We start from the raw sequence: 54,407 nt of genomic DNA on the forward strand, positions 1-54,407 counted from the left end.
GCGGGGGGTGCGCGGGGGGGTGGGCCCCCCCCCCCGCTCCACACCCCCCCCCGCGCCCCCATTCCGTTCAGCCCTGTGCCGTATCCCCGTACCTCAGAAGAGCCGCAGCTTGTCGTCCTCGATGCCGCGCATCGCGTCGTAGTCGAGCACCACGCACTCGATCCCGCGGTCGGTGGCCAGCACCCGGGCCTGCGGTTTGATCTCCTGCGCCGCGAAGACGCCCTTCACCGGGGCCAGATGGGGATCCCGGTTGAGCAGCTCCAGATAGCGGGTGAGCTGCTCCACGCCGTCGATGTCGCCGCGCCGCTTGAGCTCGACGGCCACCGTCCCGCCGTCCGCGTCCCGGCAGAGGATGTCCACGGGGCCGATCGCCGTCATGTATTCACGCCGAATCAGTGTGTGGCCCTCACCGAGGGTTTCGATGCGGTCGGCCAGCAGCTCCTGGAGGTGCGCCTCCACCCCGTCCTTGATGAGCCCCGGGTCGACCCCGAGCTCGTGCGAGGAGTCGTGGAGGACCTCCTCCATCGTGATGATGAGCTTCTCGCCCGCCTTGTTCACCACCGTCCACTGACCGGTGTCGTCCCCCGTCCCCTCCTTCAGAGTGCAGGGCGGCGACATCCAGTTGAGCGGTTTGTACGCCCTGTCGTCCGCATGAATCGAGACGCTCCCGTCGGCCTTGACCAGAATCAGGCGCGGGGCGGACGGCAGATGGGCGGTGAGGCGGCCCGCGTAGTCGACGGAGCAGCGGGCGATGACGAGACGCATGGTCGGCAACGCTACTCGACATCGCCGCTTGTACGCGATTCGCCCTGAACAACCCCGTTCGTTATTGGCCGGTTGTGTGCCCATTCTCCTGGTGCGGCGACCTGTACACGCATACCGTGGAAGCAGGAGGTCGTCGCGTGTGTACTCTGCGTCGCGATCCTCCCGTCCCTGCCCGTAAGGCCCCGGCCGTTCCGGGGTCGCGAGAGGAGAACCCATGTCGCTCGACGTCTCACCGGCCCTACTCGAACAGGCCGAGCGAGGCGAGGTCGATGAAGCCGACTTCATCGACTGCGTCCGGACCTCCCTGCCCTACGCATGGGAGATGATCAGCTCTCTGGCGGTCCAGCTGAAGGTCGACGGCGGCGAGTTCGCCGACAACCAGACGCCGCCCCCCAATGAGCAGGCGCGCGGCCAACTGCTGCGCGCACTCGCGAGTGACGCGATACGAGGAGCGCTGCAGCGGCATTTCGGGGTGCGCCTCGCATTCCAGAACTGCCACCGTGTGGCGGTCTTCCCGCTGGATCCCTCGGTCGATGAGCGGCTCGGCCGTTTCACCTCGATCAGGGGCCAGCTGCTGAACCAGTCTCCGGAACTCAGGGACTGCTGACGCGCCGGGCTGCCGCTCCGTACCGCTGGAGGTGTCTTGGCTGTCGGAGCGGCAGCGCCCGGTTCCACCCGGATCAGTGCAACCTCGGGAGGACTTCGGCTCCGATCAGCCGGAGGTTCTCCTCGGTGGCCGCGACATCGCCCGAACCCTCCACCAGCATCGCGAACCGTGTGATGCCGGTCCTCTCCGCCGTGGCCGCGAGCCGGTCGGCAGCCAGGCGGGGAGGGCCCACCGGGTGGATCCCGCAGAGCATCTCCGTGTACGCGACCGGGTCCCGCATCGCGCGGTGCCTGCCGTCGACGGTCACATGGGCGTCAAGTCCCTGTTTGAGCCAGCCCGGCATCGCCTTCACCAGAGTCTCCACCGCATCGGCGCGCCGGTCCGCGATCTGCGCCACCCCGGCCGCCACATGGCCTGGATCCGCCACGGTCCCGGGTGCAACTCCCGCCGCACGTGCGTACGTTCGCCACAGGGCGGCCATTGCGGCCTTCTCCGTGTCGTCCGAGTGCATCCCGAGCAGCATCGGCAGCCCGCGCTCGGCGGCGAGCCGCACACTGGCGGGCGAGGTGCACGCCACGACGACCTCCGGCCCCGGCACCTCACCGCACCGCAGCTCCTGCGGCCTCGGTACGACGGGGACTTCACGGAACCGGAACCGCTCCCCGGCGGCCGAGACCCGGGACTCGCGCAGCCACCGCAGCAGCAGGTCCAGCGACTCCGGGAAGCCGCTCTCGTACGCGCCGAGTCCCGCGCCGAAGACCTCCAGGTCCACCCACGGTCCACCGCGCCCCACACCGAGGCTGAACCGCCCGCCCGACGTGATGTGCAGCAGCGCCGCCTGCTCGCCCAGTGCGACCGGGTGCACGGTCGGCAGCACGCTCACCGCCGTACCGACCTGGATCCGCCGGGTGCGGCCCAGGATCATCGCGGCCAGTGTCACCGCCGACGGGCACACCCCGTACGGAACGAAGTGGTGCTCGGCCAGCCAGACCGCGTCGAGCCCGGCCTCCTCGGCGACCTCGGCGGACCGGACCGCTCGGTGCAGCGCCTCTTCCTGCCCCTGCCCCGGGAACTGGGCTGCCAGTACAAATGCCCCAACACGCATCGCCTTACGCCTCCTTGCGGCCGACGCGACTCTCCCCTTACCGGCAACAACGTCTGACACGTGCCAAGGGCACGGCCCTTCGCAAAGTTGTTGTGATTTTCCGGTAAGCCGGGGCCCGGGGCTTCACATTCTCACGGTGAGCGGTACCGGTGGGGCGTTCCGCTGCCCGTAGGCTGGAGAGAGCGAGAAACTGTCCGCTCTGCCCCGTGAGGTGTTACGTGTCCCCGCGCCGCAACCGCCCCCGTGGCGGCGAGAAGCCGAGTGAGCCCGCCGGCGGGGGTGGTGGTCCCGACCGTTTCGGCCTCCAGGGCGCCGAGACATGGCAGGGCGAGGAGTGGTCGGTCCGCATGGTCAGCGGGGCGAGTGCGCAGGGCAAGAGGTACCGCTGTCCCGGCTGCGACCAGGAGATCCCCTCGGGGGTGCCGCATGTGGTGGCCTGGCCCGAGTACGGCGGGGTCGACGACCGCAGGCACTGGCACCGGGCTTGCTGGAACGCGAGGGACCGCCGCACCTCCCGGGTGCAGCGGTCCCGTAACGCACCGCGGTACTGACCGGCGGCCGGCGGCTGTCCCGATTGCCGCCCGGCAGCTGTCCTGACGACCGCCTCGCAGTGTCCCGGTGGCCGTCCCGCAGCGTCCCGGTGGCCGGTCCCGGCGGCCGGTGGCCTCAGACGTCGCGGTTGTTGAGCGTGGCGACCGCTCCCGCGTACACCACCGCCGTCACCGCGAGAAGGATCCACAGCGGCTGCCAGCCGGACGGTCCCGTGCTGGAGACCGAGGTGTTGTAGAGAGCGCTGAGCTGGTTGGGAATTGAGTACTCGAAGAGCTTCTCGCGCAGCGAGGAGAGCGAGTCCGCGAACATGAAGAGGGCCAGTACCAGCGGAAGCAGCAGCACCCCGAGCATGATCGTGATCGCACCGGCCGAGTGGCGGATCAGCGAGCCGACGGCCAGCGACAGCAGACCGAGCAGGGCGACATAGAGGCTGACGCCCACCGTCGCACGGATCCACTCCCCGACGTCCGGCGTCCGGGCGCCCATCCCCTTGAGCATCGCGTACTGGAACATCGCGACCAGCGCGGTCGTCACCAGCAGGATCACGAAGGCCAGCAGGAAGAAGACCACCGCCTTCGCCGCGAGCACCCGGGCCCGGCTCGGGCAGGCGGTCAGGGTGGTGCGGATCATGCCGGTGCCGTACTCGGACGCCACGGTCAGCACGCCGAGCGTGACGACACACATGGAGCCCAGCAGCACACCGAAGAAGCCCATGCTCAGCACCGGGGTGCCGCGCATGCTGGTACCGGAACCGGTCGCTCTGACGGCGACCGTGGACAGCAGGCCGATGCCGAAGACGAGCACGATCAGCACGCCGAGGGTCCACATCGTGGAGCGGACCGACCTGATCTTCGTCCACTCCGATGCGATGGCGTGCCCGAGGTGCGCGTCGGTCACCGGGATCGGGGAGACGTAGTGCGGTGCCCGGTGCGGTGCCCGCGATGGCTGGGGCGGCTGCTGCTGCGGCGGCTGGAACGGCGCGGGAGCGGGGGACGTCATCGGGGGTCCTTCGGGGCGTGAGCGGGCGCGGGGGCGGCTGCCTGCGGTGCGGCGGTACCGGTGGCGGGCGGCGCGGTGGGGGCCGTCGCGGGTCCGGTGGAGGCCGCTGCGGGGCCGGTCGTGGGCGCGGCGGCAGGGGCAGCGGGGGACGGCGGCGCTGCGGCCGGGGGAGCGGCGTACGGGTTCCGGCCGGGCGGCGGCGGGGCGTACCAGTCCTGCTGCGGCGGCTCGGGCGGCGCCGCGGGCGGGTCGCCGGGCCGGGCGAAGCCGGAGAGCTCGTCCGCCGTTGAGCGGTAGTCGACCGCCCCCTGGGTCATCCGCATATAGGCCTCCTCCAGGGATGCCTGGTGCGGGGAGAGCTCCCACAGCCGTACGTCCGCGTCATGCGCCAGGTCGCTGATCCGCGCCAGTTGCAGCCCCGTCACCCGCAGCGCGCCGTCCTGCTCCGGCATGACCTGCCCGCCGGCCTCGGTGAGTGTGGCCGTCAGCTTCTCGCGCTGCGGCACGTCGGGGGTGCGGACCCGGGCGAAGTCGGCCGAGTTGTGCGAGATGAAGTCCTTGACGCTCAGGTCCGAGAGCAGCTGGCCCCGGCCGATCACGATCAGATGGTCGGCGGTGAGGGCCATCTCGCTCATCAGGTGCGACGAGACGAAGACGGTACGTCCCTCCGCGGCGAGGGACTTCATCAGATTGCGGACCCAGAGGATGCCCTCCGGGTCGAGTCCGTTGACCGGCTCGTCGAAGAGCAGGACCTGCGGGTCGCCCAGCAGCGCGGCGGCGATCCCCAGGCGCTGCCCCATGCCCAGCGAGAACCCCTTGGAGCGTTTGCGGGCCACCTCCTGGAGGCCGACCACACCGAGCACCTCGTCCACCCGGGAGGCCGGAATCCCGGAGAGCTGCGCCAGCGACAGCAGATGGCTGCGCGCGCTGCGGCCGCCGTGCACCGCCTTGGCGTCGAGCAGTGCGCCGACCTGCCGGGGGGCGTTGGGCAGCTTGCGGAAGGGGTGGCCGCCGATGGTGACATGGCCGGCGGTCGGCTGGTCCAGACCGAGGATCATGCGCATGGTGGTCGACTTCCCAGAGCCGTTGGGCCCCAGGAAGCCGGTCACCATGCCGGGCCGTACCTGGAAGGAAAGGTTGTACACGGCCGTCTTGGCGCCGTAGCGCTTCGTCAGGCCGACTGCCTCGATCATTCTCCAGCCCCATCGACGTTCTGCGGGTCGTCGGGGCCTGGCCGCATTCGGCCGAACACCCCCGTATGAGTGAGGAGGATATCCAGCCCTTGACGGTTCCAGCCAAGTCGTGCGAACCGGCGGCTACCGGCCACCGGACCGGGGAACAGCCGTCAGGCGTCGCGCTTCTTCAGCAGCAGATAGCCGGCGAGCAGCGCCGCCACCACCCACAGCGCCATGATGCCGAGACCGCCCCACGGCCCGTACGGTGCGTCACCACTGCTCGACACCACCTGGGTGATCTTGCTTCCGGCCTGGTCGGGGAGGTATTCGCCGACCTTCTTGGTGGCGGAGACGCTCCCCAGGATGTTGGAGATCAGGAAGAAGAACGGCATCAGGATGCCCAGCGACAGCATCGGACTGCGCAGCAGCGAGGCGACGCCCATCGAGAACATCGTGATCAGGGTCATGTACAGCGCGCCGCCGATCACCGCGCGCAGCACACCGGGGTCGCCGATGTGGGAGCGGTGGCTGCCCAGCAGCGCCTGGCCGAGGAAGTACGTCGCGAAGCTCGTCACCACACCGACGACGAGCGCCAGGACCGTGGCCACCGTGATCTTGCTGATGTAGTAGGTGGCCCGCTGCGGTACGGCGGCCAGCGACATCCGGATCATTCCGGTGCTGTACTCGTTGGAGACCACGAGCACCCCGAAGACGATCAGCGCCAGCTGACCGAGCACGATCCCCGCGAAACTCACCGACGTCGGGTCAAAGGTGAGCTGGTCCGTACGGCTCATCTTGCTGAACTGCGAGTTCGAGAGCGCGCTGAAGAGCGCCCCGAACGCCACCGTCACCACCAGCGCACACGCCAGGGTCCAGACGGTGGACTGCACCGAGCGGATCTTCGTCCACTCCGACTTCATCACCTGGGCGGCCGCCATGGTCAGGCCCCCCTCTGCGGGTTCTGGCCCCATCGGGGCGGTTGCTGCTGGGGATTCTGCGGGGGGTTCTGGCCCCACCCCTGCTGCTGCGGGTTCTGACCCCAGCCGGGCTGCTGTCCCGGCTGTCCTTGCTGCTGTCCCGGCTGCTGCGGTGCGCCCGGGGTGCCCTGGCCGCCGTTGTGTGCGTGGTACTCCACCGACTCCGCGGTGAGCTGCATGAACGCCTCTTCGAGTGAAGCCTGCTGGGGGCTCAGCTCGTGCAGGACGAGCTGGTGCCGGGCGGCGAGTTCGCCGATCTCGGCGGCGGCTGTGCCGTCCACTTCGAGCGTGCCGTCGCCCGCCGGGACCGGCTTGTATCCGGCCTCGTGCAGCACGTCGCGGAGCCGCTCCTGCTGCGGGGAGCGCAGCCGTACGTACGACCGTGAGTTCTCCGCGATGAACTCCGCCATGCTGGTGTCGGCCATCAGCCTGCCCTGGCCGATGACGACCAGATGGTCGGCGGTGAGGGCCATCTCGCTCATCAGGTGCGACGAGACGAAGATCGTGCGGCCCTGTCCTGCGAGGGACTTCATGAGGTTGCGGATCCAGTGGATGCCCTCGGGGTCCAGACCGTTCACCGGCTCGTCGAACATCAGGATCTCGGGGTCGCCGAGCAGTGCCCCCGCGATCCCGAGCCGCTGCCCCATGCCGAGCGAGAAGCCCTTGGCGCGCTTCTTCGCCACGGCCGAGAGACCGACGGTCTCCAGCACCTCACCGACCCGGGAGGCCGGGATGCCGTTGCTCTGCGCGAGGCAGAGCAGATGGTTGTAGGCCGTACGCCCGCCGTGCATGCTCTTGGCGTCGAGCAGCGCGCCGATGTGGCGCAGCGGGTCCTTGAGGTCTGTGTAGTGCTTGCCGTCGATCCGGACGTCTCCCCCCGTGGGGTTGTCCAGGCCGAGGACCATACGCATCGTGGTGGACTTGCCGGCGCCGTTGGGCCCCAGGAAGCCGGTGACGATGCCGGGCCTCACATTGAAGGTCAGCTGGTCGACCGCCGTCTTCTCGCCGTAGCGTTTGGTCAGCCCCGAGAGTTCGATCACTACGTTCCGCCTCGTCGTGTCCGTTGATTCGCCTGGCCTTTCCCCCTGCCCCCGACCCGGCCGCGGAATCCTGAGGGCAGCACGCAGGACACGGTAGGCGCACGACAGGCCCCCCGCCACCGGAGTGACGGGGGGCCTGCGCTGTGGTGCGTACGAGTCCGGACGTGGCGGAGACGCGGCCCCGGGGGAGAGGCGACGTATCAGCGGCCCGACCGGCCGGTCAGCGGGTCTGCCGGTGGGCGAGACCGCCGGTCGGCGGCTCGACCGGTCGGCGAAACTGCTGCTCAGCGGGTCTGCTGCGCCGGGACGCCGCGGGAGGCCGGCTCCTCGTCGGCCGGTGCACCGGCGGCGGCCACCGCGGCACCGGTCAGCGTGGCCAGCATCTCGCGGACGTTGGTCAGCTGGGCGTTGATCGAGTCGCGGCGGTTGGTGAGCGCCGCCAGCTCGCGCTCCGATTCGCTGCGGATCCGGTCGGCCTTGGCGTTCGCGTCGGCCACGATGTCCTCGGCCTGGCGCTGAGCCGTCTCCACCGTCTGACGGGCGCGGCGCTCGGCGTCCGTGCGCAGCTTCTCCGCCTCCAGACGGAGCTGCTCGGCGCGGTGCTCGATCTCGGCCAGACGCTTCTCGGCCTTGGCCTGACGCGAGGCCAGATCGCGCTCAGACTGCTCGCGCCGCTTGGCCAGGTTCGTCTCGAAGTCCGCGGCGGCCTGGGCGGCCTTGGCGCGGGTCTCCTCGAAGAGCGCGTCGGCCTCCTCACGCTTGGACTGCGCGTCCTTCTGGGCCTCGGAGCGCAGCGAGGACGCGTCGCTCTTGGCCTTCTCGACGATCCGGACGCCCTCGTCCTCGGCCTTCGCCTTGCGCTCGGCGGCGAAGGACTCGGCGTCGTTGCGGACCTGCTGGGCGGCCGACTCGGCGAGCTCGCGGTGCTGCTCGGACGCGCGGCGGGCCTCCTCACGGAGGTCCTTCGCCTCTTCCTCGGCGAGCCGGAGGATCTTCTCGACGCGCGCGCCGAGACCCGCGTACGACGGCTCCGCGTCGTTGACCTGGGCCTGCGCGTTCTGCGTCTCAAGGTGGAGTTCCTCGATGCGCTTTTCCAGAGAGGTGATCCGTGCCAGAGCGCTGTCACGGTCGGCGACGAGCTTCGTAATGCGGTCATCCACCTGACCGCGGTCGTAACCACGCCGCACGAGCTCGAAGCCGAATGGGGAGGAAGTGTCGCTCATGGGGTTCCTGTCGAATGAGACCGGTGAGGTGATAGAGGGAATCCTAGGGGCCGAGGCGGCGTGTCATCGAGCGTATGCCCGTTTGATCTGGAGAATGTCCAGCCTTTTGAGTGGCTAGCCATCAGAAGGCTTGCCACTCGTGCGAGTTCCCCCGGCTGCCGCACCCGCCTTGACACCGTCCGCCGCCTTGCCGCCCCCGGTCGGCGCCTCGAAGGATTCCAACGCCTCAAGTACGTCCTGGACACGGGAGATCTCTGCCTGGATGTCAGCCCGACGGCGCATCAGCACATCGTGCTCGCGGGTGGCTTCCTCGATGAGATGGTCCGACTCGGTCACCGCGTCCGCCTTGAGCCGCTCGGCCTCCTGTATCAGACCGGCCTTCTTCTGCTCGGCCTCCTTCAGCAGGGACTCGGCGCGCTTGACCGCGGCGATCCGGACGCTGGCCGCCTCCGACTCGGCGTCCGCCACCAGCTCCTTGGCCTTCGCCTCGGCCTCGGCCTGCTGGTCGGCGGCGGCCTTCAGCAGCTTGTCGACGCGTTCCCCCGCGGACTTCAGCTGCTCGGCGGTCTCGCGGCGGGCCCGCTCGTGCAGCTCCTCGATCTCGGCCGTCACCCGGTCCCGCAGCTCCTCGGACCGCTCCCTTATGGCGGTGGCGTCCCGGCGTGCCCCGACGAGCAGTTCGTCGGCGTCCGTACGGGACCGTTCCACCAGGCTGTTGCCCTCGACGGTCGCGTCCGCGGTGATCCGGTCGGCCTCCTGGCGGGCCGCCCCGACCATCGTGTCGGCCTGCGCCTCGGCCTCCGTCGCGGTGCGCAGCGCCTCCTCCTGGGCCTTCGACATCAGCTGGTCGGCCTGTTCCGCCGCGTCCGCCCGGCGCTTGGCCGCGACCTCGCGGGCCTCGTCCAGCATCCGGTCGGACTCCGCCTGGGCCTCGGCGCGCAGCTGTTCGGCGGCGGCGTCCGCGTCGGCCCTGACGCGCTCCGACTCCACCCGGATGCGCTCGGCGGCCTGCTGGGCGGAGCCGACGGTCTCGGCCGCCTCGGCCCGCATCCGCTCCGACTCGCCCGACGCCTCCGCGATCAGGGCGTCCGCCTGGGCCGCGGCGTCCGAGCGGATGCGGTTGGCGTCCTCGCGGGCGTCGGCCCGTGCGCGCGCGGCGTCCTGCTCCGCCGACGCCACCGCGTCGGACGCCTCGGTCCGCATCCGCTGGGCGTACTCGGCGGTGTCCGAGCGCAGCTTGTCCGACTCGGCGATCGCCTCCGAAACGGTGCGCTCCGCAAGGGACTTGGCCGCCTCGGACTCCTCCTGGGCGACGCTGCGGATCCGGCTCGCATCCTCGGAAGCGCGCTCCCGCTCGGCGTACGCGTCGGAGCGGACCCGGTCCGCCTCCTCCTGCGCCTCGGTCCTGGTCCGCTCGGCCGCGTGCTCGGCCGCCGAACGCAGCCCGGTGATCTCCTCCTCGGCCTGGTCCTGGAGACCCGCGACGGAGTCCCGTACCTGCTGGGCGGTCTGCTCGGCCGCCGACACCAGCTCGCCGGCCCTGCGGTCCGCCTCCTCGACCAGCCGCGCCGCCTCGGCCTGCGCCTCCTCCACCCGCTTGCGCGCGGATGCCAGCAGCTCCTCGCTCTGGCCGCGGGCCTGGACCCGCTCCTGCTCGGCCTCGGAACGGGCCGACGCCAGGGTCTCGTCGGCCTCCCTGCGGCGCCTGTTGGCCTCCTCCTGGGCGGCGTCGAGCGCCTCCTGCGCCTCCGTGCCGACCCGTTCGGCCGCCGCCGCGGCCTCGGCGCGCATCCGGTCGGCGCTCTCCTGCGCCTCGGACTTGAGCCGCTCGGCCTCCGCGGTGGCCTCGCTGCGCAGCCGTACGGCGATGTTCTCGCCCTCGGCACGTGCCTGCGAGGCGTCGGCCGCGGCCTCGTCGCGCAGCCGCTCGGCCTCCTGCTCGGCCTGGTCGCGGAGGGCCCGGACCCGCTCGGCCGCCTCGGTGCGCAGCCGCTCCGTCTCGTCCGCGGTCTCCTTGCGCAGCCGCTGCGCCTCGGTGCGGGCGTCGGCCAGCGCCGTCTCGGCGCCGCTCAGCCGCTCCTCGGCCTCGGTGTGCAGCCGGGCCAGCTCGTCGGCCGCCTCGGCCCTGCGGGCCTCTATGCCGCGCTCGTTCTCCTCGCGCAGCGCACCTGCGGCCTCCTCGGCCTGGGTACGGGTCTGCTCGGCCTGCTCCTCCGCCTCGGCGGCCAGCCGCTCGGCCTCGGTACGAGTGCGCTCCAGGGTCTCCTCGGCCTGGGTGCGCAGCGTCGTGGCGCGCTCGACGGCCTCGGTGCGTACCCGCTCGGACTCGGCGTCCGCCGCCGCGCGCACCTCGCCCGCGTCGGCCTTCGCCTTGGCCAGCAGCTCCTCGGCGGTCCGCGCCGCCTCCTCGATCTGCTGGACGGCCTCCCGGCGGGCCTCGCCGCGGATCCGCTCACCCTCGGCGACCGCGTCGGCCCGCAGCTGCTCGGCCTCGCCGCGGAGCCTGCGCGCCTCGTCCTGGAGCTCGACCGTCTTGGCCCGGTACTCCTTGGTGTCGTCCTTGGCCGCGCCCTTGAGCTGCTCGGCGGACTCGGCGGCCTCGTCGCTGAGCCGCGCGGCCTCCGCCTCCGCCTCGTGCCTGATCCGCTCGGCCTCGTCGGCAGCGGCCCTGGTGGTCGACCTGGCGTCGTCGGACGCCTTGGTCAGGATCTCCTCGGCGGTCCTTGCGGCCTTGGCCAGCTGGGCCGCGGTGTCCTCGGCCGCCGTCGTACGGGCCTTGTCGCCCGCCTCGGTGACCATCCGCTCCGCGGTGCCGCGCGCGTCCTCAAGAGCCTGCTGGGCCTCCGCCTTGAGGGCCTCCGCGTCCTTGGTCGCCTCGCCGACCAGGCGGGCGATCTCGGCCTTGGCGGTGCGGGTGCGCTGCTCGTTGACCGACTCGGCCGTGGTGAGCTGCTTGGCCGCCGTGTCCTTCGCCTCGGCGAGTACCTTCTCGGCCTCCGCCCGCGCCTCGCGCAGGGCGCGCTCGGCCTCCTGGACCCGCTGCTCGGCGCCGCGGCTCAGCTCGGCGGCCCGCTGGCGGGCCTCGTCGGACTCGGCTGCCGTGGACGTACGGAGCTGCTCGGCGTGGGTGGTGGCCTCCTGCGCCTGGGTGGAGGCGGCGGTGAGCAGCCGCTCCGCCTCGGCGCGGGCCCGGCGCAGGAGGGCGTCGGCCTCACCGCGGGCCGACTCGGCCTCGGAGCCGAGCCGCTGACGGGCCTCGGTGACCAGCCGCTCGGCCTCGGCGCGGGCGGCGCTCAGGGACTGTTCGGCCTCGGTGCGTGACTCGTCCATGAGCCTGCGCGCCTGGGCCTCGGTCCGGGCGCGCAGCTGCTCGGCCCAGGCCACGTTCTCGTTGACGTGCGACTCGACGGTCTGCCGGCGCTCGGCCAGCTCCTGGTCCAGGCGCTGGCGCCGGGTGACCGCCTCGCTGTGCAGCTCGGCCTGGAGCCTGGCCTGGTGCTCGGCGTGCTCCTGGAGGATGCGCTGCGTCTGGGCGCGTGCCTCGCGCAGTTCGCGCTCGGCGTCGGTGCGCAACTGGTCGGCCTGCACCTGCGCGTTGCGCAGCATCTGCTCGGCCTGGTAGCCGATGTCCGCCTGGTCGTAGGCAGGACGGGACGCCAGACTGCGGCGCGCCTCATGGAGCTTGGCACGCAAGACCTCGACCTGGTAACCGAGGTCCTCGGCGTGCTGTACGGCCTTCTCCCGCTCGGTCTTCAGCCGGTCCATCTCGGCCTCGAACCGCGAAAGATGGTCGTCTTCAGCCCGGTGGCTCTCCTGGCGTTCGTAGCCCCGCACTGCGCGGTCCCATCCGTCCCCTGGTCGCAACACACTCTTCCCGTTCGAGCGCCGCCGTCTCGGTGATGACGGGCCCCCGGGGGAATGGTGTCAGATCAACGACGAGGCATGGGTCACAGGCCCCGATCCGGCCCCGGACCGGAGCCGCCCACTCTACCGGCCCGGGTATCCGGAGGTCAGTGCTCCTTCGGGGCCGGGGGGTCCGCTTCCTCCGCCGTTCCGTGCCCGGCGGCGGCCGTGACCAGTTCCGTCAGCACCCCGTGGCAGTCCTTGGGGTGCAGGAACGTGATGCGGGAGCCCATCGATCCGGTGCGCGGCTCGTCGTACAGCACACGGACGCCCTTGTCCCGAATATCCTGGGAATCACCGTCCACGTCCGCGGTCCCGAACGCGATGTGGTGCACGCCCTCGCCGTTCTTCGCGAGCCACTTGCCCACCGCGGAGTCCTCGCGGACGGACTCCAGCAGCTGGAGATAGGAGGCGCCGCCGTCGGATGTCTCATTGATCCTGAGCATGGCCTCCCGCACGCCCTGCTCCTCGTTGACCTCGGTGTGGAAGACCTCGAAGCCGTACGTCGCCCGGTAGAACTCGACAGTCGTGTCGAGGTCGAAGCAGGCGATTCCGATGTGGTCGATTCGCGTCAGCATTCCCCCAGTGCAGCGTGGAGACACCCGGTTACGCAACGTGCGCGCGATCACATGGGCGGGGCGATGACGAGCGGCGGACCGCTCAGTACATTCGAGTGCACCTCCTTCCGGGGGGACACCCCCCGACCCCCACTCGTTCACTCTCTTCCAAGGGGCCGCGCCTCATGTCTGGAACGAACAGCAGCACCTCCTCCGTGATCGTCGCCGGAGCCAGGACCCCGATGGGCCGGCTTCTCGGTTCGCTCAAGTCCTTCTCCGGCGCCGATCTCGGCGGTTTCGCGATCAAGGCGGCGCTGGAGCGCGCCGGTATCGGCGGGGACCAGGTGCAGTACGTGATCATGGGGCAGGTGCTCCAGGCCGGGGCAGGGCAGATCCCGGCACGCCAGGCCGCCGTCAAGGCGGGCATCCCGATGAACGTCCCCGCGCTCACCGTCAACAAGGTCTGTCTCTCCGGGCTGGACGCCATCGCCCTGGCCGACCAGCTGATCCGCGCCGGTGAGTTCGACGTGGTGGTGGCCGGCGGCCAGGAGTCCATGACCCACGCGCCCCATCTGCTGCCCAAGTCCCGCGAGGGGTACAAGTACGGCGCGGTCGAGATGCTCGACTCGATGGCGTACGACGGCCTCACCGACTCCTTCGAGTCCATCCCGATGGGTGAGTCCACCGAGAAGCACAACACCCGCCTCGGTATCGAGCGCGCCCCGCAGGACGCCTTCGCCGCCTCCTCCCACCAGCGGGCCGCCGCCGCGCAGAAGAACGGCCTGTTCGAGGCCGAGATCACGCCGGTCGAGATCCCCCAGCGCAAGGGCGACCCGGTCCTCTTCTCGCAGGACGAGGGCATCAGGGCCGAGACCACGGCGGAGTCGCTCGGCAAGCTGCGCCCGGCCTTCACCAAGGACGGCACGATCACCGCGGGCACCTCGTCGCAGATCTCCGACGGCGCCGCCGCGGTCGTGGTGATGAGCAGGGCCAAGGCGGAGGAGCTGGGTCTCGACTGGATCGCCGAGATCGGCGCGCACGGCAATGTGGCGGGCCCCGACAACTCCCTCCAGTCCCAGCCGTCGAACGCCATCCGGCACGCGCTGGGCAAGGAGGGCATCGGTGTCGAGGACCTCGACCTCGTCGAGATCAACGAGGCGTTCGCGGCCGTCGCCGTCCAGTCAATGAAGGACCTCGGCGTCTCGCCGGAAAAGGTGAACGTGAACGGCGGTGCCATCGCGCTCGGCCACCCCATCGGGATGTCCGGCGCCCGGGTGGTCCTGCACCTCGCGCTGGAGCTGAAGCGGCGCGGCGGCGGGGTCGGCGCGGCGGCGCTGTGCGGCGGCGGCGGGCAGGGCGACGCCCTGATCGTGCGCGTACCCAGGTAGGAGCGGAGCGGGACCGGTCCGGGGCTGCGACGGGCACCCGGGTACGGGTCCGTGCGGGTACGGGACCGGCCGCGTACGGGCCGGGGCCGGGTGCCGTATCCGGCGGGAGACGGCATCGGCCGGATAGGGCACCGACCGGATACGGCATCGGCCCGGCGAAACTGATCAGAACTGAGCGGAACTGAGCGGAGCTGTGAACGTGGACATGGACGTCCCCACCCTGGTCGGACAGGCCCGTGAGGGCAGGCCGAGGGCCGTCGCCCGGCTGATCTCCCTGGTGGAGGGGGCGTCCCCGCAGCTGCGCGAGGTGATGGCACGGCTGGCTCCGCTGACCGGCGGCGCGTACGTCGTCGGGCTGACCGGTTCGCCGGGGGTCGGCAAGTCGACTTCGACATCGGCGCTGGTCTCGGCGTACCGGCGGGCCGGCAAGCGGGTCGGTGTGCTCGCGGTCGACCCCTCGTCGCCGTTCTCCGGGGGCGCGCTGCTCGGCGACCGGGTCCGGATGTCCGAGCACGCGTCCGACCCGGGCGTCTACATCCGCTCCATGGCGACCAGAGGCCATCTGGGCGGCCTCGCCTGGGCCGCCCCGCAGGCGATCCGGGTGCTGGACGCCGCGGGGTGCGATGTGGTGCTGGTGGAGACGGTCGGCGTCGGCCAGTCCGAGGTGGAGATCGCCTCGCAGGCCGACACGTCGGTGGTGCTGCTGGCCCCCGGGATGGGCGACGGGATCCAGGCCGCCAAGGCCGGGATCCTGGAGATCGGCGATGTGTACGTCGTCAACAAGGCGGACCGGGACGGCGCCGACGCGACCGCGCGCGAGCTCAACCACATGCTGGGCCTGGGCGAGGCGCGCACCCCGGGCGACTGGCGCCCGCCGATCGTGAAGACGGTGGCGGCGCGCGGCGAGGGTGTCGAAGAGGTCGTCGAGGCGCTGGAGAAGCACCGGGCCTGGATGGAGGAGCACGGCGTCCTGGCGGAACGCCGCAGGGCACGCGCGGCACACGAGGTCGAGACGATCGCGGTGACGGCCCTGCGCGAACGCATCGGCGACCTGCGCGGCCACGACCGCCTCGACGCCCTGGCCGACCGCATCGTCACCGGCACCCTGGACCCCTACGCGGCGGCGGACACCCTGGTGGAAGCGGTGACGGAGGGGGCGGCTGGGGCCGGCGGGGCGCCAGGTGCTGAGGGCTTGTCGGACTGAACCCCGGGGGCGGATTCGCCGGGCCGGGGCCGCTGGAGTCCGCCCAGCGCTTTGACCCCGCCCGCCGCTCCGCGGACCCCGTCCCTCCGCATGTGCTCCGGCTCAGTCGTCGTCCTGGTCGTCGTCGTGCTGGTGGCGGTTCTGGTGTTCGGAGATGACCTTGCCGGTGCTCAGGTTGATGTAGACCTCGTGCCGGGTGCCGTTGTGGGCGGTCACCTCGGCCTCCCAGCGGCCGTTGTCCAGCTCGACCGATGTGACCGTGCCGGGGACGGCGCCGCGGGCCACCGAGGCGGCGTGGACCGCGGTGACGGGGGCGCCCTTGCGGTCGTCCTGGTCGCCGCCGTCCTGGCGCGAGGAGGTGACCTTGCCGGTGGTGCGGTCCAGATGGATCTCGTGCCAGACCTTGTCCTTGCCGTAGAGGTCCACCTCCCAGCGGCCGTGGTCCAGTTCGGCGGAGGTGACCGTGCCCGGCTCGGATGCCTGGGCCGAGCGGATCACCTGGTCGACGGTGGCCGGGCCGCTGGAGCCCGCCGCCGCTCCCGACGCGTTGCCGGTGTCCGGTGCGGACCGCCCGGCCGTCGGGGCAGCCTTCGCGGAAGCCGCCGTCGCGGCCGAGTGCGGTGCGGAGCCCGAGCCGCCGTCCGCGAGGGCGACCCCGGTGGCCGTGCCGCCCGCGGCCAGGGCCGCGGCGGCGATGCAGGCGATGACGTAGTTGCGCTTCATGAGTGAGTACCTCCAGGAGGCGAGTGCGGTGGCTGGTCCGGCCGGTTCTGCCGTCCCGGCTGCTTCGGACAGCTCCCAATCTGCCGCGGGCCTGCTGAACGCAGCCTGAAGCCCCCTGAAGATCCCTTCAGCATGGATTTGGGAGGCTGTCCCCATGCGCCTGTTGATCGTGGAGGACGAGAAGCGGCTCGCGGTGTCCCTCGCCCGCGGACTCACCGCCGAGGGTTTCGCCGTGGATGTCGCGCACGACGGCCTCGAAGGGCTGCACCTGGCCAGCGAGGGCCCGTACGACCTGGTCGTGCTCGACATCATGCTGCCCGGGATGAACGGCTACCGGGTCTGCGCGGCGCTCAGGGCGGCGGGCAACGACGTGCCCATCCTGATGCTGACGGCCAAGGACGGCGAGTACGACGAGGCCGAGGGGCTCGACACCGGGGCCGACGACTACCTCACCAAGCCGTTCTCCTATGTGGTCCTCGTCGCCAGGATCAGGGCGCTGCTCCGCCGGCACGCGGCCGGGCGGCCGTCGCCCGTGCTCACCGCGGGCAGCCTCACCGTCGACACCGCCACCCGCCGGGTGCACCGCGCGGGCACCGAAGTCGCCCTCACGGCGAAGGAGTTCGCGGTCCTGGAGCAACTCGCCGTCCGCCAGGGCGAAGTGGTCGGCAAGCCGGAGATCCTGGAGCACGTCTGGGACTTCGCCTACGAGGGCGACCCGAACATCGTCGAGGTGTACGTGAGCGCCCTGCGCCGCAAGCTGGGCGCCGGACTCATCCAGACCGTGCGCGGCGCGGGGTACCGTCTGGTCGCCGAATGAGGCGCCTGCTCGGTTCCGTACGGGCCAGGGCGGCGCTGGGCGCGACGGCCGTCGTCGCTGTCGCGCTGGTCGCCGCGGGGCTCTCGCTCCTGAGCGTCCTGCGGTCCAACCTCACGGGCCAGACCGATCTGCGCGCCGAGGTCGTCGCCCAGAACATCGCATCGCAGGTCGCGCTCGACGTCCCGTACCGCAAACTCCATCTGCCCGACTCCGACGAGAACCCGGTGCAGGTGGTCACCGAGCACGGCGGACTGCGCGCCGCCAGTGACGATCTGGACGCCGTGACGGGGACGGCGACCACCGCGGTGCATCCGGCGCCGGCCGAGTCGAAGCACGACGACGACCATGGCGACGACAAGAGCCACGGCAAGAGCGACGACAAGAGCGACGACAAGAGCGACGACGACGATGACGACCACGGCAGCGGCGACGATCCGCCGCGCGGTGAGGTCTCGCACGACGACCCCCACTTCAGCTCCGGCACCGCGACCGTGGACGGTGACACCGCCGACTACCGGTTCGCCGCGGTCGAGGTGACCAACGGCAGCGACGACACCCTGATCGTCTACGCGGGCGCCCCGCTCACCACCGAGCAGAGCGCCGTCAGCACGCTCCGCGGCGCGATGCTCATCGGGCTGCCCGCCCTCCTGCTGGTCGTCGCGGGCGTCACCTGGCTGGTGACCCGGCGCGCCCTGCGCCCCGTCGAGGGGATCCGGCGGGAGATGGCGGCGATCACCGCGTCCGAGGACCTCGGCCGGCGGGTCCCGGAGCCCGGCTCGCACGACGAGGTGGCCCGGCTGGCCCGTACGACCAATGAGACGCTCACCGCCCTGGAGCGCTCCGTCGACCGGCAGCGGCGGTTCGTCGCGGACGCCTCCCACGAACTGCGCAGCCCCATCGCGAGTCTGCGCACCCAGCTGGAGGTCGGCGCCGCGCACCCGGAGCTGCTCGACGTCGAGGGCGCGGTCATGGACACTGTACGGCTCCAGCAACTGGCCGCCGATCTGCTGCTGCTCGCCCGCCTGGACGCGGGGGAGCGGCCCGGTGCGGCGCGGATCGACCTGGGGGAGCTGGTGCGCGAGGAGGTCTCGCGGCGGCACGGGGGCCGGGTGCCGGTGACGGTCGACGCCGCGAACGGGCTCGAAGTGGAGGGATCCCGCGGGCAGTTGGCGCGGGTGATCGGCAACCTCCTGGACAACGCCCAGCGGCACGCGCGCTCGGGCGTCGAGGTCTGCGTACGGGAGCGGAACGGCCGGCTCGTCGCGGAGGTCGCGGACGACGGCCCCGGGGTGCCGCCCGCGGAGCGTGAACGGATCTTCGAGCGGTTCGTACGGCTCGACGACGCCCGGACCCGTGACGACGGGGGCGCCGGTCTCGGCCTGGCCATCGCCCGCGATGTCGCGCACCGGCACGGCGGGACGCTCACCGTCGGCGACGGCGCCGCCTTCGCCCTGGACCTGCCCGCCCCGCGGACCGGGGACGCCCCGCGGACCCAGGACACCCCGCCCGCCCAGGACGCTCCGCGGGCCCGGGCAGCCAAGGGGAGCGGCCCTGGCGGCGTCTGACACACTGAGCGCGAACCCAGGCGGTGCGGTGAAGGAAACCGGTGCGATTCCGGTACGGTCCCGCCACTGTGACCGGGCCTCGCGGCCCGGAAGCCAGACACTTCCCGCGCCGCCTTCTCCGTACGACCTGGGGACGAGGACATCCCCCGGAGAGGCCCGGCCATGCCCCGTAACCCCCGGACGTCGCGCGCCGCACTGGCGCTCATACCCCTGATCCTGCTGCCGCTCGCCGGCTGCGGGGCGGGCTCCACGCAGGACACGGGCGCGGACAGGGGCGCGAAAGCTCCCGCCGGATTCCCGTACACGGTCGACAACTGCGGGACCAGGACGACCTTCGACGCGCCCCCGAAGCGGGCCGTCACGATGAACCAGCACGCGACGGAACTCATGCTGGCCCTCGGACTCCGGGACCGGATCGCGGGCACCGCCTACCTCGACGACAAGGTCCTTCCCCGGTACCGCGCCGACTACGCGAAGACCAAGGTCATCGCCAAGGAGTACCCGTCCCGGGAGACCCTCCTCGGCGCCAACCCGGACTTCGTCTACGGCGGTTACGCCAGCGCCTTCGACAAGGCCCAGGGCCGTGACCGGGCCGGGCTCCAGAAGTCGGGCATCAACACCCGGCTCAATATCGAGAACTGCACCGGCGGCCCGGTCGGCCTCGGTCAGCTCAGCACCGAGATCACCCAGGTCGCGCGGACCTTCGGCGTTCCCGGCCGCGGCCGGAAGCTGATCGCGGAGCAGAAGGAGAAGATCGCGGCCGTCGAGGCGAAGCTCAAGGGGGCGGACCGGCCCTCGGTCTTCGTGTACGACTCGGGGGACAGCTCGGCGTTCACGGCGGGCGGCAGCGGTATCGGCAACGAGATCGTGTCACTGGCGGGCGGCACCAACGTCTTCGCCGATCTGGGGAAGAGCTTCGGTGATGTCTCCTGGGAGCAGGTCATCAAGCGCAGGCCCCAGGTCGTCGTGGTCTACGACTACGGCGGGACCAGCGTCGCGGCGAAGAAGAAGCGGCTGCTCGGCGATCCCGCCCTCAAGGACGTCCCCGCCATCAGGAACAGGCGTTTCGCGGTGCTGCCGCTGTCGTCGGCCGTCCTCGGCGTACGCGTCGCTGACGCCGTCGGGGACCTGGCCGCGCAGCTGCACCCCGACGCCGGATGAGGGCCGGGACCAAGGCCCGGCCGCATCCTCCGGCCTCGGGTGTGCTGCGTTCGATGCCCGTCGTGACCGGTGTGCTCACCGTGGTGCTGCTCGCGACGGCGGTGGCGGGACTGGCGCTCGGCCCGGTGCGCATCCCGCCGGGCGAGGTGCTCCGGGTGGTGCTGGGCGGCGAGCGGAGCGGCGCGTATCCGACGATCGTGTGGGACGTGCGGCTGCCCCGGGTGGTGCTCGGGGCCGTCGTCGGGGCGGGGCTCGCGCTGTCCGGGGCGGTCCTCCAGGCGCTGGTGCGCAACGCGCTGGCCGATCCCTTTCTGCTGGGCGCCTCCTCGGGGGCGTCGGCCGGGGCGGTGCTCGTCATCGTCTTCGGCCTCGGCACGGGGGCCGCGGCGACCGTGGCGCTGCCGGCCGCCGCGTTCATCGGCTCGATGGCGGCGCTGGTCGCGGTGTACGCGATGGCCAGGCGCGGCGGGACGATGACGACGGGGCGGCTGATCCTGGCCGGAGTGGCGATCCAGTACGTGCTGTCCGCGCTCACCAGCCTCGTCCTGGTGCTCTCCGCGCAGGCCGAGCATGTGCGCGCCATCATGTTCTGGACGCTGGGCGGTCTCGGCGGGGCCCGCTGGGACGAACTGGCGCTGCCCGCCGGGGTGCTGGCCGTCGGCGCGGTGGTGCTGATCGCGCTGGCCAGACCGCTGGACCTGCTGCTCGCCGGTGAGGAGGGAGCACGCAGCCTGGGCCTGGATCCGGGCCGGTTCCGGGGCGCCGTCTTCATCGGGGTCTCGCTGATCATCGGGGTGCTGGTGGCGTTCAGCGGGGCGATCGGCTTCGTCGGGCTGATGGTCCCGCACGCCGCCCGGCTGGTGGTGGGGGCGGGCCATCGCAGGCTGCTGCCGGTCACCGCGCTGGGCGGGGCGGTCTTCCTGCTGCTGGCCGATCTGCTGGCCCGCACGGTGGCCGCACCCGAGGAGATTCCCGCGGGCGTGGTCACGGCGCTGGTCGGCGGGCCGTTCTTCCTGTGGCTGCTGCGCCGCTCGTCCCGTACGGAGGGGATCACCGGATGAGCACGGCACCGGCCGCCCTGACGGCGGAGGCGATCGGCTACGAGGCCGGGGGCCGGGCCCTCCTGGACGGGGTGTCCCTGGACGCCCGGCCCGGTGAGACGGTCGGCCTGGTCGGGCCCAACGGCAGCGGCAAGACGACGTTTCTGCGCTGTGTGTACGGGGCGCTGCGTCCCGCATCCGGACGGATCCTGCTGGACGGCGGGGACGCGGCCGGGCTCGGAGTGAAGGAGCGGGCCCGGCGGATCGCCGTCGTCCCGCAGGACAGCCCCGGCTCCTTCGGACTCACCGTCCGCGAGGTGGTGGCGATGGGCCGCAGCCCGCACAAACGGTTCTGGGAACAGGACGGCGCCGAGGACGCGGAGCGGATCGATGCCGCGCTTGACCGGGTCGGGGCGGGCCCGTATGCCGGGCGGCGGTTCGACGAGCTGTCCGGCGGGGAACGCCAGCGGGCGCTGATCGCCCGCGCCCTGGTGCAGGAGCCGGGGCTGCTCGCCCTGGACGAGCCGACCAACCACCTGGACATCCGCTACCAGTTGGAAATCCTCGCGCTCGCACGCTCGCTCGGCACCACCAACCTCCTCGTCCTGCACGATCTCAACCTGGCCGCCGCGTACTGCGACCGGCTGTTCGTGCTGAGCGGCGGGCGGCTGGTGGCGTCCGGCGCCCCGGACGACGTCCTGACCGAGGAGATGCTGGATGAGGTGTACGGCGTACGGTCGCGGATCGGTGCGCACCCGGTCACCGGAGCCCCGCACGTCTTCTACCACCCGACGTCATGAACGACGGGACACAGCCCTGGGACCCGCTTCCGTTCGGCCCGCGCTGGCAGGTCGCCGAGGGCGAGCCGCCCGCCGCCGATGCCGGACGGTGGCTGGCGGCCGACCGGCTCGCGGATCCGTCCAGTGACGAGCTGGGCCGGCTGCTGGAGGCCGAACGCACCGGCAGCGGCCATCGCACGGCCCACGCCACGGCGTTGACCGTCATGGCGGTGTACGCGGGCCGGGTCACCGCTGCCGCCGTGCTGCACTGGGCGCTCTACGACGAGGTGCCCGATCTCGGCTCCGGCAATGTGCTGCTGCGGCCGGGGGCCCACGGCATCGACGGGGTCCGGGTGCGCCGGGCCCGGCTGCTCGCCCCCGCGGACGGTGAGGAGCCCGTACGGCTGCTGCACCGCACCGTCCTCGACGGGCATCTGCTGCCGCTGGCCGACGCGCTGCACAGGCGGACCCGGGCGGGGGCACGGCAGTTGCGCGGCGGGGTCGCCCACGGGTGCGCCACCGCGCTCTGCGCGTACGGCGCGGAGACCGGCCTGCTCGCCGAGCGCTGGCGGCGGTTCACGCAGGGAGCGCCCGGTGGTCTCGGCGCCCTGGGCGAGGTGGCGCGGGTGACGGCCGCGACCGGGCGGGAACGGCTGGTGTACCTGCGCTCCACCTGCTGCCTCTTCTACACCAGTGCGGAGGCGGTGCGGTGTGCGAGTTGCTGTCTCACCTCGCGGGAGGAGCGTCTCGACGCGTACGCGGGGCGCGGCCGGGCACGGTGACGGTGACGTACGCGGGGCGCGGCCGGGCACGGTGATCCGCGGGACAGGTGTGACCCGCGACAGGTGTGATCCGTGGGGGGGAGGTGTGATCCGCCCGACGGATGTGAACCGCCGGACGGGTCCTACCCCTTGCGGAGCCCCCGCAGCTGATCGGTGACCGGCTTCAGCGACTCGCGCAGGTCGGCCAGCGCCTCGGGCGTCAGCATGTCGATGAAGTGTCTGCGGACCGACGCCACATGGTGCGGTGCGACCTTCTGCATGGTCTCGCCGCCCAGATCGGTGAGGACGGCGAAGAGCCCGCGCCGGTCCGACTCGCAGTTCTCCCTGCGGACCAGTCCGGCCTTCTCCATCCGGGTGATCTGGTGCGACAGGCGGCTCTTCGACTGGAGGGTGGCGGCGGCGAGATCGCTCATCCGCATCCGCCGCTCCTCGGCCTCGGAGAGATTGACCAGGATCTCGTAGTCGTTCATCGTCAGGCCGAACGGCTGAAGGTCCTTCTCCATCTGGTACGACAGCAGCCTGTGCATGTCCAGATAGGTGCGCCATGCGCACTGCTCGGCGTCGGTCAGCCAGCGGGTGGCCGTCTCGGTCTCCATGATGAGAATTCTACCTAAGAAGTTGAATATTGGACAATTGTGGGGGGTTGCCTCCCGGCGCACACCGCGCCGCACGGTCGCGGACCCGGCCGCGCCACTGATCCGGACCGGCGTATGCGCCGGGCGCGGGGAGGGGGTTCAGGTGTTCGACGTTACACTCCGCAGGCTATCGCTCACAGCCCGAAGCGGCGCTGAAGATCCCCGACCTGGCCGGGAAAGCGCGATCCTGGGCCGTTTTGGCCGGAACGCGGCCCCTGTCCACCCGGAATGCCCGCTTCGTTCGGTACGGAACCGGTCGGCTGCTCGGGCAGCAGCTCCTCGGTCGACTGGAGCAGCACCGTGCCGGCCCCCACGAACTCGAACTGGTGCTCCTCGCCCGAGACGCCCCCGAAACCCGTGAACGACCGGATCCCGCCCAGCACCCCCGTCATATAGGCGTGGTCGTAGTGATGACACGGCGAGGGGCAGTCCGCCCAGCCCACCAGCGCCTGCGGGTCGACCCGGATCGGCGGCTCCATGAAGACCACCGGGCCGTTCGACGCGGCCACGAACTTCCCCGTACCGAGCAGGGTCAGAAAGCCGGGCACGATCGACTGCTTCAGCGACAGCGAAGGCTCGAACGCCAGCAGATTCCCCGCGCGGATGGTGAGGTTGCCGTCCTCCAGGTCGAACGAGTTCACATCGAAGGCGCGGTCGGCGAGCAGCATCTTGCCCGAGCCCTCCGCCACCACCCAGTCCGCGGCGTGCAGCGGGGAGTGGAAGCTGCTGCGCAGCAGCTGGTCGAAGCGGCCGTTGCCGAAGCCGCTGTAGTCGATCCGCCCGTAGTAGGCGATCATCTTGCCCTTCTGCAGGAACCACCGGGTACCGGTGAGCTCCACACAGAAGGTGTACTTGTTGACGTTGTCGTTGGCCGGCAGCGTCATCGGGTCATGGACCACCGGTCCCGTCACAGCTTCTCCTCCGATGCCTGCACATAGACCGCGCCGCTGCCGGACAGCTCCAGCTGGAACGCCTCGCCCGAGCCGCGCCCCACCATCTCCCGCCAGCCGAGCGCCGCCGACAGCCTGTTCCGTACGTCCCCGTGGTGGGCGACGTACGCCTGCGGATCCACATGCACCGGCCCCTGCGGGGTGATCGGCAGCTCCACGACCCCGCCGTGCGCCATCACCGCCACCGAGCCATGGCCCCTGAGCGTCGTGGTGAACAGCCCCTGTCCGGTGACCTGGCCGCGCACCATCCCCATCACCCCGCCCTGCGAGCCCATGAACATCGTGCCCTGCTGGAGCGAACCGTCGAAGGCGAGCAGCCGGTCCGCCTCCACATACAGGGTGTCGCCGGCCAGCGAGATCACCTGGATGTGGTGGCCGCCGTGCCCGAACATCACCGTGCCGCTGCCCTCCACGGTCATCAGCGGCGTCGCCTCGTTGGCCACCCGCCGCCCGATCATGGACATCACACCGCCCTGGCCGCCCCCGATGTCCGGCGTGAAGGTCACATCGCCCCGGTAGGCGAGCATCGCCCCGCGCTGGCTGTAGAGCTTCTGGCCGGGTACCACCGTGGCCTCGACCATCTTCGAGTTGATCTCGGTGAACGGCATCAGACATCACCCCCGAACGTGCTGCGCTCGCTGGGCTGCACATAGACGAGCCCCTCGCCCTCGAACCGGATCTGGAAGGACTCCCCGGACCCCTCGCCCATGAAGGTCCGGAAGCTGACACCGGTCTGGAAGTGCTGCCGGAGGTCGCCGGTGTGGGCGATGTACGCGCCCGGGTCGACCAGGAGCGGGTACTGCGGGGAGACCCGCAGCACGACCGCCGGCCCGTCCGACATCACCGCGGCCTGCCCGGTCCCCTCGACGGTGGTGGTGAACAGGCCGTTGCCCTGGGACGCGCCCCGCAGCCCGGTGAAGGTCGTACCGGTGCGCAGCCCGGCGTCGGTGCACAGCAGGTTGCTCGCCTCCACATGGAGCTTCTCGCCGTGCAGGGTGACGAGGTTGATCTCGGTGGCGCGGTCGGCGAAGTAGCAGGTGCCCTTGCCGCGCACCTCCATCACGCTCATCTGTTCGCCGGTCAGACGCCGGGTCACCATCCCGCGGAGCCCCTCACCGCCGCCGGTCATCTTCTTGAAGGTCATCTGGCCGTCGTAGGCGACCATCGCGCCGTTCTTCGCTCTGACGCTGTCACCCGTCAGGTCGACGGCGAGCATCCTGCTGCCTTGGAGTCGGAACTGAGCCACGGTCCGAAGGTAACGGTCCACCGGGGGTGCGCACAGGGTTCCCGGGGTGTAGACGCACCCTGAAAGAGCCCTGATATGCGGGGCTGCCACAATGGTTCCGAGTTTGTGCGCACTTTCACAAGATCACGCGTGCGTGTGATCGACAGCGCGCACGGTCCTGTTTACGCCGCCCGCTGCCGAAGGTTTCCTCCGTGGACATCAAGACCGCATCCGCCATCCGCCGCCTCCGCCTGGTCTCCGCCCCCGAGGCGGTCTCCTTCCTGCTGCTGCTCGTCTGCTCGGTCCTGAAGCGGACCACGGACTTCAACGCGGTGCCGGTCATGGGCATGGTGCACGGCGTGCTCTTCGTGCTGTACGTGATCTTCTGGGCCGACGCCTGGAACCGCGCCAAGTGGTCCGCCGGGACCGGCATCCTCTACTTCGTCCTGTCGGTGCTGCCCACCGGCGGCTTCTTCGCGGAGCGCAAGCTGCGCCGCGAGGCGGAGAACGCGGTCATCGCCTCCCGCGCGCGCCGCGAGGGCGTGGTGGAGACGTCATGATCGTCGCCTTCTCGGTCTCCCCGCTGGGCGTGGGTGAGGACGTCGGCGAGTACGTCGCCGACGCGGTCCGCGTCGTACGCGAATCGGGTCTGCCGAACCGTACGGACGCCATGTTCACCTCCGTCGAGGGCGAGTGGGACGAGGTGATGGATGTCGTCAGGCGCGCCGTCCAGGCCGTCGAGGCGCGTGCGCCCCGGGTCTCGCTCGTACTCAAGGCGGACATCAGGCCGGGGGTCACCGACGGCCTGACGTCCAAGGTCGAAACGGTCGAGCGGCACCTGGCGCCCTGACCGGTGCGCTCCCTGCCGTACCGACGCCGTGCGGCAGGGGCCGCCCCGGGTGCACGGACCGAAGGGCGAGACGGGGCTGACCGTCATATGACCGGCCGGTAGGGTCGATGCCGTGCCGAAGCCGCTCAGCCTTGCCTTCGATCCCATCGCGCGCGCCGACGAACTCTGGCAGCAGCGCTGGGGACCCGTGCCCTCGATGGCCGCCATCACCTCGATCATGCGCGCCCACCAGATCCTGCTCGCGGAGGTCGACGCGGTCGTCAAGCCGTACGGGCTGACCTTCGCGCGCTACGAGGCGCTGGTGCTGCTCACCTTCTCCAAGGCGGGCGAACTGCCGATGTCCAAGATCGGTGAGCGGCTGATGGTGCACCCCACATCGGTGACGAACACGGTCGACCGGCTGGTCAGGTCGGGACTGGTCGACAAGCGCCCCAACCCCAACGACGGGCGCGGCACGCTGGCCTCCATCACCGACAAGGGCCGTGAGGTCGTCGAGGCGGCCAGCGCGGATCTGATGAAGATGGAGTTCGGGCTCTCCGCGTACGACGCGCAGGGCTGCGGCGAGATCTTCGAGATGCTCAGGCCGCTGCGGGTGGCGGCGGACGACTTCGAGGAGTAAGGGCGGCGCCACGGGTCCCAGGAGGCCGGGCGGCGCAAGGGCAACCCCGCCGAAGATCGCCCATAGCGCCCCGATACGCTCGACTCCATGAAACGAAGCGTGCTGACCCGCTACCGCGTGATGGCCTACGTCACCGGTGTGCTGCTGGTCCTGCTGACCCTCGGCGTCATCGCCAAGTACCTGCTGGACATCAACGGGGCGACCGGTTTCGTCAGCATCGTCGGCATCGCGCACGGCTGGCTGTACGTGGTCTACCTGATCTTCGCCTTCGATCTCGGATCCAAGGCGAAGTGGCCGGTGACCAAGCAGATCTGGGTGCTGCTGGCCGGCACGGTCCCCACCGCGGCCTTCTTCGTCGAGCGGAAGATCTCCCGCGAGCTGGAGCCCCGGATCACCCAGCCGGCCCCGGTGGCCGCCAAGGCGTAATCCCGCCGCCCGCACGATGTGCGGGCGGTCTGCCATCGACAGATACTTGGACGTCCTAGTAAATTCATGGGTATGGACGCTCACGCCATCGAAGAGGGCCGCCGCCGCTGGCAGGCCAGGTACGACAAGGCCCGCAAGCGGGACGCCGACTTCTCCACACTGTCCGGGGACCCGGTTGACCCGGTGTACGGGCCGCGGCCCGGTGACACGTACGAGGGGTTCGAGCGGATCGGCTGGCCCGGTGAGTATCCGTACACCCGTGGCCTGCACCCCACCGGCTACCGCGGCCGCACCTGGACGATCAGGCAGTTCGCCGGGTTCGGGAACGCCCGCCAGACCAACGAGCGCTACAAGACGATCCTCGCCAACGGCGGCGGCGGACTCTCGGTCGCCTTCGACATGCCGACGCTGATGGGCCGCGACTCGGACGAGCCGAAGGCGCTCGGCGAGGTCGGCCACTGCGGGGTCGCCATCGACTCGGCCGCCGACATGGAACTCCTCTTCCAGGACATCCCGCTCGGCGACGTCACCACGTCGATGACGATCAGCGGGCCCGCCGTCCCGGTCTTCTGCATGTACCTGGTCGCCGCCGAGCGCCAGGGCGTCGACCCGGCCGTGCTCAACGGCACGCTCCAGACCGACATCTTCAAGGAGTACATCGCACAGAAGGAGTGGCTCTTCCAGCCCGAGCCGCATCTGCGGCTGATCGGCGACCTGATGGAGCACTGCGCCGCCTCCATCCCCGCCTACAAGCCGCTCTCGGTCTCCGGGTACCACATCCGCGAGGCGGGCGCGACGGCCGCGCAGGAGCTGGCGTACACCCTCGCCGACGGCTTCGGCTATGTGGAGCTGGGCCTCTCCCGCGGGCTCGACGTGGACGTCTTCGCGCCCGGCCTGAGCTTCTTCTTCGACGCGCACGTCGACTTCTTCGAGGAGATCGCCAAATTCCGCGCGGCGCGCAGGATCTGGGCGCGCTGGATGAAGGACGTCTACGGGGCGCGGACCGACAAGGCGCAGTGGCTCCGCTTCCACACCCAGACGGCCGGGGTCTCGCTGACCGCGCAGCAGCCGTACAACAACGTCGTACGGACCGCCGTCGAGGCGCTCGCCGCGGTGCTCGGCGGCACCAACTCGCTGCACACCAACGCCCTGGACGAGACGCTGGCGCTGCCGAGCGAGCAGGCGGCCGAGATCGCCCTGCGGACCCAGCAGGTGCTGATGGAGGAGACGGGCGTCGCCAATGTGGCGGACCCGCTGGGCGGCTCCTGGTACATCGAGCAGCTCACTGACCGTATCGAGGCCGACGCGGAGAAGATCTTCGACCAGATCAAGGAGCGCGGCCTGCGGGCGCACCCCGACGGTCAGCACCCGGTCGGCCCGGTCACATCGGGCATCCTGCGCGGCATCGAGGACGGCTGGTTCACCGGCGAGATCGCCGAATCCGCCTTCCAGTACCAGCGCTCGGTCGAGAAGGGCGACAAGCGCGTCGTCGGCGTCAACTGCCTGCACGGCTCGGTCACCGGCGACCTGGAGATCCTCCGCGTCAGCCACGAGGTGGAGCGCGACCAGGTCCAGGAACTGACGGCCCGCAGGGCCGCCAGGGACGACGCCCGCGTCTCCACGGCCCTGGACGCGCTGCTCGCCGCCGCCCGGGACGGCTCGAACATGATCGAGCCGATGCTGGCCGCCGTCCGGGTGGAGGCCACACTCGGCGAGATCTGCGGCGCCCTGCGGGACGAGTGGGGCATCTACACGGAGCCGCCGGGGTTCTGAGCGCCGGTTCCGGGCGGGAGCGGGGGGTGTGCCCGGGGGCTTCGGCCTCCGGGCACACGCATATCCGTGGTCGGACGCCCACTGGCCGTTACCTCTGACACAGAGCTAAAATAAGAAGCGTGGCCACCGAAGAGTTTCCCGAGTCGCTTGCCGATGTGCTGGCCGGGGTGCACCGGCTGGTCCGGCGGCGGCTGCGGCGAGGGCTTGCCGCGCCACCGCTGCGAGGGGCGCAGGCGGAGTTGCTGCGGCTTGTCGGCGGGCGGCCCGGGATCAGGGTCTCGGACGCGGCCAGAGAGCTGTATATGGCGGGCAATTCGGTCTCGACGCTGGTCAACCAGCTGGCCAGGGCCGGATATCTGATCCGCGACAACGACCCGGACGACCGGCGTGCGGTGCGGCTGCGGCTCACCCCGGCGGCCCGTGAACGGCTGCGTGACTGGCAGACGCGGCGCGGCGAGCTGGTCCGGGCCCAGGTGGCCCGGCTCTCCGACGAGGACCGGGCGGCCCTGGCCGCCGCGCTCCCGGCGCTGCGGCGGCTCGCCGGGAACCTGCACGAGGAGGTGGAGGGCTCATGAGCGACCCGGGGCGCGACGGCAGCGGCGGCGCCGACGAGAACGGCCGGGGCAGTGGCAGCAGTGGCAGTGGCAGTGGTGGCCCCGCCGGGACCGGCGAGGGCGGCCCGGCCGTTTCCTGTAGCGGCCTGGAGTACGCCTTCGGTGCGACCAGGGCCGTCGACGGCGTGGACCTCTCGGTCGGCGCGGGTGAGGTCTTCGGTCTGCTCGGACCCAACGGTGCGGGCAAGACCACCGTGATCCGCTGTATCACCACCCTGCTGCCGGTTCCCTCCGGACGGGTGCGGGTGTTCGGGCACGACGCGGCGAAGGAGCGGATGGCGGTGCGGCGCCTGCTCGGCTACGTACCGCAGCAGCTCTCCGCCGACGCCGGGCTCACCGCACGCGAGAACGTGGCGCTGTTCGCCCGGGTCTTCGATGTCTCCCGGCGCGAACGGGCCGAGCGCGTCACCCAGGCGCTGGCGGCCGTCGGCCTCGCGGAGACCGCGGACCGGCTCGCCAAGACCTACTCGGGCGGCATGATCCGCCGGCTCGAACTCGCCCAGGCGCTGGTGAGCGCGCCCCGACTGCTCATCCTCGACGAGCCGACCATCGGCCTCGACCCGATCGCCAGGACCAGTGTGTGGGAACACATCGACGCCGTACGCCGGGCCACCGGGATGACCGTACTGGTGACCACGCACTACATGGACGAGGCCGAGCAGTACTGCGACCGGCTCGCGCTGATGCATCAGGGCCGGGTACGGGCGCTCGGCACCCCGGGAGAGCTGAGAGCGGGCCTGCGGGAGCGCCGCCGCGCACAGAGCGGCGCCACCGGCTCCCCGGCCGGATCCACTGCCGGGCGGGCCGCCGCCCCGGACACCCCGGACGTCCCGTCCGGCACGGCCCCCGCCGCCGCCCGGCGCGAGGACACCGAGCCCACCCTTGAGGACGTCTTCCGGGACGTCGCGGGCAGTGGTCTCGACGAGCAGGGAGGTGAGTTCCGCGATGTCCGTTCCACCCGCCGCACCGCCACCCGGGTCGGCTGAGGCCGACCGGGCCGGGCTCGGGCTGCTGCTGGTACCGCCGAAGCCACGCACCGGCCGGCGGATGGTGCCGGCCAGGGTGGCCGCCATGTGCGTGGTCGAGCTGCAGAAGCTGCGCCACGACCGTACCGAGCTGTACACCAGAGCCGTCCAGCCCGCGCTGTGGCTGCTGATCTTCGGGGAGACCTTCACCCGGATCAGGGCCATCCCGACCGGCGGCATCCCGTACATCGACTATCTGGCGCCCGGCATCATCGCCCAGTCCGCGATGTTCATCGCGATCTTCTACGGCATCCAGATCATCTGGGAGCGCGACGCCGGAATCCTCACCAAACTCCTTGTCACACCGACCCCCAGAGCCGCCCTGATCACCGGCAAGGCGTTCGCGGCCGGGGTGAAGGCACTGATCCAGGCGGTCGTGGTGGTCGTCATCGCCGCACTGCTCGGCGTCGCGCTGACCTGGAATCCGCTGCGGCTGCTCGGGGTGGCGGTGGTCGTGATCCTGGGCTCGGCGTTCTTCTCCTGTCTGTCCATGACCATCGCCGGGATCGTGCTGACCCGCGACCGGCTGATGGGGATCGGACAGGCCATCACCATGCCGCTGTTCTTCGGCTCCAACGCCCTGTACCCGGTCGCGATCATGCCCGGCTGGCTCCAGGCGATCAGCAAGGCCAATCCGCTGAGCTACCAGGTCGACGCCCTGCGCGGGCTGCTGCTGGGCACCCACGCCCATCTGGCCCTGGACTACGGGGTGCTGGTGGTGGCCGCCGCACTCGGCGTGCTCGCCGCTTCGTCGCTGCTCGGCCGGCTCGCCCGCTGACGCCCGCCGGACCTCACGGCAGGCTCAGCCGGAACAGCGCCCCGCCGCCCGGCGCCTGTTCCGCCGTCAGCTCCGCCCCGTGGGCGCGGGCGATCTGACGGGCCATCGCGAGGCCCAGACCGGAACCGGGCAGCGCACGCGCGGCGCGGGCCCGGTAGAAGCGGTCGAAGACATACGGCAGATCGGCCGGCGCGATCCCGGGCCCGTGGTCGCGTACGGTCAGCTCGGTCGCGGTGAGGACTACGTCGACCCCACCGCCCCCACCGACCCCACCGCCCTCACCGCCCGCACCGGAGAACTTCGCCGCGTTCGAGAGCAGATTGGCGAGCAGCCTGGAGAGCCGCGCCGGTACGCCGTCCAGGACCGGGTCCGCCGTCACCTCCAGGGTGAGGACCAGCCCCGGCCAGTGGCCGCGTGCGGCTGCCACCGCGTGCTCGACCAGCGGGGCCAGCCGGACACTCTCCACCAGCGGTACCGGCTCCTCGTCCCTGGCCAGTTCGATCAGGTCGTTCACCAGCGTCGTCACCTCCTGGATCTGCCGGGTGAGGGCCCCGGCCGCCCGGTCGTGCTGAGCGGGCGTCAACCGGTCGGCACGGGCGAGGAGTTCGGCATTGGTCCGGAGCGCCGTGAGCGGGGTGCGCAGTTCGTGGGAGGCGTCCGCCACCAGCCGGCGCTGCGCGGTGACCGACTGCTCCAGCTCACCCAGCATGGTGTTGAAGGTGGTGGCCAGCCGGGTGACCTCGTCCTCCCGGGTCACGGGCCCCGGCGGCAGCTCGATGCGGTGGCGCGGGTCCCGGGTCGCCGCGATCCGCTCGGCGGCCCGGGTGAGCCGGGCGACGGGCGCCAGACCGGTGCGCGACACCCAGTAGCCCAGCCCCGCCGCGATCAGCACCCCGGCGCCGCCGACCGCCGCGAGCAGCTGGGCCGTCCGCCGCACGCTCTTCTCCACCGGGTCGGCGCGCAGCGCGACCTGCACAGCCTTGTGGTGGCCGAAGGTGGTGGTGAGCATCCGGGTGGGGCGCCCCTGCAGCGTGATGTTGCTGAAGTACGGAGCGCGGGTGCCGGCCGCGACCTCACGGACCGGCCCCGACACCGGCAGCAGATACCGCCCCGCCGGGTCCGCCGAAGGGTCGGCCGGCACGATCTGGGAGCAGGCGGGCGAGGCGAGGAACTGGCACTGCCCCTCCACGACGCCCGGCTGCCCGCCCCCGCGCCCGCTTCCGGTGACGGAAGCCGACTGGACGAGATTGAGGTCCAGCTGGTGGTAGATCTCGTACCGCTGGACGAAGAAGGCCGCCGCGCAGACCCCGAGCGCCACCAGGGCCACGGCCGCCGAAGCGGTCAGGGCGAGCCGGGTGCGCAGCGGACGGCGGCGGCGCCAGCGCGCACCGAGCCGGTGGGACGGCGCCCGGCGCGCGCCGCTCCGGCCGCCGGGGGCGCTCATACGGCGTCCAGCCGGTAGCCGACGCCGTGCACGGTGTGGACCAGGCGCGGCTCGCCGCCCGCCTCCAGCTTGCGGCGCAGATAACCCACGTACACGGCAAGGGAGTTGGAGTCGGGCCCGAAGTCCTGTCCCCAGACCCGCTCCAGGATCAGCTCCCGGGTGAGGACCTGCCCGGGGTGGCGCAGCAGCAGATCGAGCAGGGCGAACTCGGTCCTGCTGAACTCGATCGCGCGTCCCGCCCGGCGCCCGGTGCGCGTCACCGGATCCACCGTCAGATCGCCGTACACCAGGACGCCCGGCTCCTCGTCGGCCGGTGCGGCCCGCCGCAGCAGTGCCCGCACCCGGGCGACCAGCTCGTCGAGTGCGAAGGGCTTCACGAGATAGTCGTCGGCGCCCGCCTCCAGGCCGTCCACCCGCTCGCTCACCGAGTCCAGGGCGGTCAGTACGAGGACGGGCGTCCGGTCGCCGACCGCCCGCAGCTGCCGGCAGACCGCGAGGCCGTCGAGGACCGGCATCATCACATCGAGCACGACCGCGTCCGGCTGCCAGGAGGAGACGGCCGACAGCGCGGCCAGGCCGTCGGCCGCGCCCAGCACCTCGTACCCCTCGACCGTGAGACCGTCCTCCACCGCCAGACGGACCTCCGGCTGGTCGTCCACGACCAGGATCTTCCTGGGCCGGGGGCTCGCGGGCGGGGTGTGCGGGTACGGGTTCATGGGGCAAAGCCTGCCAAAGCAGCGTCTTAGAACCTTCTTACCCCGCGACGCGAGTGTGCTGCCCATGCGCACACCACTCTCCGTCGTGATCGGTGCGGGCGGCACCGGCGGTCATATCTACCCGGGCCTCGCCCTCGCCGACGCACTGCGCCGGGCCGTACCCGGCGCGGTGATCTCCTTCGTCGGCACCGACCGCGGCCTGGAATCCACGCTGATACCCGGCGCCGGATACCCGCTGCACACCGTCGACATGATCCCCTTCGACCCGGCGCTCGGCGCCCGCCGCTATCTGCTGCCCGCCGCCCTGCTGAAGTCCGGTGTGCAGTGCCGGACCATCCTGCGCGAGCAGCGCGCCCAGGTCGCGGTCGGCATGGGCGGCTACCCCAGCGCGCCGGTGGTGCTCGGCGCCCGGATGGCCGGCGTGCCGAGCGTCATCCACGAGTCCAACGCGGTGCCGGGCCGCGCCAACCAGTTCGCGGCCCGGCTCACCCCGCATCTCACCGTCGCCTTCGACCGCAGCCGGGCCCACCTCGCGGGCGGCGAGCGGGCGGAGACGGTCGGGATGCCGATCGCCGCACCGATCGCGGCTCTCGACCGTCCCGCGCTGCGCGCCCCGGCCCGCCCCCCCCCGGGCCGCCCCACCGCGGGCCCCGCCGGGGGGCGGCCCCCACCCCCCCCCCCCCCACCGGCGTCCGCCCCGTCAGCAGATAGTCGTCCAGGTACCTGTTGACACAGGTGTTGGGGCCGCCGCCGATGCCATGCGTACCCGCGCCCCGTTCCGTGATCAGGACCGACCCGCGCAGCCGCCGCTGGAGCTCCAGCGCCCCCGGGTAGGGGGTGGCCGCGTCCCGCTCCGCCGCCAGGATCAGCGTCGGCGGCAGCGCGCCGTCCGAGCTGCGCACATCGAGCGGCTGCTGCCGGGGTGCGGGCCAGTAGGCGCACGGCAGATTCATCCAGACGTTGTCCCAGGTCTCGAAGGGCGCCCGGCGCGCCAGCGCGGTGTTGTCGGCGTCCCAGACCCGCCAGTCGGCAGGCCACTGCGCGTCGTTGCACTCGACGGCCGTGTAGACAGCCGTGCCGTTCTCGTCCGCCTTCGCCGTCGCCGGGTCCGGCGCGGCCAGCTTGATCAGCGGCTTCGGATCGCCCCGCAGATACCGCGCGAGCGCCCTGGCGGTGGCCGGCCAGACGTCGTCGTAGTAACCGGCCTGGAGAAAGGCGCTCTGCAGCTGTGCGGGGCCGACACCGCCGGCCGGGTGTTCCGCGAGCCGGGCGCGCGCCGTCTCGTAACCGGCCAGCACATCGGACGCGTCGGTTCCCAGGTGGTACGCCTTGTCGTGGAGCGCGACCCAGGTGCGGAAGTCCGTCCAGCGGCGCTCGAAGGCGAGTGACTGGTCGAGGTTGTCGCGGTACCAGATCTTGGCGGGGTCGGGGTCGACCGCGGAGTCGAAGACCATCCGGCGTACGTGCGAGGGGAAGAGCGTCGCGTAGACCGCACCGAAGTACGTGCCGTAGGAGGCGCCCATGAAGGTCAGCTTCCGCTCGCCCAGCGCGGCCCGCAGCACATCCAGGTCACGGGCGTTGTTCAGCGAGTTGTACTGCCGCAGCGCCGGACCCGCCCGGTCCGCGCAGCCCTCGGCGTACGCCTTGGCCTCGGCGATCTTCTTCTGCTTGAACGCCTCCGACGGATGGATCGGGGCCGTGGTCGGAGGCTTCGCGTACCGGGCCGGGTCCTCGCAGGAGAGCGGCGCCGAGCGCCCGACCCCGCGTGGGGCGTACCCCACCAGGTCGTACGCGGCGGCCAGCGGCTTCCACGCGGGGACCGCGGTGGCCATCGGGAAGAACATGCTGGACGCGCCGGGGCCGCCCGGGTTGTAGATCAGGGCGCCCTGGCGGTCGGCGGGTTTGCCGGTGGCGTGCGCCCTGCTGACGGTCAGTGAGATTTGTTCGCCGTCAGGCCGGGCGTAGTCGAGCGGGACCCGGATGCTGCCGCACCGCACGGACGCGGGCAGCCCCTCGCTCTTCGGGCAGGCGCCGAAGGCGATCCCCGCGGCGGCGGCCCTGGTGGCGGCGGCCAGGGTGCCCGCGGCTTCGGCTGTGCCGGCGGCGGGGGCTGTGGCGGTGCCCGCTGCGTTGACGCCCTCCATGTGCGGGCCTGCCGAGGTGTCCGCGCTGCCGGGCGGGGCCGCGGCCAGGGCGGTGAGGCCCGAGAGCACCAGAACACCGGCTGTTCCGTACAGCGCGACTGCCTTCATCGGGTCCCCTTCGTACGGCTGCTGAATAAAAGGGATAATTCGTCCGGTAGTCGGCGTTGTAAAGGACCGCTCGGCGGTGTCGGTGTCATTGCCCCCCAGCTGACGCCGGCCGACCCCCGCCGGGCCCGCCGACCGGTGGCGCCGGGGTCACCGGTATGCGCGGCTCAGCCGGGCGCGGGCCGCGCGGGCGAGCCTGGCGGCCCTGGTCGGCCGGCGCGGAGCCGACCGGTCCTGCCACCAGAGGGTGAGCCGGCGCCGGGCCTCGGCGTCGGCGGGTTGTCCGCTGCGGAGCAGCTGCTCCGCGAAGTCGAGGGCGTCGCGCCGGTAACCGCCGCTCATCGGGCGGGACTTGGCGTACGCCAGGAAGGCGGGCCGGTACCCGGCGCCGAGGAGGGCGGGCAGTTCGGGGGCGACCTGTTTCACGACGTCGGCGCGCTTGGCGGCCAGCGCCCGGCTCTGCACCCCCAGCCGGCGGGTGTCGAACCCCTCGGGTGCCGGGGTGCCCGCCACCAGGGCGGAGAGCAGCGCGGTCTCCGCGAGGGCGAGCCGCTGCCGGGCGGCGTCGGTGGAAGCGGGGGCGCCGACACGAGCGGGAGCAGGAGCGGGGGCGCTGTTGGCGGTGCTGGCTGGGGTGGAGGCTGCCGCCGGTACCGGCTCCGCTTCCGGTACCGGCTCCGCTTCCGGTACCGGCTCCGCTTCCGGCACCGGCTCCGCCTTCGGCGCCTGGGCCGACCGGGCCTCCGCGGGCGTCGTTCCGGACCCGGTGCGCGTGGTGCTCGTGGTGTCCGCAGTGCTCGCGATGCCGGTGGTGCTCGCGATCCGCGTGGTGTCCGTGCTGCTCGTGTTGCCCGCCGTGCTCCGGAGCGGCACGGTCTCCGGTACGGCGTCCGACGCGGTCTCTCGCGGGGCCCGTGCGTTGCCCCCGGCGGCGAGGGTCGCCCGTATCGCGGACAGTTCGGCGCCCAGTTCCGCCGCCGGAGGGAAGTCGTCGTCCCGCTCCAGCAGGACACCGGGCGGGTCCACCCGGTCCCGCAGCTGGGCCAGTACGCCGAGGACCGGTGCGGTCACCGGGTGGGCGTGGGTGTCGTGCCAGACGCCGTTCTTCTCCACCCCGCCCGCGACATGGACGTACGCGATGGCCTCCACCGGGAGCTCGTCCAGGGCGGCCGCGGGGTCCTCGCCGCGGTTCACGTGGTTGGTGTGGAGGTTGGCCACGTCGATCAGCAGCCGAACGCCGGTGCGCTCCACCAGTTCCGCCAGGAACTGCCCCTCCGTCAGCTCCTCGTCGGGCCAGGAGATCAACGCGGCGATGTTCTCCAGGGCGAGCGGGACCGGCAACGCGTCCTGGGCCATCCGGACGTTCTCGCAGAGCACATGCAGTGCGTCCCAGGTGCGCGGAACCGGCAGCAGATGGCCCGCTTCCAGACCGGGCGACGCGGTGAGCGGGCCGCCCGCCCTGACGAACGCGATGTGCTCCGTGACCAGCGGTGCCTCCAGCAGAAGCGCCCGCTCGGCCAGCGCCGCGAGCCGGTCGGCTGCCGGGCGCTCGGCCCCGCCGATCCCCAGCGACACCCCGTGCGGAACGACCGTCACACCGCGCTCGCGCAGCCGCAGCAGGGAGTCCGGGACATGGCTGGGGCAGAGGTTCTCCGCGACCACCTCGACCCAGTCGATGCCCGGCAGCTCCTCCACCGCCGCGGCGATCTCCGGCCGCCACCCGATACCGGTTCCCAGCTTCTCCATGGTGTCCCCCTCCGCTGCCGCTGCCGCGGCGCGTGCAGGGGTGATGACCCCGCGGGGCCACGGTGAATCCACCGGGTGGGACGTTCAGAGCTTCATTTGAGGTTCCAGGGGCGACAGACAGCACTTCGACGGGGGATCCAGGGAGCCCGGTCCGCCATCAGTACGGTGGCCAACTCGTCCAGGCTGTCCGCGTACCAGTCGAAGGCGTCGGTCTTCCGCGGAGAGTCCCCGCCGGGCCGCTGGACGTAGGCGGTCCGCATGCCCACCGCCTGGGCCCCGCGCAGATCCCAGGCGTGGGCCGCGACCATCAGGACGCGGTCCGGTGGTGCTCGAACTCCGTTCTCCGACAGGCGCGTTGAAGCCGGAAACCCGAACTCTGCCGCGCTCGGCGAACGCCGCTACTGAGCCGGGCGCAGTCCACGCTGGAGGGGGCAGAAGCGGCTGCCCCCTTCGACCGCGACGGTCTCCCCGGGCGCGATCTCGGTGAACCCCGCGTCATGCACGACAGGGAGTCCGCTCGCGGTCAGTCCGGCCCAGTGTCCGGGGGTCGCCGTCCGCACCGACAGCGGGAATCCGGCCGCCCGCCATGCTTCCCGCTCGGCGTCCGTGAGCTCCCACCAGGCGAGCTGGGCACCATGGCCGGTCTGCGCCATCGACTTGCCGGCCGACATGTCGACTTCCGGGTTGAGCCAGATGACAGGCGCGGCCGGGCCGGGCTCGGGGAGCGGCCCGGGATCGTCCAGGTCGGTCCCGCTGACCTGGAGCTTCGCCAGCTCCTTCGGCCAGCCGTCCAGCGGGACCGGCGGGAAGACCCGCACCTCGGCCGTGGACCCGGTGACCGTGATGCCGGGCAGCGCCGACGCCCTGCGCCACTCGGCGCCCCGCGCCCGCCGTACGACCTTGCGGATCCGGGCGTCCTGCCAGTCCGCCATCGCCCGCGCCCACTCGCCGTCGCCCACCGACCGCTCGTCCGACAGCATCACCAGCACCGCACGCGCCGACGTCTCCAGGGCGTCCGTCCGCGCCGGGGGGTCGGTCTTCTCGATGTGGACCACCAGCGGAAGGACGAACTGCGGGGCTTCGTCGCGTGCCGTCGGCTCCGCGCGGAAAGGGCTGTCGTTGCTGCTCACCCGCCCCAGTCTGCCAGCCACTCCGTGACGGACTCGCCGCGGATTCCCCGTCGGGCCGGCCCTCCCGCCATCCCCCCGGTGCTCCCCTCGGATTCCCCGGGGCCCCGGATTCCCGGTGGGATACGGCGGATTCTTGGCGGAAGGGAATCTTCCGGGTGAAGATGCCTCCATGAAGAGCGATCTGTTCCAGACCGAGAACATGGCCCAGCAGGCGACCGCCCCCGGCATGACCCTGCAGAACGCCAAGTCGATCAAGTACACCGTCAACGGTGACATGCTGGCGCGGCAGGGCGCGATGATCGCTTTCCGGGGGAATCTCCAGTTCGAGCGCAAGGGCCAGGGCATAGGCGGGATGCTCAAGCGGGCCGTCACGGGTGAGGGTCTGCCGCTGATGTCCGTCACCGGACAGGGCGAGGCATGGTTCGCGCACGAAGCGGCGAACTGCTTCATCGTCGACGTCGAGCAGGGCGACGCACTCACCATCAACGGCCGCAACGTACTGTGCTTCGACTCCACCCTCTCGTACGAGATCAAGACGGTGAAGGGCTCGGGCATCGCCGGGGGCGGCCTCTTCAACAGCCTCTTCACCGGGTACGGCAAACTTGGGCTGATCTGTGAGGGCAACCCCATCGTCATCCCGGTCAGCCCGCAGCAGCCGGTCTACGTCGACACCGACGCGGTCGTCGGCTGGTCCGCCCATCTGCAGACCTCGCTGCACCGCTCGCAGTCGATCGGCTCCATGATCCGCGGCGGCTCGGGCGAGGCCGTCCAGCTGATGCTGCAGGGCGAGGGATTCGTGATCGTACGGCCGAGCGAGGCCAGGCCCGAGAAGCCGCAGCAGCACTGAGACTCGAAGCGGTGGGCCGCAGCAGCACCGAACCGCAGCAGTACGGGGCCGGGCCGGGTGGCGCCGGGGCTGAGTAGGCTCGTACGCATGGACGAGTCCTACTGCGAGACGCCGGCCGCCGCCCCCGCTTCCGAAGCGGTACCGGGCGGTCCGCCGTACGCCGAGTGCGTGCTGTGCCGCAAGCCGACCGAGTACCCGGAGTCGACGCGCGGTGCCACGCTCTGCCCGGTCTGCGAGTGGCAGGAGGCGGGCCGGACGGCCTGCTCCGGCTGAGAGCGGACGCAGAGGCCGGCCGGGGTGGCCCGGCCGGCGCGGCGCGTCGGCTCAGCTCAGCGTGGCGGTGAGCGTGATCTTCGTACCCGTGAGGGCCTGGCTGACCGGGCAGTTGGCCTTCGCGTCCTCGGCCGCCGCGGTGAAGCCGTCCGCGTCGAGGCCGGGGACGTCGCCCTCCACGGTGAGGTGGATACCGGTGATGCCCTCGCCCGGCTGGAAGGTGACCTCGGCCTTTGTGGTCAGCCTGGCGGGCGGATTGCCCGCGCCGGTCAGGCCGTTGGAGAGGGCCATCGAGAAGCAGCTGGAGTGGGCGGCCGCGATGAGCTCCTCCGGGCTGGTCCTGCCGTTCGCCGTCTCGGCGCGGGAGGCCCAGGTGACCGGGTAGTCGCCGATGCCCGATGTGTCGAAGGTGACGGTGCCCGAGCCCTTGAAGAGCTCGCCCTCCCAGACCGTATGAGCGACACGCGTGGTGGCCATGGTGCATCCCTTCTGGTGGCGGAGCTCCAACCTACTTGGCCACCAGAGGCTTCGCGTCGCGCGCCAGCGCCGTCAGCCGGGAGATCGCCCGGAAGTACTTCTTCCGGTATCCGCCGTTCAGCATCTCGTCGCTGAAGAGCCGGTCGAAGGGGAGACCCGATGCGAGGACCGGCACCTCGCGGTCGTAGAGCCGGTCGGCGAGCACGACCAGACGCAGCGCCGTCGACTGGTCGTCCACCGGCCGCACCCCGGTGAGGCAGACCGCCGTGAGGCCCTCGGTCAGCGCGCCGTAGCGGCTCGGGTGGATCCGGGCGACATGGTCGAGAAGGGCGGGGAAGGGGTCGAGCGAGGCGCCGCGGGTCGCGTACGCCGCCTTGGTGACCTGCTCGTCGTCGTACGGCGCCGGGGCCTCGGGCAGACCCCGGTGGCGGTAGTCCTCACCGTCGATCCGCAGCGGCCTGAAGTGGGCCGAGAGCCCCTGGATCTCGCGCAGGAAGTCGGCCGCCGCGAACCGGCCCTCGCCGAGCTTGCCGGGCAGCGTGTTGGAGGTGGCGGCGAGCGCGACGCCCGCCTCGACCAGCCTGCTGAGCAGCGAGGAGACCAGGACGGTGTCGCCGGGGTCGTCCAGCTCGAACTCGTCGATGCAGAGCAGCCGATGGCCGCTCAGCGTCTGCACGGTCTGCTGAAAGCCCAGCGCGCCGACCAGATTGGTCAGTTCCACGAAGGTGCCGAACGCCTTGCGCTCGGCGGGGGCGGGCGTCGCGTGCCAGAGGGAGGCGAGCAGATGGGTCTTGCCGACGCCGTAACCACCGTCGAGATAGACCCCGCTCGGCCCCGTGGGCGCGGCGGCCCTGCGGCCGCCGAACCAGCGCTTGCGGCCGGGGCCGCCCGCCGTCGCCCCGCCCAGCCCGGCGGCGAAGTCGCTGAGCACGGTCACCGCCTCGCGCTGGCTCGGCTGGTTCGGGTCCGGTACGTACGTATCGAAGCGGACCGAGTCGAAACGCGGCGGCGGCACCATCTCCGCGACCAGGCGGTCGGCGGGGACGCGCGGCTCGCGGGCGCACAGGGACTGGGGGACCACTTCAGCTATGGGCGACGACACAACCCCAGGGTAAGCGCCGTGCCACACTGCCTGACATGCGACGCCTGCTCCCTGTGACCGACCAGACAGCTGCCGCTCCCGGAACGGAGCGCCCCGGCGGGACCGCTCAGGAGTGGAGTCTGGACGACCTCGCCGAGGCCTACGCGTACCCCGCGGACACCGGGCCCGGCCGGGCGTGGCTGCGCGCCAACATGGTCTCCTCGCTCGACGGCGCCGCCCAGCACGAAGGGCGCTCGCAGCCGATCTCGACCGAGACGGACATGCGGATCTTCGGCACGCTGCGCGCGCTCGCCGATGTGGTGGTGGTCGGTGCGGAGACCGTACGTCTGGAGGGGTACCGCCCGGCGAAGGCGCGGGCCGCGTTCGCCGGACGGCGTGCCGCGGCCGGCCAGGGCCCGGCGCCCGCCATCGCGGTGGTCAGCGCGAGCCTGGAGCTGGACTTCTCGCTGCCGCTGTTCACCGCTCCGCCCGTGCCGACCCTGGTCGTCACCGGCGCGGGCGCTCCGCCGGACCGGATGGAGGCGGCCCGGCGGGCGGGTGCGCGGGTCGTGATCGCGGGGGACGCCCAGGGGGTGGACCCGCGCCGGGCCGTAGGGGAGCTGGCCGCGCTCGGTTTCCGGCGGCTGCTGACCGAGGGCGGGCCGCGGATGCTCGGCCAGTTCGTGGCGGCCGGGGTGCTGGACGAGCTGTGCCTCACGCTCTCGCCGGTGCTCACATCGGGTGATGCCCAGCGCATCGTCGGCGGTCCGGGGCTCGCGGTGCCCGAGCGGTTCGCCCTGGCCGGGCTGCTGGAGGAGGCCGGGTTCCTTTTCGCCCGATACCTTCGGATCTGACAATCTGCGGAATCTCCCGTTCCGCTTTCCGTTCTGTGGGCAGACTTAACCTCGCAGACCCCGTGCGGGCACGGGGAAGGATGGTTTCAGCAGAAGGGTCCTCAGTTGTTCACGAGCGTATTGATGATCGAGAAGCCTCTGACGTCCGAGGACGTGGAGTTCGTGACGACGCTGCACGGCGATGAGTCCGTCTCCTTCATCGTTCTCATGCAGCCCCGCGGCGATCAGGCGGACTTCCTGCTCCGGGCGATCGACGACGTGGCCCTGGGCGAACTGGACGAGGTGGGCCGGGAGAACGAGGTGCCCGAGGGGCAGGAGGCGAGGATCCCCGCAGAGTCCGCGCTCCTGCGGTCGCTGGAGTCGCTGCGGGCCACCGGCTGCGAGGCGGCCGGCCGGGTGGTCGAGGAGCATCCGCTCGACGTGCTGCAGACCGTGGTCGGGGAGCAGTCGGCCGATGAGGTGATCGTGCTGACCGCACCGCACTACGTGGAGGAGTTCTTCCACCGGGACTGGGCGTCGCGGGCCCGTCACAAGGTCGGCGTACCGGTGCTCAAACTCTTCGCGCACAGCGAATAGGCTGGGACCTTCCAGCACGCAGACGCACAGCTTGGGGAGACACCCGTATGGCACCCGGCAGCCCGGCCGCCCTGGCCCGACCGCACTTCATCGGCATCGGCGGCGCCGGGATGTCGGGCATCGCGAAGATCCTCGCCCAGCGCGGCGCCCGGGTGGCGGGCAGCGACGCCCGCGACTCCCCGGCCGCCGAAGCGCTCCGCGCGCTGGGTGTGACGGTGCACGTCGGGCACGCGGCGGAGAATCTGGCGTCCGACGCGACCTGCGTCGTCGTCTCCAGCGCCATCCGCGAGGACAACCCGGAGCTGGTCCGTGCGGCGGAGCTGTCCATCCCGGTGGTGCACCGCTCCGACGCGCTCGCCTCGCTGATGCGGGGCCTGCGCTCCATCGCGGTGGCCGGCACGCACGGCAAGACCACGACCACCTCGATGCTCGCGGTGGCGCTGACCGAACTCGCCCTCGACCCGGCGTACGCGATCGGCGGGGACCTCGCAGGGCCGGGCACCAACGCCCGGCACGGCGCGGGCGACATCTTCGTCGCGGAGGCCGACGAGAGCGACCGCAGCTTCCAGAAGTACGACCCCGAGGTCGCCGTCGTCCTCAACGTCGAGCTGGACCACCACGCCAACTACGCCTCGATGGACGAGATCTACGACTCCTTCGAGACCTTCGTGGGCAAGGTCGTCCCGGGCGGCACCCTGGTGATCAACGCCGACCAGCCGGGTGCGGTCGAGCTGACCTCCCGGATCCGTGACCTCTCCACACTGAAGGTCGTCACCTACGGCGCGTCGGAGACGGCCGACGTCCGGGTCCACAAGGTCACCCCCCGCGGTCTGACCAGTGAGGTCACCGTCCTGCTCAACGGGAAGCTCCTGACCTTCACGGTCTCCGTACCGGGCAGCCACTACGCCCACAACGCGGTCGCCGCGCTGGCCGCCGGTGTCGCCCTCGGTATCCCGGCGCACAATCTGGCGTCCGCGCTCGGCAAGTACACCGGGGTCAAGCGCCGCCTCCAGCTGAAGGGCGAGGCGGCGGGCGTCCAGGTCGTCGACTCGTACGCCCACCACCCCACCGAGATGACCGCCGACCTCGAAGCCATGCGCGGCGCGGTCGGTGACTCACGGATTCTGGTGGTCTTCCAGCCCCACCTCTTCTCCCGCACCCAGGAGCTGGGCATCGAGATGGGACAGGCGCTGCGTCTCGCGGACGCCTCGCTGGTGCTGGACATCTACCCGGCCCGCGAGGACCCGATCCCCGGCATCACCAGCGAGCTGATCATCGACGCCGCCCGCGCGGCGGGCGCCGACGTCACGGCCGTCCACGACAAGGAGCAGGTCCCCGGGACCGTGGCGGGAATGGCGAAGCCCGGTGATCTCGTTCTCACCATGGGAGCGGGCGATGTCACCGACCTCGGCCCGCGGATTCTGGACCACCTGTCGAGCTGAGGGAGCGCCATGCCGTACGACATCGAGAAGCCGGACGAGCAGTGGCGGGCGGAGCTGTCCGAAGCGGAGTACGCCGTGCTGCGCAAGGCCGGCACTGAGCCCGCCTTCGTCGGTGAGTACACGGACACGAAGACGACCGGCGTCTACTCCTGCCGGGCCTGCGGGGCCGAACTCTTCCGCTCGGACACCAAATTCGAGTCGCACTGCGGCTGGCCGTCCTTCTACGACCCGAAAGACACGGACGCGGTCGAACTGATCGAGGACCGTTCGCACGGGATGCGCCGGATCGAGGTGCGCTGCGCGAAGTGCGGCTCGCATCTGGGCCATGTCTTCGAGGGTGAGGGCTATCCGACCCCGACCGATCAGCGGTACTGCATCAACTCCATCTCGCTGCGGCTGACGCCGGACGCGGGCTGAGTGTGCAGGGCAGGGCCCCCCGGCCCGGTGCCGCGGGGCCCCGCCCGTGTCTCTTCCGCGCGGGGCCCCGCCCGTGTCTCTTCCGCGCGGGGCCCCGCCCGTGCCCGTTCCGCTCGGTGCCGCGCGTGCCCGTTCCGCCCTTGCCGTGCGTGTTCCCTCCGCCGGCGGAAGACACCCGAGGTGGCCACATGGGCGCCCCGAGCCGCAGAATCACCGGTATGAGTCCGCATCTTCTTCCGGTACTTCCCCACCGAGGAGACCGCCAACTGTCCGTGCTCCCCGGCAGGTTGAGGATCTGACCATGCGTGCGACACAGCCGGGGGAGATCCCCGGGCCCGGTCTGCGGACCGGCAGCTTCGGGCCGATGGCCCCGGGGGCGGGGGAGCCGGAGAGCGGTCCTGTGGTGCTGGTCGAGTCCTACGGGGATCCGGCCGGTACGGCTCCGCTGTTCCCCGGTGAGGAGCAGGTGGTGGCGCGCGCCGTGCCCTCCCGCAGGGCCGAGTTCGCGACGGCGCGGGCCTGTGCCCGTGCGGCGCTGGCGCAGCTCGGGGTGGCACCCGCCGCCATCCTGCGCGGTGTACGGGGTGAGCCGCTGTGGCCCGCCGGGACCGTCGGCGCCCTGACGCACTGCGCCGGCTACCGGGCCGCCGCCGTGGCGCGCGCGTCCGACGTCGTGTCGCTGGGGCTGGACGCCGAACCCCACCTCCCGATGCCGGGCGGGGGCGAGCTGCGGCTGGTCACCGTGGACGAGGAGCGGCGGTATCTGCCCGAGCTGGCCGCCAGGCACCCGGAGATCTGCTGGGACCGGCTGCTCTTCAGCGCCAAGGAGAGCGTGTACAAGGCGTGGTACCCGCTCACCGGCCGCTGGCTCGGCTTCGACGAGGCCGTGATCACCCCGGACCCGGCTGCGGGCACCTTCACCGCACGGCTGCTGGTGCCGGGGCCCGAGGTCGCGGGGGAGCGGCTCACCGGGTTCGAGGGGACCTGGACGGTCCGGCACGGACTGATCCGTACGGCTGTCACTGTCGGCCACTGACTCCCGTACCCGGGTGTGCCGCCGGCCGGTACCGGGCGTCCTCCGTCCCGCTGCTGCCGTCCGGGCGCGGCCGAAGTGACCCCGCCGGGCAGGTCAGAGGTCACCTCGTGCTCGAATGGTGCGTGAAGCGTGCTCGTAACTGCGCTAAGCGAGGTTTTTCCAATCAGCTCTTGTCATTTATGGCGAGGGCGGTGCAGGATCAGGGCATCTTGGCAGGCCGGACCACCAGATTCCGCTGAGCTGACCAGCAGGCGACGGGCCGTACCACCACCGCATCCGCACAACTGAGTTCAAGGAGCACCATGCAAGACCTCCGTATCGGCGTGGTCGGCCTCGGGCTGCGGGCCAATCTGGCCGATGCCGCCCACCGTCCCGGCGCCGGGTCCGTCGTGGCCGCCGTCGCCGACACCGATGCCGCGGTGCGGGCCACCGTGGCGGACCGGTTCGCCGGGGCCACCGCGGTGGACGACTACCGCAAGCTGCTCGACGGCGACACCGTGGACGCCGTCGTCGTGGCCACCCCCGACGACACCCACGAAGCCGTCGCCTGCGACATCCTGCGCGCGGGCATCCCGGTCTACGTGGAGAAGCCGCTCGGCATCACCGTCGAGCAGTGCGACACCATCCTGCGCACCGCCTACGAGACCGGCACCCGGCTGTACGTCGGCCACAACATGCGGCACATGGGTGTGGTGCGGCTGATGCGCGACATCATCGCGCGCGGCGACATCGGCGAGCCGAAGACCGTGTGGGTACGGCACTTCGTCTCGTACGGCGGCGACTACTACTTCAAGGACTGGCACGCCGACCGCACCCGCACCACCGGGCTGCTGCTCCAGAAGGCCGCGCACGACATCGACGTGGTGCACTGGCTGGCGAACGGCTACACCTCGCGGGTCAACGCCATGGGCGACCTGATGATGTACGGGGACCTGCCGCGCCGCGAGCCGGGCACCCCCCGGCCCGACGGCTGGCTGCGGGAGTTCGACTGGCCGCCGGCCACCCGCAAGGACCTCCACCACGTGGTGGACGTCGAGGATGTGTCCGTCATGAACATGCGGCTGGACAACGGCGTGATCGCCGCGTACCAGCAGTGCCACTTCACCCCGGACTACTTCCGCAACTACACGGTCATCGGGACCGAGGGCCGGCTGGAGAACTTCGGCGACCGGCCGGGCGACGAGGTCAAGGTCTGGAACACCGGGCCGACCGGCTACCGGGCGGACGCCGACGCGGTCTACCGGGTGCCGGAGTCGAAGGGCTCCCATGGCGGTTCGGACGAGCGGATCATCGGCGAGTTCTGCCGCTTCGTCAGGGACGGCGGGGTGACCGACACTTCACCGGTCGCCGCCCGGATGAGTGTGGCCGCCGGAGTGATGGCCACGCAGTCGGTGCGCTCCGGCGGCACACCGTACGACGTGCCGCCGCTGGACCCGGAGCTGATCGCCTACTTCGAGTCGGGCCAGCAGCGGGACGGGGTCACGGGGATCACACCGCGATGACCTCGACACCGGCATCGGTGAAGAGACCTGTCATCTCCTCGCCGATGCCGGTGTCCGTGACCAGGGTGTCGACCTGGTCGGTGGTGCAGATCCTGGCGAAGGCGCGGGTGCCGAGCTTGCTGGAGTCGGCCGCGACGACCACCCGCTCGGCGCGCTCGCACAGCAGCCGGTTGATGCCCGCCTCGTCCTCGTGGTGGGCGGCGGCGCCGTGAACGGCGTCGAAGCCGTTCACCCCCAGCACGGCGGTGTCCATGGTGATCTGGCCGAGTACCCCGTCGGCGAGCGGGCCCGTCAGCTCGTACGACTGGGGGCGGGCCACTCCGCCGGTCACCACGATCTTGAACTGGGGCCTGATCGCAAGCTCGTTGGCGATGTTCAGCGCGTTGGTCACGACCGTGAGCGCCGGGGTGCCGGACGCCAGGTCGGGCCGGACGGCGAGCGCGCGGGCCACCTCGGTCGTGGTGGTGCCGCCGGTCAGGCCGACCGCCTCGCCCGCGGTGATCAGCTCGGCGACGGCCTGCGCGATGCGCTGCTTCTCGGAGGCGCGCCGGGCCGTCTTGTAGCGGAGCGGGAGTTCGTAGCTGACACCGTGGACGACGGCGCCGCCGCGGGTGCGCACCAGCATCTGCTGCTGGGCGAGCTGGTCGAAATCACGCCTGATGGTGGCGGCCGAGACGTCGAGCGCGAGGGCCGCCGCTTCGACATCGAGGCGGCCCTGCTCGACGAGCAGTTCCAGGAGTGCCTTCCAACGCGCGTCGCGGGACTGGGACATCTCTCGCACTCTCCTCTTCGGTGGAACGCTGTGACCTTAACCCAGAAACCGTTACTTGCTTGATTGTGATTGAAACAACGAAGTATCTTGCAGAAACAATCATTACCTTGAGGGGTGGATCAGCATGAGCCATGTCCAGAACGAGCTGGCCAGTCAGCCCGAGTGCTGGGAGCGCGCCGCGGAGCTGGCCGGGAGCCAGAAGGCGGCGCTGCCGGCCGCCGGGGAGCGCGTCGCGATCGTCGGCTGCGGCACCTCGTGGTTCATGGCGCAGGCCGTGGCCGCGCTGCGGGAGGGAGCCGGGCAGGGCGAGACCGACGCGTTCGCGGCCTCCGAGTTCCCCTTCAGCCGCAGCTACGACCGGGTGATCGCACTCAGCCGCTCGGGCACCACGACCGAGGTGCTCGAACTCCTCGCCAGGGTACGCGGAAAGGCCCGCACCACCGCCATCACGGGTGACCCGAAGACCCCGGTCATGGAGGCCGCGGACGACATCGTCGTCCTCGACTTCGCCGACGAGCAGTCCGTCGTCCAGACCCGGTTCGCCACCACCGCGCTCACCCTGCTCCGCGCCCACCTCGGTCTGCACACGGACTCCGTGGTGGCCGACGCGCGGACCGCGCTCGCCGAGCCGCTGCCCGAAGGTCTGGTCGACTGCTCGCAGTTCACCTTCCTCGGCCGGGGCTGGAGCAACGGCCTGGCCCAGGAGGCGGCGCTGAAGATGCGGGAGGCCTCGCTCTCCTGGACCGAGGCTTACCCGGCCATGGAGTACCGCCACGGCCCCATCAGCATCACCACAGAGGGCACCGCCACCTGGATGTTCGGCGAGACCCCGGAGGGCCTGGAGGAGCAGGTCCGGGCCACCGGCGGGATGTGGGTGGCCGGCGGCCTCGACCCGCTCGCCGAGCTGGTACGGGCGCAGCGCCTGGCCGTCGCCATCGCGGCCGCGCGCGGCCTCGACCCGGACTCGCCGCGCCACCTCACCCGCTCCGTCATCCTTGCCGAGGGCTGAGCGATGCCCCTTGCCGAGAGTGGCGCGCTGGTCGCCGACGCCGCCGCGCGGCGCGGCGCGGTGGCCGCGTTCAACATCATCACGCTGGAGCACGCGGAGGCCGTGATCTCGGGGGCCGAGGCCGCCGGGGCCCCGGTCATCCTCCAGATCAGCGAGAACGCGGTGAAGTACCGGCAGGGCCAGGTGCTTCCGCTCGCCCGCGCCGCCGCCGCACTGGCCGGGGCCGCGTCCGTACCGGTCGCGCTCCACCTCGACCATGTGAAGAGCGACGCCCTGCTGCGGCAGGCCGCCGACGCCGGGTTCAGCTCGGTGATGTACGACGCCGCGCATCAGCCGTACGCGGAGAACCTCGCCGCGACCCGGGACGCGGCCGACTGGGCACATGCCCGCGGGCTGTGGATCGAGGCCGAGCTGGGCGAGGTCGGCGGCAAGGACGGGGCGGCGCCGCTGGACGCGCACGCTCCGGGGGCGCGGACCCGCCCGGACGAGGCCGCCGCCTTCGTGGCCGATTCCGGCGTGGACGCGCTCGCTGTCGCGATCGGCAGCTCGCACGCGATGACCTCGCGCACCGCGGTCCTCGACCACGAACTGCTCGGGCGGCTGCGGGACGCCGTCGGAGTGCCGCTGGTCCTGCACGGCTCATCGGGGGTGCCGGACGCCGAACTGGCGGCGGCCGTCGCAGGCGGTATCGCCAAGGTCAATATCGGTACGGCGCTGAACATCGCCATGACCACAGCGATCCGCGAGGTGCTGACCGCCCAGCCCGAGGCGGTCGACTCGCGGAAGTACCTCAAGGCCGGGCGGCAGGCGATGGCGGACGCCGTCACCGGCCTGGTCAAGCTGGTCGGTTCCGCCGCCTGACGGGCCCGCCCCCGCGGCCCGGGGGCGCCATGGTTACGTTCTGGCGCAGCCGGCGGGGGCGGACAGCGGGCGGCGGGGCGGGTGGCAGGTGACAGGGCGCGGGGTGTGCCCACCGCCTGCGGCCTGGCGCCCGCCACCCGGTCGGACAGCAGGACTTCTCGGCCTACCTGAGCCGGGCCACGGCCCACTTCGTCTCCTGGGCGAGCATGCCGAGGCTGCGCTGGGCGGATCTGCCCATTCCGGTGTGCAGTTCCCCGGCGACGGCCAGCGACTCCCGGGCGATGGACGCGAGTCCGGCTCCGGCGGCCGCGAGAGCGAGTTCGAAGTGCTCGGCGGCGACCATCCGGCCCAGGCCCAGCTGCCGCCACCGCTGCCCCGCGCCGTCCGCGTCGAGGAGCTCCGGGACCGGCCGCAGGGTCCGCCAGGCCGCGGGCAGGTCCCCGGTGCGCCGCTGGAGCCCGGCGAGCCTGCGGCTCGCCAACGCCCGGTCACGCACCCCGGTCACCCGGGCCGCGTACCCGGTCTGGGCGCGCGCCGCCTGGCTCAGGTCGCCGAGCGTCTCCAGTTCGACGCTCAGCACCCGCAGCAGATCCGCCCGTTCCCCGGTGCCGGCTTCTTCGGCCGCGTCCAGGATGCGCAGCAGCGCCACCCGGGCGTGCTCGGTGCGGCCCTGCTTTCCGGCCAGCCGTATCCACGTCAGCTCCGGCTCCCGTGCGGGATCGTCGCCCGGCCCCGGACCGCCGAGCCCGCGCGCCCACTCCGCCAGCTCCCCGGAACGCTCGGGTATCTCCGGCAGCCCCCGGCGCCCGGTCCGCTGCGCGGCGCGGGCCGCCCGCAGCAGGGGCAGGTCATCGGCGCTGCCGTGCAGGGCCACCAGCACCGCGGCGAGACGCAGTTCCTCGCCCGTCTCCGTATCACCCGCGTCGGCGGTCTCGGCCGCCAACAGACGCCGCAGCAGGGGAAGATCGCGGTCCTGCCGGTCGAACTGCGCCGCACGCAGCACCGTGGCGCGCCGCGCCCCGTCGCCCGCCACCTCGGCCCACCGGACCGTCTCCTCCCGCAGTCGCGCCAGATCCTCCAGACCGGGGCGCAGCACCGTCTCGCGCAGCGGCGGGCGCGGATGCGGACCGAGCCGCGCACGGGCCCGGCCGCCCGCCGCTTCGAGCAGCACATGGTCCGGTTCGGTACGGAGCAGGGCCGTGTGCAGCCGGGCGAACAGTTCGGCGGGGGAGCGGTCGGGGAGCCCCAGGGCCTCGCGCAGCGCGGACCGCCGGGCGTCGAGACCGGGCAGCGGCCCCCGTACCGCACCGCCGGGCGAGGCCGCCGCGGCGGAGAGCCGCGCACCGGCTTCCGCGGGGGACAGCTCCAGCAGGCCGTGCCATCCGGGCAGACCGATCGCCAGCTCCAGCGCCTCGTCCGCGCTCCCGGCGACGAGCCCGGCCGGGCCACCGGCCGATGCGTACAGCACGGGGCCCGCGCCGCACACGAAGAACGTGCCACCCCTGCCATCCCCGGCCACCGCCGCCAGCGGCGCTCCCGACGCCAGCCGGACCGACCCGCCGTACGCGGCCCCCGCCACGTCGAAACCGAAGGGGCGGGCCGCCACTTCAGCCAGCTCCGGCCGGTCCCCGAGGAGGGCGATGGCACGTCCGTAAACCGTCATACGGGAAACGTAACAGCCATGTCCGACATGACTCTCACGCCGGTTGCAGGAGGTCCCAGCGGTTCCCGTAGAGGTCCTCGAAGACGGCGACCGCACCGTACGGCTCCTGGCGCGGCTCCTCCAGGAAGCGGACGCCCGCCGCCCGCATCCGGGCGTGATCGCGTACGAAGTCCTCGGTGTGCAGGAAGAAACCGACCCGGCCGCCCGTCTGGGCGCCGACGCTCGCGCGCTGTGCCTCGTCCTTGGCGCGGGCCAGCAGCAGACCGGTGCCGGGCTGTCCGCCGGGCGGTGTGACCACCACCCAGCGGCTGCCGTCGCCGCGGTCGGTGTCCTCGGAGAGGACGAAGCCGAGCGCGCCGGTGTAGAAGCCGATGGCCTCGTCGTAGTCGTGGACGACCAGGGTGATCAGTGCGATGTGTGCCATGGCGGAGAGGCTAACCGGAGGCTGGTTATACGTACCACTCGCGCCCGGTGGACCGCCTGGGCACAATGACCGCCATGACGGAGCAGCACCTCATCGACCGTGCCCGGCTGCTCGCCGGGACCGGGCACCGGCGGGTTCTCGGCATCGCGGGCCCGCCGGGCGCGGGGAAGTCCACCCTCGCCGCGCACCTCGCGGAGGCGCTCGGCCCGCTCGCCGTGGTGGTCCCGATGGACGGCTTCCACCTGGCCGGGGCCGAACTGCGCCGCCTCGGCCTGGCCGACCGCAAGGGCGCCCCGGACACCTTCGACGAGGCCGGGTACGTGGCCCTGCTCGCCCGGCTCCGTGCGCCCGGCGGCGACACCGTGTACGCGCCCGCCTTCGACCGCGCGCTGGAGGAACCCGTCGCGGGGGCCGTGGCGGTCGTACCCGGGGTCCCGCTCGTGATCACCGAGGGGAACTATCTGCTGCACTGGCCGCGCGCGAGGGCGCTGCTCGACGAGGCGTGGTACGTCGGCCCGGAGCTGCCCGACGGACCCGGGGGCCCCGACGGCCCGGACCGCCCGCACTCCGCGGAGCGCCCGGGAAACCCCGCGGACGCGGCACGCGTCCGCAGGCTCATCGAGCGTCATGTCCGGTACGGCAGGAGCCGCGCGGAGGCCGAGCGCTGGGTGCACCGGTCCGACGAGGCCAACGCCCGGCTGATCGAGCGGACCAGGACCAGGGCCGACCTGATCGTGCCGTACCCGTGAGCACCATTTCCCGGGCAGGCCCGACCGCCCCGTACCGCTGAGCGGCGCGTCCCGGGCCGGCCTGACGCTCCCGTACCTCTGAGCACCCGGTCCTGGGCAGGCCCGACCGCGCCGTACCCCTGAACGCCGCGCCCGGACCGTCACTTCCGCCGGCGTCGCGTTGAGGACCGCCACCTCCCCGGGCGTCGCGTCCCGGGCCGTCGCCCGGCAGGATGGGGGCCATGTCCACCGAACCCGTACCGTTCACCGCCGACGACTACCGCGCCCGTATGGCCCGTACCGCCCGGAGCGCGGCGGACGCGGGGCTCGCCGGAGTACTCGTCGCGCCCGGCCCCGACCTCGTCCACCTCACCGGATACCGGCCCACCGCCGCCACCGAGCGGATGACCCTCCTGGTCATCACGGAGGACCGGGACCCGGTCCTCGTCGTACCGGCACTGGAGGCCGGTGATGCCGAGCGCGCCGTCGGTGCCCCCGCGCTCACCCTGCTGGACTGGACGGACGGGAAGGATCCGTACGGCCTCACCGCCGGACTCCTCAGGCCGGACGGCCGGTTCGCGGTCAGTGACAACGGCTGGGCGATGCATCTGCTCGGGCTGCAGCGCGCCCTGCCCGACAGCTCGTACCGGTCGCTGACGGAGGCCCTGCCGATGCTGCGCGCCGTGAAGGACGCGGCCGAACTGGCCCGCATCGAAGCCGCGGGCGCCGCCGCCGACGCGGCCTACAAGGAGATCCTCAAGGTCCGCTTCTCCGGCCGCAGCGAGACCGAGGTCGCCGCCGATCTGGCCGCGCTGCTGCGGCGGTTCGGGCACGAGCAGGTGGACTTCACGGTCGTCGGCTCCGGCCCCAACGGCGCCAACCCGCACCACGAGGCGGGCGAACGCGTCATCGGGACCGGCGACATGGTCGTCCTGGACTTCGGCGGGCTCAAGGACGGATACGGCTCCGACACCTCCCGCACCGTCCATGTCGGCGCCCCGGGCGCCGAGGAGCAGCGGGTGCACGACATCGTCCGCGAGGCGCAGGACGCGGGCTGCCGTGCGGTGCGCCCCGGCGTTGCCTGCCAGGAGATCGACCGGGCGGCGCGCGCGGTCATCACCCAGGCCGGGTACGGCGAGCGGTTCATCCACCGCACCGGCCACGGCATCGGTGTGACCACCCACGAGCCCCCGTACATGATCGAGGGCGAGGAGCAGCCGCTGGTGCCCGGGATGTGCTTCTCGGTCGAGCCGGGCATCTACCTCCCCGGCCGCTTCGGCGTCCGGATCGAGGACATCGTCACGGTCACCGAGGACGGCGGCCGGCGGCTCAACACCACCCGGCGTGAGCTGGCGGTCGTCGAGTAGCCACCCCCCCCGGCGGGCGCCACCCGGCGCACTCCACCACCCCCGGCGGGCCCCACCGCCCCGCCCCGGCACCGAGCCCGCCGGGGGCCGTCACACGTCCGTCGCACCCTCACACATCCGCCAGGTGTCAGGCCCTCACACATCCGTCAGTACGACACACGACTCCGGCGGCAGCAGCAACAGCCCGTCCCCGCCCGGCGTACGGACCGGCTCCCAGCAGGCCAGGATCCGGCTGCCGCGCCCGTTCAGCGGGATCCGTGCCGTCCCGGCGCCGAGGTTGACCGCGATTCGCAGGTCGCCCCGGCGGAGCGCCAGCCAGCGCGCGTCCTCGTCGTACGCCACCTTCACCGCGGCCAGGTCCGGGTCCAGCAGATCGGGGCAGGTGCGGCGGAGCGCGATCAGCTCGCGGTACCAGGCGAGCAGCCGCGAGTGGTGGCCGCCGTCCAGCTCGCCCCAGTCGAGACAGGACCGCTCCCGGGTGGTGGGTGATTGCGGGTCGGGGATGTCCCCCTCGGCCCAGCCGTGCTCGGCGAACT

The 54,407-nt window shown here is 72.0% G+C and carries 55 protein-coding genes, 2 pseudogenes and 1 riboswitch (1 of these 58 running past the window's edge); of the genes and pseudogenes, 31 read left to right on the top strand and 26 right to left on the bottom strand.

From position 1 onward, the window contains the following. Positions 1-93 precede the first annotated feature (93 nt). Entirely contained in the window at positions 94-765 is a 672-nt protein-coding gene (gene nucS, locus ACFXBC_RS00470; RefSeq protein WP_164267471.1) for an endonuclease NucS, read from the bottom strand. A 214-nt stretch (positions 766-979) separates the two neighbouring features. Between nucS and ACFXBC_RS00475 the strand changes: the two genes are divergently transcribed. Continuing rightward, positions 980-1,372: an SCO5389 family protein gene (locus ACFXBC_RS00475; RefSeq protein WP_164267472.1), complete on the top strand. Its 393-nt coding sequence runs from the start codon at positions 980-982 to the stop codon at positions 1,370-1,372. A 73-nt stretch (positions 1,373-1,445) separates the two neighbouring features. Here ACFXBC_RS00475 and ACFXBC_RS00480 read toward each other — a convergent pair whose 3' ends face one another. Then, positions 1,446-2,477, bottom strand: a complete 1,032-nt coding sequence (locus tag ACFXBC_RS00480; protein WP_385016698.1) for an LLM class flavin-dependent oxidoreductase — start codon at positions 2,475-2,477, stop codon at positions 1,446-1,448. 218 nt (positions 2,478-2,695) lie between these two features. On the opposite strand from ACFXBC_RS00480, the gene ACFXBC_RS00485 reads away from it, so the two are divergent. Then, positions 2,696-3,028, top strand: a complete 333-nt coding sequence (locus ACFXBC_RS00485) for an ATP/GTP-binding protein (protein WP_385017076.1) — start codon at positions 2,696-2,698, stop codon at positions 3,026-3,028. Between the two features lie 115 nt (positions 3,029-3,143). On the opposite strand, the gene ACFXBC_RS00490 is transcribed toward ACFXBC_RS00485, so the two are convergent. From ACFXBC_RS00490 to mce, 7 genes are all read right to left on the bottom strand, one after another. Beyond that, a complete protein-coding gene (locus ACFXBC_RS00490) occupies positions 3,144-4,028 on the bottom strand; it encodes an ABC transporter permease (protein WP_385016700.1) in 885 nt (294 codons plus the stop codon). Next, positions 4,025-5,221, bottom strand: coding sequence for an ABC transporter ATP-binding protein (locus tag ACFXBC_RS00495; protein WP_385016702.1), 1,197 nt, complete (start codon positions 5,219-5,221; stop codon positions 4,025-4,027). Before ACFXBC_RS00495 ends, ACFXBC_RS00490 begins: the two co-directional genes overlap by 4 nt. Before the next feature lie 152 nt (positions 5,222-5,373). Continuing rightward, complete coding sequence (locus ACFXBC_RS00500) at positions 5,374-6,141, bottom strand: ABC transporter permease subunit (protein ID WP_385016706.1); 768 nt, start codon at positions 6,139-6,141, stop codon at positions 5,374-5,376. A gap of 2 nt (positions 6,142-6,143) precedes the next feature. Continuing rightward, positions 6,144-7,220 (bottom strand): ABC transporter ATP-binding protein, encoded by a 1,077-nt coding sequence (locus ACFXBC_RS00505; RefSeq protein WP_385016707.1) that lies wholly within the window; start codon positions 7,218-7,220, stop codon positions 6,144-6,146. A gap of 284 nt (positions 7,221-7,504) precedes the next feature. Continuing rightward, positions 7,505-8,443 carry a cellulose-binding protein gene (locus ACFXBC_RS00510; protein WP_385016710.1) on the bottom strand — a complete coding sequence of 313 codons (939 nt, stop codon included), beginning with the start codon at positions 8,441-8,443 and terminating at the stop codon, positions 7,505-7,507. A 114-nt stretch (positions 8,444-8,557) separates the two neighbouring features. Beyond that, positions 8,558-12,277 (bottom strand): polarized growth protein Scy, encoded by a 3,720-nt coding sequence (gene scy, locus ACFXBC_RS00515; RefSeq protein WP_385016713.1) that lies wholly within the window; start codon positions 12,275-12,277, stop codon positions 8,558-8,560. Between the two features lie 176 nt (positions 12,278-12,453). Then, complete coding sequence (mce, locus tag ACFXBC_RS00520) at positions 12,454-12,924, bottom strand: methylmalonyl-CoA epimerase (protein WP_385016716.1); 471 nt, start codon at positions 12,922-12,924, stop codon at positions 12,454-12,456. 164 nt (positions 12,925-13,088) lie between these two features. Here mce and ACFXBC_RS00525 point away from each other — a divergent pair, with 164 nt between their 5' ends. Next, positions 13,089-14,291 carry an acetyl-CoA C-acetyltransferase gene (locus tag ACFXBC_RS00525; RefSeq protein WP_385016719.1) on the top strand — a complete coding sequence of 401 codons (1,203 nt, stop codon included), beginning with the start codon at positions 13,089-13,091 and terminating at the stop codon, positions 14,289-14,291. A 205-nt stretch (positions 14,292-14,496) separates the two neighbouring features. Beyond that, positions 14,497-15,495: a methylmalonyl Co-A mutase-associated GTPase MeaB gene (gene meaB, locus ACFXBC_RS00530; RefSeq protein WP_385017078.1), complete on the top strand. Its 999-nt coding sequence runs from the start codon at positions 14,497-14,499 to the stop codon at positions 15,493-15,495. Positions 15,496-15,597: 102 nt separating this feature from the next. Here the strand turns inward: meaB and ACFXBC_RS00535 are convergent, their stop codons facing one another. After that, a complete protein-coding gene (locus ACFXBC_RS00535; RefSeq protein WP_385016721.1) occupies positions 15,598-16,218 on the bottom strand; it encodes a PepSY domain-containing protein in 621 nt (206 codons plus the stop codon). Between the two features lie 154 nt (positions 16,219-16,372). Here ACFXBC_RS00535 and ACFXBC_RS00540 point away from each other — a divergent pair, with 154 nt between their 5' ends. From ACFXBC_RS00540 to ACFXBC_RS00565, 6 genes are all read left to right on the top strand, one after another. Next, positions 16,373-17,035, top strand: coding sequence for a response regulator transcription factor (locus ACFXBC_RS00540; protein ID WP_385016723.1), 663 nt, complete (start codon positions 16,373-16,375; stop codon positions 17,033-17,035). Continuing rightward, complete coding sequence (locus ACFXBC_RS00545; RefSeq protein WP_385016725.1) at positions 17,032-18,600, top strand: sensor histidine kinase; 1,569 nt, start codon at positions 17,032-17,034, stop codon at positions 18,598-18,600. The genes ACFXBC_RS00540 and ACFXBC_RS00545 overlap by 4 nt, the downstream gene beginning before the upstream one ends. Further along, a riboswitch (cobalamin riboswitch) is annotated at positions 18,595-18,724 on the top strand. (Overlaps the previous gene by 6 nt.) A 38-nt stretch (positions 18,725-18,762) precedes the next feature. Then, a complete protein-coding gene (locus ACFXBC_RS00550) occupies positions 18,763-19,761 on the top strand; it encodes an ABC transporter substrate-binding protein (RefSeq protein ID WP_385016728.1) in 999 nt (332 codons plus the stop codon). A gap of 53 nt (positions 19,762-19,814) precedes the next feature. Beyond that, positions 19,815-20,822, top strand: coding sequence for a FecCD family ABC transporter permease (locus ACFXBC_RS00555; protein WP_385016731.1), 1,008 nt, complete (start codon positions 19,815-19,817; stop codon positions 20,820-20,822). Further along, the gene (locus ACFXBC_RS00560; protein WP_385016733.1) at positions 20,819-21,601 is read left to right on the top strand and encodes an ABC transporter ATP-binding protein; all 783 of its coding nucleotides are present in this window, start codon (positions 20,819-20,821) and stop codon (positions 21,599-21,601) included. The genes ACFXBC_RS00555 and ACFXBC_RS00560 overlap by 4 nt, the downstream gene beginning before the upstream one ends. After that, positions 21,598-22,362, top strand: coding sequence for a (2Fe-2S)-binding protein (locus ACFXBC_RS00565; protein WP_385016736.1), 765 nt, complete (start codon positions 21,598-21,600; stop codon positions 22,360-22,362). The genes ACFXBC_RS00560 and ACFXBC_RS00565 overlap by 4 nt, the downstream gene beginning before the upstream one ends. Before the next feature lie 122 nt (positions 22,363-22,484). On the opposite strand, the gene ACFXBC_RS00570 is transcribed toward ACFXBC_RS00565, so the two are convergent. From ACFXBC_RS00570 to ACFXBC_RS00585, 4 genes are all read right to left on the bottom strand, one after another. Further along, positions 22,485-22,958 (bottom strand): MarR family winged helix-turn-helix transcriptional regulator, encoded by a 474-nt coding sequence (locus ACFXBC_RS00570; protein ID WP_385016739.1) that lies wholly within the window; start codon positions 22,956-22,958, stop codon positions 22,485-22,487. A 173-nt stretch (positions 22,959-23,131) separates the two neighbouring features. Then, positions 23,132-23,908 carry an AIM24 family protein gene (locus tag ACFXBC_RS00575; RefSeq protein ID WP_385016741.1) on the bottom strand — a complete coding sequence of 259 codons (777 nt, stop codon included), beginning with the start codon at positions 23,906-23,908 and terminating at the stop codon, positions 23,132-23,134. Beyond that, positions 23,905-24,555 carry an AIM24 family protein gene (locus ACFXBC_RS00580; protein ID WP_385016744.1) on the bottom strand — a complete coding sequence of 217 codons (651 nt, stop codon included), beginning with the start codon at positions 24,553-24,555 and terminating at the stop codon, positions 23,905-23,907. The genes ACFXBC_RS00575 and ACFXBC_RS00580 overlap by 4 nt, the downstream gene beginning before the upstream one ends. Then, positions 24,555-25,193 (bottom strand): AIM24 family protein, encoded by a 639-nt coding sequence (locus ACFXBC_RS00585; protein WP_385016746.1) that lies wholly within the window; start codon positions 25,191-25,193, stop codon positions 24,555-24,557. The genes ACFXBC_RS00580 and ACFXBC_RS00585 overlap by 1 nt, the downstream gene beginning before the upstream one ends. Positions 25,194-25,384: 191 nt before the next feature. On the opposite strand from ACFXBC_RS00585, the gene ACFXBC_RS00590 reads away from it, so the two are divergent. The 8 genes from ACFXBC_RS00590 (at position 25,385) to ACFXBC_RS00625 (ending at position 31,257) form a co-directional block, all read left to right on the top strand. Beyond that, positions 25,385-25,732 (top strand): DUF3817 domain-containing protein, encoded by a 348-nt coding sequence (locus ACFXBC_RS00590; protein ID WP_385016748.1) that lies wholly within the window; start codon positions 25,385-25,387, stop codon positions 25,730-25,732. Continuing rightward, the gene (locus ACFXBC_RS00595; RefSeq protein WP_385016751.1) at positions 25,729-26,022 is read left to right on the top strand and encodes an MTH1187 family thiamine-binding protein; all 294 of its coding nucleotides are present in this window, start codon (positions 25,729-25,731) and stop codon (positions 26,020-26,022) included. The genes ACFXBC_RS00590 and ACFXBC_RS00595 overlap by 4 nt, the downstream gene beginning before the upstream one ends. 112 nt (positions 26,023-26,134) lie before the next feature. Further along, the gene (locus tag ACFXBC_RS00600; RefSeq protein ID WP_385016753.1) at positions 26,135-26,641 is read left to right on the top strand and encodes a MarR family winged helix-turn-helix transcriptional regulator; all 507 of its coding nucleotides are present in this window, start codon (positions 26,135-26,137) and stop codon (positions 26,639-26,641) included. Between the two features lie 87 nt (positions 26,642-26,728). Next, positions 26,729-27,067 (top strand): DUF3817 domain-containing protein, encoded by a 339-nt coding sequence (locus ACFXBC_RS00605; RefSeq protein WP_385016755.1) that lies wholly within the window; start codon positions 26,729-26,731, stop codon positions 27,065-27,067. A gap of 72 nt (positions 27,068-27,139) precedes the next feature. Further along, the gene (locus ACFXBC_RS00610) at positions 27,140-28,840 is read left to right on the top strand and encodes a methylmalonyl-CoA mutase (RefSeq protein WP_385016758.1); all 1,701 of its coding nucleotides are present in this window, start codon (positions 27,140-27,142) and stop codon (positions 28,838-28,840) included. Positions 28,841-28,959: 119 nt separating this feature from the next. After that, entirely contained in the window at positions 28,960-29,415 is a 456-nt protein-coding gene (locus tag ACFXBC_RS00615) for a MarR family winged helix-turn-helix transcriptional regulator (RefSeq protein WP_385016761.1), read from the top strand. Continuing rightward, a complete protein-coding gene (locus ACFXBC_RS00620; protein WP_385016763.1) occupies positions 29,412-30,440 on the top strand; it encodes an ATP-binding cassette domain-containing protein in 1,029 nt (342 codons plus the stop codon). Before ACFXBC_RS00615 ends, ACFXBC_RS00620 begins: the two co-directional genes overlap by 4 nt. Beyond that, a complete protein-coding gene (locus tag ACFXBC_RS00625; RefSeq protein ID WP_385016766.1) occupies positions 30,400-31,257 on the top strand; it encodes an ABC transporter permease in 858 nt (285 codons plus the stop codon). The genes ACFXBC_RS00620 and ACFXBC_RS00625 overlap by 41 nt, the downstream gene beginning before the upstream one ends. A 13-nt stretch (positions 31,258-31,270) precedes the next feature. On the opposite strand, the gene ACFXBC_RS00630 is transcribed toward ACFXBC_RS00625, so the two are convergent. Both ACFXBC_RS00630 and ACFXBC_RS00635 read right to left on the bottom strand, forming a co-directional pair. Beyond that, positions 31,271-32,701 carry an ATP-binding protein gene (locus ACFXBC_RS00630; protein WP_385016768.1) on the bottom strand — a complete coding sequence of 477 codons (1,431 nt, stop codon included), beginning with the start codon at positions 32,699-32,701 and terminating at the stop codon, positions 31,271-31,273. Beyond that, a complete protein-coding gene (locus tag ACFXBC_RS00635) occupies positions 32,698-33,417 on the bottom strand; it encodes a response regulator transcription factor (RefSeq protein WP_385016771.1) in 720 nt (239 codons plus the stop codon). The genes ACFXBC_RS00630 and ACFXBC_RS00635 overlap by 4 nt, the downstream gene beginning before the upstream one ends. A gap of 64 nt (positions 33,418-33,481) precedes the next feature. Here ACFXBC_RS00635 and ACFXBC_RS00640 point away from each other — a divergent pair. Beyond that, positions 33,482-33,841 (top strand): annotated as a pseudogene (locus ACFXBC_RS00640) (glycosyltransferase); the annotation flags it as partial. A 73-nt stretch (positions 33,842-33,914) separates the two neighbouring features. On the opposite strand, the gene ACFXBC_RS00645 reads toward ACFXBC_RS00640, so the two are convergent. The 4 genes and pseudogenes from ACFXBC_RS00645 to ACFXBC_RS00660 all read right to left on the bottom strand — a co-directional run bounded on the left by ACFXBC_RS00645 (position 33,915) and on the right by ACFXBC_RS00660 (position 38,542). After that, complete coding sequence (locus tag ACFXBC_RS00645) at positions 33,915-35,669, bottom strand: alpha/beta hydrolase (RefSeq protein WP_385016774.1); 1,755 nt, start codon at positions 35,667-35,669, stop codon at positions 33,915-33,917. A 147-nt stretch (positions 35,670-35,816) separates the two neighbouring features. Further along, the gene (locus ACFXBC_RS00650) at positions 35,817-37,412 is read right to left on the bottom strand and encodes a DUF692 family multinuclear iron-containing protein (protein ID WP_385016777.1); all 1,596 of its coding nucleotides are present in this window, start codon (positions 37,410-37,412) and stop codon (positions 35,817-35,819) included. 92 nt (positions 37,413-37,504) lie between these two features. Continuing rightward, positions 37,505-37,738: pseudogene (locus tag ACFXBC_RS00655) on the bottom strand (hypothetical protein); the annotation flags it as partial. A 72-nt stretch (positions 37,739-37,810) separates the two neighbouring features. Beyond that, positions 37,811-38,542, bottom strand: a complete 732-nt coding sequence (locus ACFXBC_RS00660) for a peptidyl-tRNA hydrolase (protein ID WP_385016779.1) — start codon at positions 38,540-38,542, stop codon at positions 37,811-37,813. Between the two features lie 169 nt (positions 38,543-38,711). Here ACFXBC_RS00660 and ACFXBC_RS00665 point away from each other — a divergent pair, with 169 nt between their 5' ends. Continuing rightward, complete coding sequence (locus ACFXBC_RS00665; RefSeq protein ID WP_385016782.1) at positions 38,712-39,389, top strand: AIM24 family protein; 678 nt, start codon at positions 38,712-38,714, stop codon at positions 39,387-39,389. Positions 39,390-39,476: 87 nt separating this feature from the next. After that, positions 39,477-39,662: a hypothetical protein gene (locus tag ACFXBC_RS00670; RefSeq protein WP_385016785.1), complete on the top strand. Its 186-nt coding sequence runs from the start codon at positions 39,477-39,479 to the stop codon at positions 39,660-39,662. A gap of 51 nt (positions 39,663-39,713) precedes the next feature. Here ACFXBC_RS00670 and ACFXBC_RS00675 read toward each other — a convergent pair whose 3' ends face one another. Together ACFXBC_RS00675 and zapE are read right to left on the bottom strand one after the other, a co-directional pair. Then, the gene (locus ACFXBC_RS00675) at positions 39,714-40,139 is read right to left on the bottom strand and encodes an OsmC family protein (RefSeq protein ID WP_385016788.1); all 426 of its coding nucleotides are present in this window, start codon (positions 40,137-40,139) and stop codon (positions 39,714-39,716) included. Between the two features lie 31 nt (positions 40,140-40,170). Next, on the bottom strand, positions 40,171-41,268 hold the full coding sequence (zapE, locus tag ACFXBC_RS00680; protein WP_385016791.1) for a cell division protein ZapE: 1,098 nt from the start codon (positions 41,266-41,268) through the stop codon (positions 40,171-40,173). 8 nt (positions 41,269-41,276) lie between these two features. On the opposite strand from zapE, the gene ACFXBC_RS00685 reads away from it, so the two are divergent. From ACFXBC_RS00685 to ACFXBC_RS00710, 6 genes are all read left to right on the top strand, one after another. After that, complete coding sequence (locus tag ACFXBC_RS00685) at positions 41,277-42,074, top strand: pyrimidine reductase family protein (RefSeq protein ID WP_385016794.1); 798 nt, start codon at positions 41,277-41,279, stop codon at positions 42,072-42,074. A gap of 105 nt (positions 42,075-42,179) precedes the next feature. Then, positions 42,180-42,650: an indole-3-glycerol phosphate synthase gene (locus ACFXBC_RS00690; RefSeq protein WP_385016797.1), complete on the top strand. Its 471-nt coding sequence runs from the start codon at positions 42,180-42,182 to the stop codon at positions 42,648-42,650. A gap of 47 nt (positions 42,651-42,697) precedes the next feature. Further along, positions 42,698-44,092 (top strand): UDP-N-acetylmuramate--L-alanine ligase, encoded by a 1,395-nt coding sequence (gene murC / locus ACFXBC_RS00695; RefSeq protein ID WP_385016800.1) that lies wholly within the window; start codon positions 42,698-42,700, stop codon positions 44,090-44,092. Between the two features lie 9 nt (positions 44,093-44,101). Continuing rightward, positions 44,102-44,509, top strand: coding sequence for a peptide-methionine (R)-S-oxide reductase MsrB (msrB, locus tag ACFXBC_RS00700; protein ID WP_385016803.1), 408 nt, complete (start codon positions 44,102-44,104; stop codon positions 44,507-44,509). Between the two features lie 364 nt (positions 44,510-44,873). Then, a complete protein-coding gene (locus ACFXBC_RS00705) occupies positions 44,874-45,545 on the top strand; it encodes a 4'-phosphopantetheinyl transferase (RefSeq protein WP_385017081.1) in 672 nt (223 codons plus the stop codon). 302 nt (positions 45,546-45,847) lie between these two features. Next, positions 45,848-47,047, top strand: a complete 1,200-nt coding sequence (locus ACFXBC_RS00710; protein WP_385016806.1) for a Gfo/Idh/MocA family protein — start codon at positions 45,848-45,850, stop codon at positions 47,045-47,047. Here ACFXBC_RS00710 and ACFXBC_RS00715 read toward each other — a convergent pair. Continuing rightward, a complete protein-coding gene (locus tag ACFXBC_RS00715; protein WP_385016809.1) occupies positions 47,034-47,819 on the bottom strand; it encodes a DeoR/GlpR family DNA-binding transcription regulator in 786 nt (261 codons plus the stop codon). The two genes, ACFXBC_RS00710 and ACFXBC_RS00715, sit on opposite strands and share 14 nt — an antisense overlap. A gap of 124 nt (positions 47,820-47,943) precedes the next feature. Between ACFXBC_RS00715 and ACFXBC_RS00720 the strand changes: the two genes are divergently transcribed. Both ACFXBC_RS00720 and ACFXBC_RS00725 read left to right on the top strand, forming a co-directional pair. Next, positions 47,944-48,828: an SIS domain-containing protein gene (locus tag ACFXBC_RS00720; protein WP_385016812.1), complete on the top strand. Its 885-nt coding sequence runs from the start codon at positions 47,944-47,946 to the stop codon at positions 48,826-48,828. Positions 48,829-48,831: 3 nt separating this feature from the next. Then, on the top strand, positions 48,832-49,689 hold the full coding sequence (locus ACFXBC_RS00725) for a ketose-bisphosphate aldolase (protein WP_385016814.1): 858 nt from the start codon (positions 48,832-48,834) through the stop codon (positions 49,687-49,689). Between the two features lie 163 nt (positions 49,690-49,852). On the opposite strand, the gene ACFXBC_RS00730 is transcribed toward ACFXBC_RS00725, so the two are convergent. Further along, positions 49,853-51,352: a hypothetical protein gene (locus ACFXBC_RS00730; RefSeq protein WP_385016817.1), complete on the bottom strand. Its 1,500-nt coding sequence runs from the start codon at positions 51,350-51,352 to the stop codon at positions 49,853-49,855. Positions 51,353-51,386: 34 nt separating this feature from the next. After that, on the bottom strand, positions 51,387-51,776 hold the full coding sequence (locus ACFXBC_RS00735) for a VOC family protein (RefSeq protein ID WP_385016820.1): 390 nt from the start codon (positions 51,774-51,776) through the stop codon (positions 51,387-51,389). Positions 51,777-51,850: 74 nt separating this feature from the next. Between ACFXBC_RS00735 and ACFXBC_RS00740 the strand changes: the two genes are divergently transcribed. Both ACFXBC_RS00740 and ACFXBC_RS00745 read left to right on the top strand, forming a co-directional pair. Beyond that, positions 51,851-52,525: a nucleoside/nucleotide kinase family protein gene (locus tag ACFXBC_RS00740; RefSeq protein WP_385016823.1), complete on the top strand. Its 675-nt coding sequence runs from the start codon at positions 51,851-51,853 to the stop codon at positions 52,523-52,525. Between the two features lie 221 nt (positions 52,526-52,746). After that, entirely contained in the window at positions 52,747-53,871 is a 1,125-nt protein-coding gene (locus ACFXBC_RS00745; protein WP_385016826.1) for a M24 family metallopeptidase, read from the top strand. A 135-nt stretch (positions 53,872-54,006) separates the two neighbouring features. Here ACFXBC_RS00745 and treZ read toward each other — a convergent pair whose 3' ends face one another. Next, positions 54,007-54,407, bottom strand: the 3' portion of a protein-coding gene (gene treZ, locus ACFXBC_RS00750) for a malto-oligosyltrehalose trehalohydrolase (protein WP_385016829.1). It continues 1,345 nt past the right edge of the window; only the last 401 of its 1,746 coding nucleotides appear in the window; its start codon lies beyond the right edge, outside the window — the gene reads right to left on this strand; it ends in the stop codon at positions 54,007-54,009.

The organism is Streptomyces sp. NPDC059398, assembly GCF_042751845.1.
Taxonomy (GTDB): domain Bacteria; phylum Actinomycetota; class Actinomycetes; order Streptomycetales; family Streptomycetaceae; genus Streptomyces.

Bases quoted from the DNA above. Each gene is read 5' to 3' on its own strand.
- ACFXBC_RS00670 (WP_385016785.1), top strand. From the start codon at position 39,477: ATGGACGAGTCCTACTGCGAGACGCCGGCCGCCGCCCCCGCTTCCGAA.
- ACFXBC_RS00610 (WP_385016758.1), top strand. From the start codon at position 27,140: ATGGACGCTCACGCCATCGAAGAGGGCCGCCGCCGCTGGCAGGCCAGG.
- murC (WP_385016800.1), top strand. From the start codon at position 42,698: ATGGCACCCGGCAGCCCGGCCGCCCTGGCCCGACCGCACTTCATCGGC.
- ACFXBC_RS00595 (WP_385016751.1), top strand. From the start codon at position 25,729: ATGATCGTCGCCTTCTCGGTCTCCCCGCTGGGCGTGGGTGAGGACGTC.
- ACFXBC_RS00550 (WP_385016728.1), top strand. From the start codon at position 18,763: ATGCCCCGTAACCCCCGGACGTCGCGCGCCGCACTGGCGCTCATACCC.
- ACFXBC_RS00495 (WP_385016702.1), bottom strand. From the start codon at position 5,221: ATGATCGAGGCAGTCGGCCTGACGAAGCGCTACGGCGCCAAGACGGCC.
- ACFXBC_RS00500 (WP_385016706.1), bottom strand. From the start codon at position 6,141: ATGGCGGCCGCCCAGGTGATGAAGTCGGAGTGGACGAAGATCCGCTCG.
- meaB (WP_385017078.1), top strand. From the start codon at position 14,497: ATGGACGTCCCCACCCTGGTCGGACAGGCCCGTGAGGGCAGGCCGAGG.
- nucS (WP_164267471.1), bottom strand. From the start codon at position 765: ATGCGTCTCGTCATCGCCCGCTGCTCCGTCGACTACGCGGGCCGCCTC.
- msrB (WP_385016803.1), top strand. From the start codon at position 44,102: ATGCCGTACGACATCGAGAAGCCGGACGAGCAGTGGCGGGCGGAGCTG.
- ACFXBC_RS00705 (WP_385017081.1), top strand. From the start codon at position 44,874: ATGGCCCCGGGGGCGGGGGAGCCGGAGAGCGGTCCTGTGGTGCTGGTC.
- ACFXBC_RS00650 (WP_385016777.1), bottom strand. From the start codon at position 37,412: ATGGAGAAGCTGGGAACCGGTATCGGGTGGCGGCCGGAGATCGCCGCG.
- ACFXBC_RS00525 (WP_385016719.1), top strand. From the start codon at position 13,089: ATGTCTGGAACGAACAGCAGCACCTCCTCCGTGATCGTCGCCGGAGCC.
- ACFXBC_RS00710 (WP_385016806.1), top strand. From the start codon at position 45,848: ATGCAAGACCTCCGTATCGGCGTGGTCGGCCTCGGGCTGCGGGCCAAT.
- mce (WP_385016716.1), bottom strand. From the start codon at position 12,924: ATGCTGACGCGAATCGACCACATCGGAATCGCCTGCTTCGACCTCGAC.
- ACFXBC_RS00620 (WP_385016763.1), top strand. From the start codon at position 29,412: ATGAGCGACCCGGGGCGCGACGGCAGCGGCGGCGCCGACGAGAACGGC.
- ACFXBC_RS00480 (WP_385016698.1), bottom strand. From the start codon at position 2,477: ATGCGTGTTGGGGCATTTGTACTGGCAGCCCAGTTCCCGGGGCAGGGG.
- ACFXBC_RS00645 (WP_385016774.1), bottom strand. From the start codon at position 35,669: ATGAAGGCAGTCGCGCTGTACGGAACAGCCGGTGTTCTGGTGCTCTCG.
- ACFXBC_RS00740 (WP_385016823.1), top strand. From the start codon at position 51,851: ATGACGGAGCAGCACCTCATCGACCGTGCCCGGCTGCTCGCCGGGACC.
- ACFXBC_RS00625 (WP_385016766.1), top strand. From the start codon at position 30,400: ATGTCCGTTCCACCCGCCGCACCGCCACCCGGGTCGGCTGAGGCCGAC.
- ACFXBC_RS00730 (WP_385016817.1), bottom strand. From the start codon at position 51,352: ATGACGGTTTACGGACGTGCCATCGCCCTCCTCGGGGACCGGCCGGAG.
- ACFXBC_RS00490 (WP_385016700.1), bottom strand. From the start codon at position 4,028: ATGACGTCCCCCGCTCCCGCGCCGTTCCAGCCGCCGCAGCAGCAGCCG.
- ACFXBC_RS00745 (WP_385016826.1), top strand. From the start codon at position 52,747: ATGTCCACCGAACCCGTACCGTTCACCGCCGACGACTACCGCGCCCGT.
- ACFXBC_RS00580 (WP_385016744.1), bottom strand. From the start codon at position 24,555: ATGCCGTTCACCGAGATCAACTCGAAGATGGTCGAGGCCACGGTGGTA.
- ACFXBC_RS00565 (WP_385016736.1), top strand. From the start codon at position 21,598: ATGAACGACGGGACACAGCCCTGGGACCCGCTTCCGTTCGGCCCGCGC.
- ACFXBC_RS00535 (WP_385016721.1), bottom strand. From the start codon at position 16,218: ATGAAGCGCAACTACGTCATCGCCTGCATCGCCGCCGCGGCCCTGGCC.
- ACFXBC_RS00685 (WP_385016794.1), top strand. From the start codon at position 41,277: ATGCGACGCCTGCTCCCTGTGACCGACCAGACAGCTGCCGCTCCCGGA.
- ACFXBC_RS00475 (WP_164267472.1), top strand. From the start codon at position 980: ATGTCGCTCGACGTCTCACCGGCCCTACTCGAACAGGCCGAGCGAGGC.
- ACFXBC_RS00570 (WP_385016739.1), bottom strand. From the start codon at position 22,958: ATGGAGACCGAGACGGCCACCCGCTGGCTGACCGACGCCGAGCAGTGC.
- ACFXBC_RS00635 (WP_385016771.1), bottom strand. From the start codon at position 33,417: ATGAACCCGTACCCGCACACCCCGCCCGCGAGCCCCCGGCCCAGGAAG.
- ACFXBC_RS00720 (WP_385016812.1), top strand. From the start codon at position 47,944: ATGAGCCATGTCCAGAACGAGCTGGCCAGTCAGCCCGAGTGCTGGGAG.
- ACFXBC_RS00675 (WP_385016788.1), bottom strand. From the start codon at position 40,139: ATGGCCACCACGCGTGTCGCTCATACGGTCTGGGAGGGCGAGCTCTTC.
- ACFXBC_RS00715 (WP_385016809.1), bottom strand. From the start codon at position 47,819: ATGTCCCAGTCCCGCGACGCGCGTTGGAAGGCACTCCTGGAACTGCTC.
- ACFXBC_RS00605 (WP_385016755.1), top strand. From the start codon at position 26,729: ATGAAACGAAGCGTGCTGACCCGCTACCGCGTGATGGCCTACGTCACC.
- ACFXBC_RS00560 (WP_385016733.1), top strand. From the start codon at position 20,819: ATGAGCACGGCACCGGCCGCCCTGACGGCGGAGGCGATCGGCTACGAG.
- ACFXBC_RS00545 (WP_385016725.1), top strand. From the start codon at position 17,032: ATGAGGCGCCTGCTCGGTTCCGTACGGGCCAGGGCGGCGCTGGGCGCG.
- ACFXBC_RS00735 (WP_385016820.1), bottom strand. From the start codon at position 51,776: ATGGCACACATCGCACTGATCACCCTGGTCGTCCACGACTACGACGAG.
- ACFXBC_RS00510 (WP_385016710.1), bottom strand. From the start codon at position 8,443: ATGAGCGACACTTCCTCCCCATTCGGCTTCGAGCTCGTGCGGCGTGGT.
- ACFXBC_RS00555 (WP_385016731.1), top strand. From the start codon at position 19,815: ATGCCCGTCGTGACCGGTGTGCTCACCGTGGTGCTGCTCGCGACGGCG.
- ACFXBC_RS00630 (WP_385016768.1), bottom strand. From the start codon at position 32,701: ATGAGCGCCCCCGGCGGCCGGAGCGGCGCGCGCCGGGCGCCGTCCCAC.
- ACFXBC_RS00540 (WP_385016723.1), top strand. From the start codon at position 16,373: ATGCGCCTGTTGATCGTGGAGGACGAGAAGCGGCTCGCGGTGTCCCTC.
- ACFXBC_RS00725 (WP_385016814.1), top strand. From the start codon at position 48,832: ATGCCCCTTGCCGAGAGTGGCGCGCTGGTCGCCGACGCCGCCGCGCGG.
- ACFXBC_RS00665 (WP_385016782.1), top strand. From the start codon at position 38,712: ATGAAGAGCGATCTGTTCCAGACCGAGAACATGGCCCAGCAGGCGACC.